General features: G+C 67.5%; 30 protein-coding genes. 14 read left to right on the top strand and 16 right to left on the bottom strand.

The genetic code is table 11. The features are described from left to right. Window positions 1-277: 277 nt before the first annotated feature. The 5 genes from LRP66_RS15800 to LRP66_RS15780 all read right to left on the bottom strand — a co-directional run bounded on the left by LRP66_RS15800 (window position 278) and on the right by LRP66_RS15780 (window position 7121). Window positions 278-1603 carry a surface lipoprotein assembly modifier gene (locus tag LRP66_RS15800; protein ID WP_230483565.1) on the bottom strand — a complete coding sequence of 442 codons (1326 nt, stop codon included), beginning with the start codon at window positions 1601-1603 and terminating at the stop codon, window positions 278-280. Continuing rightward, the gene (locus LRP66_RS15795; RefSeq protein WP_230483564.1) at window positions 1600-3399 is read right to left on the bottom strand and encodes a transferrin-binding protein-like solute binding protein; all 1800 of its coding nucleotides are present in this window, start codon (window positions 3397-3399) and stop codon (window positions 1600-1602) included. Before LRP66_RS15795 ends, LRP66_RS15800 begins: the two co-directional genes overlap by 4 nt. Window positions 3400-3582: 183 nt before the next feature. Next, a complete protein-coding gene (locus LRP66_RS15790; protein ID WP_230483563.1) occupies window positions 3583-4221 on the bottom strand; it encodes an OmpA family protein in 639 nt (212 codons plus the stop codon). Next, complete coding sequence (locus LRP66_RS15785; protein ID WP_230483562.1) at window positions 4218-6053, bottom strand: cation:proton antiporter; 1836 nt, start codon at window positions 6051-6053, stop codon at window positions 4218-4220. The genes LRP66_RS15790 and LRP66_RS15785 overlap by 4 nt, the downstream gene beginning before the upstream one ends. An 84-nt stretch (window positions 6054-6137) precedes the next feature. After that, window positions 6138-7121 carry an alpha/beta hydrolase gene (locus tag LRP66_RS15780; RefSeq protein WP_230483561.1) on the bottom strand — a complete coding sequence of 328 codons (984 nt, stop codon included), beginning with the start codon at window positions 7119-7121 and terminating at the stop codon, window positions 6138-6140. Window positions 7122-7619: 498 nt separating this feature from the next. On the opposite strand from LRP66_RS15780, the gene LRP66_RS15775 reads away from it, so the two are divergent. Together LRP66_RS15775 and LRP66_RS15770 are read left to right on the top strand one after the other, a co-directional pair. Beyond that, window positions 7620-8315, top strand: a complete 696-nt coding sequence (locus LRP66_RS15775) for a bacteriorhodopsin (RefSeq protein ID WP_230483560.1) — start codon at window positions 7620-7622, stop codon at window positions 8313-8315. Continuing rightward, window positions 8312-9154: a Brp/Blh family beta-carotene 15,15'-dioxygenase gene (locus tag LRP66_RS15770; protein ID WP_230483559.1), complete on the top strand. Its 843-nt coding sequence runs from the start codon at window positions 8312-8314 to the stop codon at window positions 9152-9154. Before LRP66_RS15775 ends, LRP66_RS15770 begins: the two co-directional genes overlap by 4 nt. A gap of 1 nt (window position 9155) precedes the next feature. Here LRP66_RS15770 and LRP66_RS15765 read toward each other — a convergent pair whose 3' ends face one another. Then, window positions 9156-10217 (bottom strand): retroviral-like aspartic protease family protein, encoded by a 1062-nt coding sequence (locus LRP66_RS15765; protein WP_230483558.1) that lies wholly within the window; start codon window positions 10215-10217, stop codon window positions 9156-9158. Window positions 10218-10370: 153 nt separating this feature from the next. Here LRP66_RS15765 and LRP66_RS15760 point away from each other — a divergent pair, with 153 nt between their 5' ends. The 4 genes from LRP66_RS15760 (at window position 10371) to LRP66_RS15745 (ending at window position 16777) form a co-directional block, all read left to right on the top strand. After that, window positions 10371-12248: a M61 family metallopeptidase gene (locus LRP66_RS15760; protein WP_230483557.1), complete on the top strand. Its 1878-nt coding sequence runs from the start codon at window positions 10371-10373 to the stop codon at window positions 12246-12248. A gap of 143 nt (window positions 12249-12391) precedes the next feature. Continuing rightward, entirely contained in the window at window positions 12392-12952 is a 561-nt protein-coding gene (locus LRP66_RS15755) for a PAS domain-containing protein (RefSeq protein ID WP_230483556.1), read from the top strand. Further along, a complete protein-coding gene (locus LRP66_RS15750; RefSeq protein WP_329959286.1) occupies window positions 12949-16398 on the top strand; it encodes a chemotaxis protein CheB in 3450 nt (1149 codons plus the stop codon). Before LRP66_RS15755 ends, LRP66_RS15750 begins: the two co-directional genes overlap by 4 nt. Beyond that, a complete protein-coding gene (locus LRP66_RS15745) occupies window positions 16391-16777 on the top strand; it encodes a response regulator (protein WP_230483555.1) in 387 nt (128 codons plus the stop codon). The genes LRP66_RS15750 and LRP66_RS15745 overlap by 8 nt, the downstream gene beginning before the upstream one ends. A gap of 21 nt (window positions 16778-16798) precedes the next feature. Here the strand turns inward: LRP66_RS15745 and LRP66_RS15740 are convergent, their stop codons facing one another. From LRP66_RS15740 to LRP66_RS15720, 5 genes are read right to left on the bottom strand one after another with little or no spacing between them, the layout of a single operon-like run. Next, window positions 16799-18079, bottom strand: a complete 1281-nt coding sequence (locus LRP66_RS15740; RefSeq protein ID WP_230483554.1) for a TolC family outer membrane protein — start codon at window positions 18077-18079, stop codon at window positions 16799-16801. Continuing rightward, window positions 18072-20501, bottom strand: a complete 2430-nt coding sequence (locus tag LRP66_RS15735) for an ABC transporter permease (protein WP_230483553.1) — start codon at window positions 20499-20501, stop codon at window positions 18072-18074. The genes LRP66_RS15740 and LRP66_RS15735 overlap by 8 nt, the downstream gene beginning before the upstream one ends. Window positions 20502-20529: 28 nt before the next feature. Then, complete coding sequence (locus tag LRP66_RS15730) at window positions 20530-21294, bottom strand: GIN domain-containing protein (RefSeq protein WP_230483552.1); 765 nt, start codon at window positions 21292-21294, stop codon at window positions 20530-20532. A gap of 11 nt (window positions 21295-21305) precedes the next feature. After that, window positions 21306-21983: an ABC transporter ATP-binding protein gene (locus LRP66_RS15725; RefSeq protein WP_230483551.1), complete on the bottom strand. Its 678-nt coding sequence runs from the start codon at window positions 21981-21983 to the stop codon at window positions 21306-21308. Between the two features lie 15 nt (window positions 21984-21998). After that, the gene (locus LRP66_RS15720; RefSeq protein WP_230483550.1) at window positions 21999-23273 is read right to left on the bottom strand and encodes an efflux RND transporter periplasmic adaptor subunit; all 1275 of its coding nucleotides are present in this window, start codon (window positions 23271-23273) and stop codon (window positions 21999-22001) included. Window positions 23274-23333: 60 nt separating this feature from the next. Here LRP66_RS15720 and LRP66_RS15715 point away from each other — a divergent pair, with 60 nt between their 5' ends. Together LRP66_RS15715 and LRP66_RS15710 are read left to right on the top strand one after the other, a co-directional pair. Next, window positions 23334-24647 carry a sigma-54-dependent transcriptional regulator gene (locus tag LRP66_RS15715; RefSeq protein WP_230483549.1) on the top strand — a complete coding sequence of 438 codons (1314 nt, stop codon included), beginning with the start codon at window positions 23334-23336 and terminating at the stop codon, window positions 24645-24647. Further along, a complete protein-coding gene (locus tag LRP66_RS15710) occupies window positions 24637-25776 on the top strand; it encodes a sensor histidine kinase (protein ID WP_230483548.1) in 1140 nt (379 codons plus the stop codon). The genes LRP66_RS15715 and LRP66_RS15710 overlap by 11 nt, the downstream gene beginning before the upstream one ends. On the opposite strand, the gene glpK is transcribed toward LRP66_RS15710, so the two are convergent. After that, window positions 25742-27262, bottom strand: coding sequence for a glycerol kinase GlpK (gene glpK / locus LRP66_RS15705; protein WP_230483547.1), 1521 nt, complete (start codon window positions 27260-27262; stop codon window positions 25742-25744). The two genes, LRP66_RS15710 and glpK, sit on opposite strands and share 35 nt — an antisense overlap. 73 nt (window positions 27263-27335) lie before the next feature. On the opposite strand from glpK, the gene LRP66_RS15700 reads away from it, so the two are divergent. Then, window positions 27336-28847 carry a glycerol-3-phosphate dehydrogenase gene (locus tag LRP66_RS15700; RefSeq protein WP_230483546.1) on the top strand — a complete coding sequence of 504 codons (1512 nt, stop codon included), beginning with the start codon at window positions 27336-27338 and terminating at the stop codon, window positions 28845-28847. Between the two features lie 62 nt (window positions 28848-28909). Next, entirely contained in the window at window positions 28910-29665 is a 756-nt protein-coding gene (locus LRP66_RS15695) for a FadR/GntR family transcriptional regulator (RefSeq protein ID WP_230483545.1), read from the top strand. Between the two features lie 18 nt (window positions 29666-29683). Here the strand turns inward: LRP66_RS15695 and LRP66_RS15690 are convergent, their stop codons facing one another. Next, complete coding sequence (locus LRP66_RS15690; RefSeq protein WP_230483544.1) at window positions 29684-30427, bottom strand: acid phosphatase; 744 nt, start codon at window positions 30425-30427, stop codon at window positions 29684-29686. A 684-nt stretch (window positions 30428-31111) separates the two neighbouring features. Here LRP66_RS15690 and LRP66_RS15685 point away from each other — a divergent pair. The 3 genes from LRP66_RS15685 (at window position 31112) to LRP66_RS15675 (ending at window position 37381) form a co-directional block, all read left to right on the top strand. Further along, a complete protein-coding gene (locus LRP66_RS15685) occupies window positions 31112-33892 on the top strand; it encodes a TonB-dependent receptor (RefSeq protein WP_230483543.1) in 2781 nt (926 codons plus the stop codon). A gap of 79 nt (window positions 33893-33971) precedes the next feature. After that, entirely contained in the window at window positions 33972-36257 is a 2286-nt protein-coding gene (locus tag LRP66_RS15680; RefSeq protein ID WP_230483542.1) for an alpha-N-acetylglucosaminidase, read from the top strand. After that, window positions 36254-37381, top strand: coding sequence for an acyltransferase family protein (locus LRP66_RS15675; RefSeq protein ID WP_230483541.1), 1128 nt, complete (start codon window positions 36254-36256; stop codon window positions 37379-37381). Before LRP66_RS15680 ends, LRP66_RS15675 begins: the two co-directional genes overlap by 4 nt. Before the next feature lie 18 nt (window positions 37382-37399). Here the strand turns inward: LRP66_RS15675 and LRP66_RS15670 are convergent, their stop codons facing one another. From LRP66_RS15670 to LRP66_RS15660, 3 genes are all read right to left on the bottom strand, one after another. Further along, window positions 37400-40207, bottom strand: coding sequence for a glycosyl hydrolase 115 family protein (locus LRP66_RS15670; RefSeq protein ID WP_230483540.1), 2808 nt, complete (start codon window positions 40205-40207; stop codon window positions 37400-37402). A 94-nt stretch (window positions 40208-40301) separates the two neighbouring features. After that, on the bottom strand, window positions 40302-43460 hold the full coding sequence (locus tag LRP66_RS15665; RefSeq protein WP_230483539.1) for an autotransporter outer membrane beta-barrel domain-containing protein: 3159 nt from the start codon (window positions 43458-43460) through the stop codon (window positions 40302-40304). A 189-nt stretch (window positions 43461-43649) separates the two neighbouring features. After that, a complete protein-coding gene (locus tag LRP66_RS15660) occupies window positions 43650-46082 on the bottom strand; it encodes a TonB-dependent receptor (RefSeq protein ID WP_230483538.1) in 2433 nt (810 codons plus the stop codon). A gap of 214 nt (window positions 46083-46296) precedes the next feature. Here LRP66_RS15660 and LRP66_RS15655 point away from each other — a divergent pair, with 214 nt between their 5' ends. After that, a complete protein-coding gene (locus tag LRP66_RS15655; RefSeq protein WP_230483537.1) occupies window positions 46297-47871 on the top strand; it encodes an alkaline phosphatase D family protein in 1575 nt (524 codons plus the stop codon). The last annotated feature ends 252 nt before the right edge of the window (window positions 47872-48123 follow it).

The following is a 48123-nucleotide window of genomic DNA, read 5'->3' as shown; positions in this document are numbered from 1 at the left end:
CCTTGAATGCCCCGAACAACCGCCAAGCCGCCGCCCGCATGTCCCTTCATCAATCAACTATGTCAAAGAGCCGACAAAAAGAGGGACATCCAAGAACTCCGCTATCTCTAGCGAATTCTGGCTGTCCGACCATTTGGCGACCAGAAGTGCGATGCCGTATCGGCTCGCTCTCCGGTGGAGGCGTATCTAGGTAGGTGCGCCGCGGGGGTCAAGCACGAAATTTGGGGGCTTTGAACTTTTTGTCGAATGGGTGGGCGTGTGTACCTTGCCCTGTCCTTCAGAAGGTTCGCGACAGGCCGACCTCGGCGAAGACGCGACGATAGCTGTAGATCGCGACCGTGGACGCATTGCGGTCATAGCCCAGGCGGACGGTCGGCGAGAGGCCATGGACCGACCAGCGTCGCAAGGTTACGCCGGTCCGGGCGGACAGGAACCATTCCCTGCGCTTGTCGGTGAACAGGAAGTTGCGCTCGTCCCCGACCAGCCGCCGACCGGCGAACGACGCGAACAGCGTGCTCCGCCCCCATTCCCGCCAGCCATAGACGAGCGGGCCATAGGACCAGGATGCGTAGCTGGGATCGATCGCCCCCTGCCGCGTGACGCCGCCGCCGACGCCAATGCCGGTTCGCGCGGACATGGCATGTTCGATGCTGACATTGCCGTCGTAGAGCGTTCCATCTTGCAGCGGGTTGCGCCGATAGCGGATCGCGCTGCGGCTGATGTTGGCGGTGACCTGTGTCACGCGGTCGATCTGGTGGAGCCACTCACCGGTGAGCGGATAGGTGTCCGCAAAGGCCTGGCCGCCATACCAGCGCCTGCCGATGCCATAGGTCAGGCCGAGCTGGTCACCCGGGCCGCGCCATTCGACGCCCGCCAGCCCGGTCGCGGATATGTCGTTCGCCGCGCCGCCGCGATACAGGTCGGCGGCACCGGTCGCCCGAACGATTGCGGACAGGCGATCGGTGACCGGCTGCTTGGCGAAACCCGACGCGCGCCATCTCAGCCCGACGCCGGACGTCTCGCGTGCCTCGCGGTCGAGCAGCAGCGGCGCGATCACGGTGTCGAGCGTGCGCGCCTGCGTCCCGCGATTGACGTTCGTATCGGGCGCCAGCGTGACCTCGAAGGCGCCCCCGATCCGCTTGGGGCTGCGCAGCGCGCGGGAGAATTGCGACACCTGTTCCGCGACGTCCGGCGGCAACCCGGCGGCCTGGGCGAGCCGCAACTCGCGACGGGCACCGATCTCGTCACCCAGCCGGGCGAGCACCATGGCCAGCTCCAGCCGCACCCGCGCCGCATCGGGCTTGCCATCCAGCAACCGGCGATAGGCCAGCGTCGCCTCGCGCCACCGCTTTCGGGCAGCCAGCAACTGGCCCTTGCGGAACAGCGCCTCGCTGCGGATGTCCGCATCGGGATCGTGCGACAGCGCGTCGTAGAGCTTCAGGGCGTCGGCATCGCGTCCGTCGTCCGCAGCACGCGCCGCCAGATCGAAGACGTCGATCGCCCCGACATGCGCAGTCGGAGGAACGGTCTGCGCCGTCGCCACGCCCGGCGACGCGAGCGACGCCGCCAGCGACCAGGCCATCACGAAGCATCGTCCGGTCACGGCGCCTTCGCGACGATCGCCCCGTTGATGAGCGTGTTCGCTCCCACGCCATCGGGCACGCGAAGCCGGAATATGCCCCCGGCCTCCGTCGCCGACGGGCCGTAGAAATTGACGAGCATCGATCCGATCGCCGACCCGGCATCGCGGCGGATATCCGCCGTAGCCGACGCGCTATTGGCCGACAGCTTACCGGCAAAGCCGAACGCGCCATAGTCGATCGCGTTGGCACCGCTCCGTCCGTTGAGCGCAAGGCTCCCCGTCAGCGACTGGCTGCCGAAGTCGACCGTCATCCTGGTGGTGCCGGTGACGTCGTAGATCGTCCCCCCGGCATCGGCACCGGCGCCATAGGCGACGCCCGAATAGCTTGCCGTGCCGGTCCGGTTCGCGAAGAGCCCCGTCGGCGTGTTGAAGCCATAGACGAAGAAGGCGCGGTCGACCTCGGATTGTAGGGGATCGGTTTCGATCGTCGTCGCATAGCGGCCGAAACTGGCGTAGGTCAGCGCCAGTTCGCGGTTGTCGTTGCCCGTCCGGTACAGGTCCAGCCGCGTCGCCTGACCCGCGATCGTCTTGGCATAGCTGGTGAAATTGGCGTCCCCGGCGACGATCGACGTCACGGTATAGTCGCCCCCCGCGAAATTGGACGTCGGCGGCGTGAAGGAGACATTGCCGCTGGTCTTGTCGGTGAACTGGCTGCGCGACACCGCGACGCCCAGCAACCCGGGATAGTCGTAGACGTAGGGCGTGCCGCCATTGCGCGGCGTCCGCACGCTCAGCGTCGTGGTGTCGGGGTAGAAGAGCTGCGACGTGACCATCCGGGCGAAGGACGTGTTGACCGGGGACAGGCTGGTATCGCGTTGCCCGGTCAATGCGCCGTTGAACGCACTGCCGTCGCTGGCGGACCCGGCGAAGGTCGCGCCGATCTCCTCGGCATTGGGGCCATAGAAGCGCCCGGCAAGCTGTCCGCCGATCTGATTGCCGCTGCCCGCGCTGCCGCTATACACGACGTCGCCCGAAAAGGTGCCGTTCGCCGAGGACAGCCGTCCCCCGCCGTTCAGCTCGATACCGCCGCCGACCGCGCTGGCACCGGAAATCAGCCCCGTGCGCGTGACCGAGGTCGCGGTCGAGAAGAGGCCGTTGACGAAATCGACATCGAACCGCCCCCGCCCCTGGAAGACCTCGGGCTCGGCGCCCGGAACCGAGACCAGGCCGAACACGTCGGTCCCGAACGTCCCCCCGCCCACCCTGGGAACGCCGCCCGCCGGGGTGTCGAAGCCATAGGTGAAGGTGGTGAAACCGGTATCCTGCCGATCGGTCGAGAGCAGGTTCCGCTGGGCATAGCCCATGCCGACATACCGGTTCGCGGCAGTCCCGTAATAGGGCGTGGTGACCAAGGTCAGATAATTGGCTTCGCTACCGGTCCGTCGGACGTAGCGCGTCTCGCCCGGAATATCGGTCGTCTGCTTGTCGGCGTCGGTGAAGGTTTCGGTGACGCCGCCGCCGGTGATCGCATAGCTGTTGGTCGACGCGTCGTAGCTGACGGTGAGCGGGGTCGACGCCGCGCGCCCCGAGATGGTCGATCGCGACGCGGTATTGAACGACACGTCGGTGCGCGTCGCGTCGTTGGTGAAATTCTGGCTCGCGCGCAGGTCGGTGATGACCGTGTTGGCGGGTGTCGGGGTGGGAGTGGGCGTGGGTGTCGGCGGCGGCGGGGTACTGCCGACGCCCCCGCCCGCGCCACCGCAACCACCCAACGCGATCGCCATGGCGATCGCAGACGCTACTGCGCATTTCTTCACGATGTCCCCCCACTATCGGCTCAGGTTTATGGCGTTCCTTGGAATGGGGGAAGATGATCGTCGCAAAAATCTTTCGGCCCGTGCCAGTCGACAGACACGCAATTCCTCCGCTGCAAGGGCAGATGACATCATCCAGCAGCTTCGCAGCTCCCCTCCCGTGGCCGGAGAGGAATGCAAAATGCGTCAGTTCGTCACGGTCGCCGCCGCCGCATCGGTCTTCGGCGCTGGCTGGGGCAGGTCGACCTTGATCTCCACGCGGCGGTTCTTGTCACGCCCCTCGGGATCGTCGGTGCCGTCGCGCTTGCGGTTCGGGGCGATGGGTTGCGCCTCGCCCATCGCGATGACGGTGAACCGGTCGGCGGGGGCGCCCTTCCCCACCAGATAGTCGCGCACCGCCTCGGCACGCCGGCGGGAGGCGGCGAGGTTCACCGCATCCGCACCCGCCGAGTCACTATGCCCCCATAACGTCACCGGGCCGCCCATCTGATAGACCGGATCGGCGATCAGCCCGTCAAGCTGCGCCAGCCCCGCCGCATCGGGCTGTGCCCCCTTGGCCGGGAAGGCGATGGTCAGCATCACCGGTTCGGGCGCCGGGGTCGGCGTCGGAGAAGGCTCGATCTCCGGGCGGATGATCGACTTGGTCTCGGGCTTGGTATCGTTTTCCAGCGCCGTGGAGTTGGTCGCGGGGGCTGCGTCCTCCGCCTCGTTGCGGGGCTCCGGTGCGCCTGGCTGGCACGCCGTCAGCCCCAGGCCGAGCGCCGCCAACACGGCCACTCTGGCGATTGTCCGCGCCGTGCGCTCGCTGATCCTCGTCATCGTCATGCGATGGCCTCTCCCTTCTGCAGCGTTGGTCTAGCCTCCCGATCGGCATGACGCGAGGGGCCGTAGGACACGACGACATCACCGGTCTGCGGCGTCGGGCGCGAAGCGTGCGAGAAGAAGCGGATTCGTCCGTCCTTGCGGAGGACGAACAGCATGTCCGCCTCGTCGGGGAGCGCCGAGCGGGCATGGTCGAAATTGAACTGCTCGCTGATCCGCGTCTTGCGGAAGGTCCAGCCCGCCGCCTCGCGCTGCTGGATTTCCTCGACACCGTGTCCGGCGGTGAACATGGCGCGCCCGCGAAGCGCCTCGGGCAGGCTGCGATGATCCTCGTCATCCCCGCTGCCGCCAAGCTGATAGACCGAATCCCGCCCGATATCGTGCGCGAACTCGCTACAGACCAGCGCGTTATAGGCTTCGTTGTCGGTGGTCGCGACCAGCACCTGAAACTGGCTGAGGTCGAGCCGCTCCTCGGTCGTCTCGGCCAGGATCTCGCCGTGATAGGGCTCGATCCCCGCCTGCCGCACGGCGGACAGCCGCTCCCAGCTCGCATCCGCGATCATCACCGGCAGGCCCAGCGACTGGATCTGCCGCGCGAGCGATATGCTCCAGGGCGTGCTGCCGACGATGAGCAATCCCTTTTGCGCCGCGCCGGTGACCTTCAGCAGGCGCGCCACGAACCGGATGCTGAAGCCATGGGCGATGATCGTCGCGACCACGACCGAAAAGGACAGGGTGACGAGGATATTGCCGTTGCCATAGCCGAGCTGGTCGAGGCGCAGCGCGAACAGTCCCGACACCGCCACCGCGACGACGCCGCGCGGCGCGATCCAGGCGACGAGCAGCCGCTCGTTCCACGGAATCTTGCTGAAGGCCAGCGCGATCAGCACCGTCGCGGGTCGCACCAGAAAGAGCAGCGCGAAGAGGAAGGCGGCGAACCGCCATTCGAACAGGCGAAGCACCTCGAAGTCGAGCGATGCCGACAGCAGGACGAATACGCCGGAGATCAGCAGGACGGTGACATTCTCCTTGAACGGATGGATGTCCCGCAACGAGTCCAGCCGCATATTGGCGATCGCGACGCCCATCACCGTCACCGCGAGCAGCCCCGTCTCCTGCTGGACGAGGTTCGACAGCACGAAGGTGCTGATGACCGCGACGAGCAGGACCGGTGCTTTGAGATATTCGGGCACATGTCCGCGCGGAAATGCCCAGGCGATCGCGCGCGCCATGCCATAGCCGATCAGCCCCGAGACGACCGCCGCGCCCAGCAGCGCGGTCACGACGGACAGCAACGTGCCCCCCTGGTCGACGCGCCGAAGATATTCGTAGGTGATGACCGCGCACAGCGCGCCGAAGGGATCGTTGACGATCGCCTCCCATTTCAGGATCGCGCGCGGACGCGCGGCGATATTGCTCTGTCGCAGCAGCGGGATGACGACGGTCGGCCCGGTCACGACCAGGATGCCCGCGAACAGGATCGCGACCGGCCAGACCAGCCCCGCGACATAATAGCAGGCGAAGGCGCCGAGCACCCAGCCGAGCGGGATGCCGATCACCATGAGCCGCGTCACGGCCCCCTCGGTCTTGCGCAACTCACGGACGTTGAGGCTGAGGCCGCCCTCGAACAGGATGAGCGCGACCGCGACCGAGATCATCGGCTCGAGCAGTTCGCCGAAGACATGTTCGGGGACGATCAGGCCGGTGATCGGTCCGGCGATGACGCCCGCCGCCAGCATCAGCGCGATAGCGGGCCATCCGGTTCGCCAGGCGATCCACTGGGCGCCGATCCCCAAGATACCGATCAGCGCGAAGACAAGGGCTTGGTGTTCCATAGGGCGACTTAACCCCCGGGGACGCCGATGTGTACCCCCGCCCCTGACCGTCGCCGCGCGATGCCTTCGGCCGGACCGATGCGATCAGGTGACCGCATCCCCGTCCCTGGACGCCGCGTTCCCGTCGATCGGACCGCCCAGCGTTCGCCGGAACCAGTCGACCACGCGGTCGATCACCGCGGGCTGGAACCAGCGGCCATCGCCGTGCCCCGCGTCGCAGACCAGAACGTAATCGACCTTCGCGCCCCGCTCCCGCAGCGCTTCATAGATCTGCTTGCTCTGCACGGGCGAGACGAGCTTGTCGCCGCTGCCGTGCATGAGGAGCAGAGGCGGCTTTCGGCCCGACAAATGCCCCATCGGGCTGGCGGCGAGCGCCTTGCCGGGGTCGCTGGCGATCGGCGCGCCGGGAAAGGTGTCGAAGGCCACGCCGTGGACCAGCAGCGCCTCGGTCACGGCGGGAGATGCGTGCACCGCCCGGATCGAGTCGCCAAATCCTTCGCCGATGTTGCGCAGGTCGGAGATGCCATAAAGCGACGCCGCCGACTGCACGTCGGAGGCGTGATCCAGCCAATCGCCGTGGTCGAATTCCGCCGTGTCGCCCGTCATCGCCAGCATCTGCGACAGCCATCCCCCCGCGCTGTCGCCGAGCACGCCGATACGGGTCGGGTCGATGCCGAAGTCCCCGGCATGTGCGCGCAGATAGCGGATCGCGGCCTTGCCGTCGGCGAGCGGCGCCGGGAAGACATCGGGCACCACGCGATACTCCGCCGCCGCCACGACGAACCCCGCCTGCGCCAGCGCCATCCGCATCTCGAGGAATTTCTGGTGATCGGCGGACGTGAACCCGCCGCCCGGAACATAGACGATCGCGGGCTTCCGGCCGGGCGTCCGCGGCACCAGCAGCGTCATCCGCAGCCCCCGCACGGAGCGCGTGCCGGTAATCTGCCGGTAAACGACACCGCCAATCTCATCGACTTGCGGACGCTGCCCCTCGATATCGACGACCTCGGCACCCTCGGCATGGCCGGGCAAGGACGATGGGTGCGCTGGCGGCGTGCTGGAGGCCATGAAGCATGTTCCCGTGATCGAACGAAAGTGCGGAGCATAACGGGGTGCGCGGCTTCGGGTTGCCTCACCGTCCCTGTCGCCCGCAAACCGCCCCCCTTCACCCGGCTCCGACGGGGCCGGACCGACATTCCTGTATCCCCTTTATCCCTCTCCCCTGGACAGGGGAGAGGGTTAGCGAAGCTTGCCAGCTCGCTGGCTAGCGCAGCTTGGGTGAGGGGTTGAGCGAGCCTGAAGGCTCGCGCGCTCGCTCAGCGAGCGCAGCACCCCTCACCCAGCTCCGACTAGGCCTTTGCTTTGGCAAAGACCAAGTCTGCGCAACCCTCTCCCCTCCATGAGGGGCGAGGGAATAGAAGCGCATGTCTGAACGTCGATTGGTCCCGGGCCTCTGCCTCGGCGAAGACCAACCCTAACATTTTCGTCATGCCGGATCGACGCGCCACGGCCGCTGTTCCCTTTGGCGGGTCGGCCTCCTGTCGTCCCGCGACAGGAGACACGCATATGCAGTGGATCGCGTTTCTGATCGGCTTCACGATCATGTCCTTGGGATCGCTGGCCATCTACGCAAAGGGCAGCAAGGCGCCGGGAGCCCTGCCCCATACGCTGATGCATGCGGCGGTGCCCTTCATCGCCGCGACGGCCTATCTGGCGATGCTATTCGGGATCGGCACGTTGTTCCCGCTCGAAGGCCCGGTCGTCTACCTCGCGCGCTATGCCGACTGGTCGGTGACGACACCCATCCTGCTCGCCGGACTGGTCCTGACGGCGTTTCACGATCGCGGCCGGGCGGGCGAGGTCGGCGGATATCTGACCGCGATCATCGTCCTCGACGTGCTGATGATCGTCACCGGACTGATCTCGTCGCTGGCGTTGGTGCCGGTCCTCAAATGGGTCTGGTATCTCTGGTCCTGCGCGGCCTTTGCGGGCGTGCTCTATCTGCTCTGGGTGCCGCTCCGCGCGGTGGCGGTCGAGCGTGGCGAGGCGATCGGCGCGGTCTATGTCAGGAATGTCGTATTCCTGACGGTCATCTGGTTCCTCTATCCGATCGTCTTCCTGGTCGGGCCGGAGGGATTGCGGATCATCGGCGATCCCGCCTCGGTCTGGGCGATCCTCATCATGGATGTGGTCGCGAAGGTCGTCTATGCCTTCTATGCCTCGGGCAATCTGGACCGCGCGCTGCGCGACCGGCGCGCGTGACGCGGCCCGCCCCGGCGATCGGCTGGGGCCTGCTGGCGGCGACGGCACTGGCCGCCGCCGCCGGACCGTTGGCGGTGCAGCTCGGCTTCGCCATCCTGGCGATCGGCGTCATCGGTATGGCGCATGGTGCCAGCGACCTGCACGTCGTCGAACCGGCACGGCGAGCGGCGTTCCTCGTCGCCTATACCGCCGTCTCGCTGGTCTGCCTGGTCTGGTGGGCGCTCTACCCCGCGATAGCCCTGCCGCTGTTCCTGGCTGCCTCCGCGATCCATTTCGCCGCCGAGGAGCCGAGGATGCATCCGGCCTGGCACCGATGGACCCTGGGCATCGGGTTGATCGCCACGCCCGCGCTGCTTCACCCTGTCGGCTATGCCAGCCTGCTGACCCTCGCGGGGGGCGGCGCCCCTCCCGCAACGATGGTGACGCTTCTCCGAATGGTCGGCGCGGCGTCGGGCGCCAAGTTGCTGGTTGATGCGGTCGATCGCCGTGACCGAGCACTGGCGGCCAGCGTGATGGCGCTGGTGTTCCTGCCGCCGCTCATCGGCTTTTCGGTGGGCTTCCTCGTCCTCCACGCCCTGCCGCAGACCGAGGGGCGGCGACGCCGGATGCGGTGTGCGAGCCACCGCGCCTATATCCGGACGATCGGCCCGATGTTGCTCGCGGCGCTCGTCCTCGCGACGGCGATAGCGCTGTTCTTCCTGCGAACCGAAGCGAGTGGGATTCGTGGCCTGTTCGCGGCACTCGCCGCGCTGGCCATGCCGCATCTGCTGGTCACGCCGGGGTTCGGCCGGGATCACGGCACGCGCCCCCTACCCCGAATGACCGCAAAGGCCCGATAAGTCAGCGCTTGTCCCGAATGGGTGGGCAGGCCCCGGCCGTCTCGCCATTCATACGGATCGATCGCCACCCCGCGTCCGTCGACTGGACGGTCTGGCATCGGCGAAGCTGGAAGCGCACCTTCTTGGCACCGAAATCGAGCGACACGCGGCGGAAGCTTCCCATCAGGTCGGTCCCCAGCATCATCGCGGGCTGGTCGCGCAGCCCGAACAGCGCGAAGGGCGGCAGATCGGCGAAGCCGACGGGGACGTTGCGCATCGTGATGCTGCCGATCCGCATCTCGGGAACGATGGCCATCGGCACGATCAGCGTCTCTCCGGTCACGCTGACGACCGGGATGGCGGTCGTGTCGGGCGGTGTGCGAAGGCGGCGGAAAAGCGCATCGCGAAGTGCGAGATTGCCGATCGTCAGTTGCGATCCGGTATCCACCACCGCGCGGATGCCGACGCCCCCGGCGCGCGCCTGGGTCAGGATAAGCTGACCTCCCCGCCGCCGGGCGGTGACGACGATGTCGTCGGCCTGTCCGACCACGGGGCGGCGGGTGTCCTCGACCGTGATCGCGTCCGTATCGAAATCGAGCATCAGCCGCTGTCCGCGCAGCGCATCGATCCCGATCAGCCCCCGCCCGCCCAACGAAGCCTCGGGCAGGACCGGCGCGGCGATGTCGGGCACCACCACGGAGCCGATGCCCAGTCGTCCGATCAACGCCGTCTCCCGACGGCTCGCCCCCGCCATGCCGTGCAGCATCACCGGCAGCCCCGGTGGAAGCGCCAGGGCGCGGGCCAGCCGCTCGCCGATCACGGACCGGTCTGCGCCGCTATCGACCACGAAGCGATAAGGGCCGTGACCGTCGATCATGACGCCGATCGCCATGCGGGTGTCGATCTGCTCGCCCGCGACGCTTTCGCCGGTGATCTCCAGCCCGTCGTCGATCTGCGCCTCGCCGGGGGTGATCCGGGCCGCTGGTGGAGGCGGCGCCGTTGGAGGCTGGGGTACGCGCTGCGGCGTCTGCGCGATGCTGAAGGACAGCGCGCCGGCGAGCCAGACGTGGAGGCAAGCGACCATGGCCGATGATAGCACCGCCGGGGGGCCGACGCCAACGTCGCGAACCGCCCCTCTCCCCCTCCCGCCGGATAAAAGGGTGGACCCTGTCGCCGCTCCCCGCTTAAGTCGCGGTCCATGGCACGGCACGGGGGTTGGGGAATGCGGATATCGGCGATGACGGCAGCATGGGCACTGGCCGCCACGGCGCTGACCCCGGCGGCGGCGCAGAACGCTGCGACGGCGCCGCCAGCCCCGACCCGCGCCGCGGTCGAATTTGACATCGCCTTCCCGCATCCCGAACATCACGAAGCACAGGTCAGCGTCACCTATCGCGACCTGGAGGCCGGACCGGTCCGCTTCCAGATGGCGCGCTCCTCCCCCGGTCGCTATGCGCTGCACGAGTTCGCCAAGAACGTCTATTCGGTGTCCGCCGTGGACGGTGCCGGACGACCGCTGACCCTGTCGCGCACCGATCCCTATGGCTGGACCGTACCGACGCATGACGGCACGGTGACCGTCCGCTACACGCTGTTCGGCGACCGGGGCGACGGCACCTATGCGCAGATCGATCCGACGCACGCGCATTTGAATATCCCCGCGACCTTCCTGTGGGCCGCCGGACAGGACGACCGCCCGATCCGGGTCCGGTTCCACCCCGCCACGGGCTGGAAGATCGCGACCCAGCTTGCGCCGACCGCCGATCCCGACGTCTTCACCGCGCGCGACCTGCAATATTTCATGGACAGCCCGGTCGAGATGTCCGCCTTCGACACGCGTAGCTGGAGCGTCACCGACGGGGCGAAGCGCTACACCATCCGGCTGACCGCGCATCACGACGGCAGCCCCGCCGATCTCGACCGCTTCGCGGCGATGGCCCAGAAGGTCGTGGCGCAGCAGATCGCGATCTTCGGCGAACCCGCTCCCTATGATTATGGCAGCTACACGTTCCTGGCCGACTATATGCCGCAGATCAGCGGCGACGGCATGGAGCATCGCAATTCGACGGTGATCACCATGCCGCGCTCGCTCGCCGCCGCCAACTTTGCGCAGATCCAGACGCTGAGCCACGAATTCTTCCACTCCTGGAACGTCGAGCGCATCCGCCCGGCGGAGCTGGAACCGTTCGACTTCACCCGCGCCAACGCCACGCCCTCGCTCTGGCTCGCCGAGGGATTCACGCAATATTATGGCCCGCTGGCGGTCGTGCGGGCCGGGCAGATGCCGCTCGACGACTATATCGCGCAACTGTCCGGCACGCTGAACGGACTGCTCACCACCCCCGCGCGCCGCTATGGCGGACCACAGGAGATGAGCCTGCGCGCGCCCTTCGTCGATGCCGCCCAGTCGATCGATCCGACCAACGCGAACATCTTCAAATCCTATTATCCCTATGGCGCGGTCCTCGCGCTCGCGCTCGATCTGGAGTTGCGTCAATCCTTCCCGAAGTTGACGCTCGACGATTATATGCGCCAGCTCTGGCGCAATCACGGCAAGCCCGAGCGGAGCTATCGCCCCGACGACCTTCGCATCGCACTGGCGCAAGTGACCGGTGACCAGGCCTTTGCCGACCGCTTCTTCACGCGTAGCGTGACGGGCAGCGCGTTGCCCGATTTCGCGCCGCTCCTCGCACAGGCCGGACTGACGCTGCGCCCCGCCCATCCCGGTGCGGCCTGGGCGGGCGCACTTCCCGCCGCGGGCGATGGCGGCCTGACGATCACCACACCGACCGCGCCCGGCACGCCGCTCTACGATGCAGGGCTCGACAAGGACGACGTGATCCTCAGCGTCGATGGCCGACCGGTCGCCGATGCCCAGGGCTGGACCGCGCTGCTCGCCGCGCACAAGCCGGGCGACCGGCTGCCCATCGCCTATCGCCAGCGCGGTGGCGAGCGGCGGTCGGAGCTGACCCTGATCGCCGACCCGGATATGCAAGTCATACCCAATGAGCGTCTGGGCCAGAAGCTGACGCCCGCGCAGACGCGATTTCGCCGATCCTGGCTTGGCCCGCGTCCGGTGACGCCGGGGCCCGGCCCGGTCGCCGACGCTTCCTGACGGCGCGCACTCTTTCATTACGGTTCGGGAACGGTGCCGCCGCTCGAAGGTTGACCCATGTGAAGTATTCGGGGACAGCCGACGATCTCGGCGCTTGCGGAGGGACCGACGCCATGCGAATGCGCGTCAAGGAGCCAGAGTTCGTGCACCAATTTGATATTCCGGCCCATTTGGCCAGCTACCTGGACAAGTCGCCGATCGCGCTGGCGCTGGCGGATTCGTCCGAGGACAATCCGCTGATCTTCATCAATCACGGATTCCGCGAACTGACCGGCTATACCAGCGAGGACATGATCGGCCGGAATTGCCGGATGCTCCAGCGCGACGCCAACAATGTCGAGGCGCGCGACCGGATCCGCGAATTCCTGGCCAATGATCGCCAGGTGAACGTCCGCACGATGCTGGTCAATTTCCGCAAGGACGGCGCGCCGTTCATCAACCTGCTCTACATGTCGAAGCTGCGTCAGCTCGGCGGGAAGATGCCCTTCATCTTCGCATCGCAGTTCGACGTCAGCCGCTCCCATCCGGACAAGCTGGCCGCCTATGATGCCGAACTGGGCAATACGCTGGGCCGCCTCACCCCGATCCTGGCCGAAAGCGGTATCGTGCTGGAGGGCTCGCTGACCGCGATCGCCAATACCGCCGCCACCATCGCCCAGGCCAAGCTGACCTTATCGGACCTCGACCGAGCAGCCTTTCCGTGAGCGGCGACGCCCCCGATGGCGGGACGACAGCAGCGGACAAGAAGGGCGCCATGACGGTTCCCGTGGTCGGCATCGGCGCCTCCGCCGGTGGGCTGGAGGCATTGCGCGAAATGCTCACGCCCGCGCGCGCGCCTACCGGCATGGCGTTCGTCGTGGTTCAGCATCTCGATCCCAATCACGAAAGTATGCTGGCCCAGCTCCTCGACCGGCACACCAATCTGGAAGTGCGCCAGTGCGAGGGGTCGGAGCGGATCGAGGCGGACCGCGTCTATATCATCCCGCCGGGGCGTGGCCTCGCCATCCGCAGCGGCGTGCTCGAGCTCACCGACTTCGTCCAGCCGCGCGGACTGCGTCGCCCGATCGACGACTTCTTCCTCTCGCTCGCCAGCGACCAGCAGGCGAATGCGGCCTGCGTGATCCTGTCGGGGACGGGCGCCGACGGCACCACCGGGCTTCGCGCGATCAAGGAAAATGGTGGCGTCGGCGTCGTCCAGAAGCCCGAGAGCGCGCGCTATGACGGTATGCCGCTGTCGGCGGTGGGCACCGGGCTCGTCGACTTCATCAAGCCTGCGGGCGAGATCGTCGACTGCCTTCGCGCCTTCTTCGCGCGCCGTTCGGGCGATCCGAAGGAGCATGAGGCGGAGGTCGTCGCCGATCATATCGACGATCTGTGCCGCGTCCTGCGCAACGCGGTGGGTCACGACTTTTCGGGCTATAAGCGCACCACACTGGTCCGCCGGGTCGAGCGGCGGATGCACGTCCTGGGCATCGGCACGGGTTCGGCCTATCTGGCGCGGGTCAAGAGCGACTCCGACGAGTGCGAGGCGCTGTTCCGCGACCTGCTGATCAACGTCACCCGCTTCTTCCGCGATGCCGAGTTGTTCGAGACGCTCAGGACGAAGGCCGTCCTGCCGCTGACCCGCGCACGCGATCCCGACGAGGATATCCGCATCTGGATCCCCGGCTGCTCGAGCGGCGAGGAAGCCTATAGCATTGCGATGATGTTCGCCGAGGCGGCCCGCGAGACGGGGCAGCCGCTGGCGGTCCAGATCTTCGCGACCGACATCGACGAACAGATGCTGCAGATCGCGCGCGACGGCACCTATCCGGCGTCGGCGCTGGCCGACATCCCGGCCCCGCTGCGCGAACGCTACACCATTCCCCATGCCGAGCGCTTCACCGTCGCGGGTTTGATCCGCGACATGATCCGATTCTCGAACCACAGCCTGGTGAAGGATCCACCCTTCTCCCGGATCGATCTGGTGTCGTGCCGCAACCTGTTGATCTATTTCGATGATCGGTTGCAGCAGTCGGTGCTGCCGCTGCTCCATTACGCGCTGCGACCCGGCGGCTATCTGTTCCTCGGCCCCTCCGAGAGCGTCGGGCGGTTCGATCATCTCTTGCCTGCGATCGATGGCCACGCCCGGCTGTTCGAGCGCTCCGCCACCTCGCCATCCTACCCCATCGAGCTGCCCGGCGGGATGAGCCGCAGCACCCGGCGGCGTGGTGACCGCAACGAGCGCGACGGCGGCGGCGTCACGAGCGATGAGGGCGCCGCGCTGCGTCGGATCGTCGACCGCTATGCGCCGCCCAGCATGGTGGTCAATCAGGATGGCGGCATCCTGGCCGCATTCGGCAAGCTGAGCCGCTACTTCACCTTCCCCGTGACCCGCGCGGGCGGGTCGAGTGCGACGACGCTGGCTCGCCCCGGTCTGCGCGAGGTGATGGGCCCGATGCTCCGCCAGGCGCGGGACGCGCGCAAGAGGATCGCCGCGCGCGACGTGGCGGTGACGACCGAGTTCGGTATCCAGAAGGTCGAGGTGATCTGCGACCCGCTGACCGACGGCTCGCTGCTGTTCCTGTTCCGCGATACCGAGCCGTTCAGCCCGGTCGAGGCGAGCGACCTGGCCGACCTGGAGCCGGGCGACGATCATATCGAGGCGCTGGAGGACGAACTGCGCCTGACGCGGCACCGGCTGCGCTCGACCGTCGAGGAGCTGGAGACCGCGAACGAGGAGCTGAAGAGCTCCAACGAAGAAATGATGTCGATGAACGAGGAGCTTCAATCGACCAACGAGGAATTGTCGACCGTCAATGACGAGCTGAAGACCAAGGTCGACCAGCTCACCGTCGCCAATTCGGACCTGCGGAATTTCTTCGAATCGACCGATCTGGCCGTCGTCGTGCTCGACCGGAATCTGCGGGTGCGCAGCTATACCGAAGCCGCGCGGACGATCTTTCCGCTCCAGCCGAGCGATCGTGGCCGGTCGCTGGCGGATGTCGCGACCCGGCTGTCCACCACCGATTATCTGGACGGAGCGGCCGATGTCGCGGCGGGCGGGCCGCCGTCGCAGCAGCGGGTGACGACGCGCGATGGCGGGCGGACGCTTTCGCTGCGCATCCTGCCCTATCGGACGCAGGGCGACGGCATCGACGGCGCGACCCTGGTCCTGACCGACATCACCGATGCGCTGAGCATGGAGCGCGAACTCGCGGCCGAGCGCGAGCGGCTGGACCTGGCGATCAAGGCGGGCGGCATCGGCGTCTGGGAGTATCGCGAGGATAGCGGCGAGATCTTCCTCGACGGAACGGGGCGGACGCTGTTCGGCATTGGCGACAAGGAACCCGCCGACCGGTTCGACCAGATGCTCGAGCGCATCGTCGCGGAAGATCGCGCCGCGGTCGCGAAGGCGCTTGCCGAGGCGATGGCGAGCCGCGGTGATTTCGAGATGACCTTCCGCCTCGACGTTGCGGGCAAGCAGCGCTGGATCAAGGGTTTCGGCCGTGTCGTCACCGCCGCCGCGCCGCACCGGATGGTCGGCGTGTCGATCGATGTGACCGCCGAATATGGCATCGCCGAAACCCGCGAGCTGATGCTGCGCGAGATGAACCATCGGGTGAAGAACCTGTTCGCGATCATCTCGGGCATCGTTTCCGCGGCGGCGCGGTCGCATACCGACGTGACCGAAATGGCCGACGATGTGCGCGAGCGGATCGCGACGCTGGGCCGGGCGCATTCGCTCGCCTCGCCCGCCGGGGAGCAGCAGGCGATCGAGCTCGGGGCGCTCGTCGAGGCGACGATCGCCCCCTATCAGGGCCAGTCGAAGATCGTCGTGGATGGACCGCGCCTGCTGGTCGACCGCCGGTGCCTGTCGCCGCTCGCGCTGATCCTGCACGAATGGGCGACCAACTCGGTCAAATATGGCGCGCTGGCGAACGACGAAGGCGAGCTGTCGGTCGGCTGGACGCTGGCGGATGGCACATTGACGCTGACATGGACCGAAAAGGGTGGCTCCACCGTTGTGGACGAAAAGGCCAAGGGCTTCGGAACATTGCTGGTTCAGACCTCGTCCCGGCAGTTGGGCGCGCAATTGGAGCGGAATAGCTCCGACGAGCGTTTCATGCTGACCCTGACATTGCCGGAGACGGTGCTCTCGAATGACTAAGACGGTTCTATTGGTCGAGGACGAGTTCTTCGTCGCGCTGGATCTACAGTCGATCATCGAGGATGGCGGCTATGAGGTCGACGGCCCCTATGTCAGCGTGGAAGAGGTGCTGGCGCATCTCGATGGCGACCAGCCGGATCTGGCCTGCGCCATTCTCGACGTGCGGCTGCGCGATGGCGAGGTGTTTCCCGCCGCCGAGCGGCTGCGGCAGGCTGGCGTGCCGCTGATCTTCCATTCGGGCCATGCCGACGAGCGGGCGCTGCAATCGCGCTATCCGGGCGCGGCGGTGTGCGGGAAGCCCTGTTCCCCGTCACTGCTCCGCCGCACCCTGTCGATGGCGGTATCGGGCCCGAACGAGGGCGACCGCGAGGCTAGCTGAACGCCCCCCACCGGTCGTCCCTCAGTCGAAGGCCCCCCGCCCCATCCGTCCGGTCGCGCGAAGCAACGCGGCCTGCGCCGTCAGCACATCGACCTTCGCCCGCGCCACCGCCAACTGGGCCGAGCGATAGCTCTGATCGGCGACCAGAATATCGATGGTCGAGCGTAGCCCGAAGCCATATTCGGCGCGCACGCCCTTCAACGCCAGATCGGCCGCCGCCAGCCCCTCCGCACTGGCCTTAAGACGCCCTTCGGCGGCGGTCAGCGAGGCCCAGGCGGTATCCGCCGCCCGCACCACCGCGCGGGACGCGGCATCGGCATCGAAGCGCTCGGCCCGCCGCAAAGCTTCCGCCTGCCGGACACGCGACGCCACCAGCCCCCCGGTCAACAGCGGCACGCGGAAGGCGAGCCCGGCATTGGCGGCGCTGTCGAACCCCTGGGCGCCGCCGCCCGCCCATTGCACGCCGCGACCATAGCCACCCGTCAGATCGATCGCCGGGGCGCGTTCCGCGCGCGCCTGGTCGATCCGCGCGGTGGCCGCCTCGACGCGGCGTTGCTGGGCGAGCAGCACGGGATTTCCCGCCTCGGCGGCGTCGCGCGCATCCGCCAGGCTGCGTGGCAGCGTGGACGGCGGCGCGATCCCGGCGTCCAGCGTGCCCGCGTCGCGTCCCACCACGGCCCGATATGCCGCCGCCGCCGTCGCGACCGCGCCCTCCGCGTCGATCAGGTTGGACACGACGCTGGCCCGCTGCGCCTCGAGCTGGGCGACGTCGGTCCTGGTCGCCTGCCCCAGGCCGTAGCGGGACCGCGCCTCCGCCACCTGGCTGTCGAGCCGCTCGATCCCCACCCGCGCCACTTCGGCCGCCTGCTGGGTATAGAGCAGGTCGGCATAGGCGCCGACCACGCGCTCCAGCACATCGGCCTCGATATCGCGAAGGGCCTCCCCTCCCGCCGCGACATCGCCGTTCGCCGCGCGCACGGCGGACGATACCCGGCCGCCGGTCCAGATCGGCAGCGTCGCCGATACGCCGCCCAGGGCGCTGGTCGCACCGGTCCGCGTACCGGTGCTGTCGTAACCCAGCCGGTCGTACCCGGCATTGCCCGTCGCCCCGGCGGTCAGCCGTCCCGGCGCGCGGGCCTGGTCAGGGGTCTCGCCAAGCGCATCCTGCCGGGCGCGGGCGGCGGCGAGTTCGGGATTGCCCTCCCACGCCGCCGCGATCGCCTCGCGCAGGGTCTCGGCCGAAACCGGTGCCGCCGCGATCAGCGCCACCCCGATCAATAGCCAGCGCGCCGCCCTAGTCATGACGCAGCGCCCAGGCGGGGGCCGCGCGGCTGGCGCGCATAGACTGGCTGAGTACGGTCAGCACCGCGATGCTCAACGCCAGCGCGGTCGCCGCCGCGAAGTAGAGCGGCGACAGGCTGATCCGATCCTCGAACCCGGCGAGCCAGGTCCGCATCGCGAGGAAGGCGAGCGGCCAGGCGACCAGATTGGCGATCAGCACGGGGCGCAGGAATTGCCCGACGAGCAGGCGGACGATGTCGGTGGCAGATGCCCCCAGCGTCTTGCGGATACCGATCTCCTTGACGCGCCGCTGCGTGTTGAACGAGGCGAGGCCCCAGAGCCCGACGCAACCGATCAGGACGGCCAGGCCAGCGCCGATGCCGAACAGGCGGGTGGCGCGATCATCGGCCTCGTAGAACTCCTCCAGCTTCGCATCGGCGGTCTTGGCGTCGAAGGGGACATTGGGCACCATCTGTTGCCACAGGTTGCGCGCCGCCGCCGTCATGGCGCGCGGATCACCCTGGAAGCGAAGCGAGATCACCGGGCCGTCCATCGAATTTTCGGGCTTGAAGTCGTAGACATAATAGGTCGCGCTATTGGGCACATGGGGCGAGAAGAAGCGCATGTCGTCGATCACGCCGATGATCGTCCGCGGCCGATCGCCACCCACGGTCTTGCCGACCGCCTCCTCGGGCGTGCGGAAGCGCAAGGTGGACAAGGCCCGGCGGTTGATGATGATCGCATTTGGCTGTCCCTTCGGCGTCGACCGGTAATCGTCGCCACGATGTGCGTCGTCGAAGAAGCGGCCCGCCAGCAACCGGGTGCCATAGACCTTGAAGAAGTCGGCCCCCACCTCGATCCGGCGCAGCGATGGGCCGTCGCCCGGAACCCCCGGTAGCGGAACATTGTCGGCATTGTTGTTGCCCGCACCCCCGACCGCGCTGTCCCCCACCGTGGCGGCGGAGACGTTGGGCAGGCGCCTGAAGGCCTCCAGCACGGCGCGGCGACGCGGTGCCTCGATCAGCGTGTCGGCGATCGACGAGATCGTCAGAAGTCCGTCACGGCGAAAGCCGAGATCGGTCGAGCGGAGATGCCGGGTCTGCGCGACCAGCACCAGCGTGCCGATCATGAAGGCGATGGCCAGACCGAACTGAAAGATCACCAGCGCCTCGCGGATCCGCGTACCCGCACGCCCGCCACCCGGCGCGCGCGCCGAGGCGAGGACGCTCGCCGCCGGAAAGCGCGACAACAGAACCGCCGGATAGGCCCCCGCGAGCAGGCCGACGACGACCGTCAGCAGCGCGAGCGCGGGGATGACGACCAGATAGGGAATGGACAGATCGAGCCCGCCCGCCGCGTTGACCAGCGGGAGCCCCAGCTCGGCCAGGATCAGCCCGCCGAGCGCCGCGATCGCAACGGTCAGGATCGCCTCTCCCAGGAATTGCGAGATCAGGGCCGGACGACTGGCGCCCAGCACCTTGCGCATCGCGACTTCACGCGCGCGCAGACCGGAGCGTGCCGTCGCCAGGTTCACGTAATTCACGATCGCGATGATCAGGGTCAGGACACCGACCAGACCCAGCGTCACCGTGGTCAGCTTGCGGCTGGCGCTCTCCCGCCCCTGCGGCTCGAGATGCATCTTGGTGATCGGCATCACGTCGATGTTCAGCGACCTGGACGCATTCGGCCCCATGTCCGACAGCGCGCGCCGGTCGACGAAGCTGGGCATCCTGGCCGCGAAGGCACGCGCCGCGCCCGGCGTGTCGAATTTCAGGAAGGTCTGGAGCGACGAGCTTCCCCAATGGCTCCACCATTGCTTCGCATTCGCCGGGGGGTCGCGGGGAAGCGGCACCAAAATCGCATTCTCGCCAAGCTCGGTGTTCTTGGGCAGATCCTTGAAGACGCCCCCGACCCGGTAATTGCCGATCTGGTCGACCGCGAGCTGGATCGGCTTGCCCACCGGGTCGGCCGACCCGAAATATTTGCGCGCCGTCGTCTCGTTGATCAGCACATTGGTCGGCACCTTCAGGGCATCGCCGCTGCCGCTGACCATCGGGAAGTTGAGGATCTGGAGGAAATTCGGGTCGACCTGCACGATATTCTCGGCCGTCGCGACACGGCCCTGAACGACACTGCCGCCCGTGCCGCGCAGCCGTGTTCCCTGGATACCGGGGAAATCCTCGCGCAACTGGTCGAGAAGGCCGCCCATCGTCCAGTTGCTCGGGCCGTTGAACGGACTTTCGGGCATGTTCCAGACCGACTGCGCGACATAGATCTTGTCATGGTCGGGCAGCCACTTCTCATAGCTGGTCTCGAACCGGACATAGAGGCCCAGCACCAGGAAGACGGCGATGCCCAGCGCCAGCCCCCCGATATTGAGCGCGGCGAACAGCTTGTGGCGGACAAGCGAGCGATAGAGCGACAGCAGCGCGAAGCGGTTCATGAGGTCAGCCTCCCCTTGGTCCCGGCGGTCAGGCGCAGGTGACGCGGGCGAGCCCGCTCTTCGACACGGTGCAGCGCGGATGGCCATCGACCGTCACGCTCGCCATGCCGCTCGCACCGATCTGCGCCTGCTCCGTGCTGCGCGCGCGGACCTTGGCCGTTCCGCTGGCGCCGATCGTCACGCTCGGTGCGGACAAGCCGCGCGCGTCGACATCGCTCGCGCCACTGCCATCGATGCCCAGTTGCCGCACGGCGCCTGCGACGCGAAGGACGCTGGCGCCCGAAGCGTCGAGGCTGGCGCGCTCCACCTGAAGGCCGCCCACGCTGAGCTGGCTGGCGCCGGACAGGCCGAAGCTGGCCGATCCGCCGCGAAGCGCGGGCAGGCGGACCACGCCCGCCCCACTGGCGGTGACCGCGAAGGCGCGGGTCGCGAGCGCGGGGAGCGTCATCTCGCCCGCGCCGCTGACATTCACAGCCTGCAAGGCCGGAAGCGTGATCGCGATCGCCACGCGACGGTCGTGGCCGTTGCAGCTATCGCTGCGGCGACGGATCCGGAGGGTCGAGCCGTTGGTGTCGATGCGCAGATTGGCGATGTTCGCCGCGCGGCCCCGTGCCGTCACGGCATAGGCCGATCCCAGCGCGACGGTGACGACGTCACAGCCGCTGAGTTCGATCCGGTCGAAGCCGCGAACCTCGAAACCGCGCGCGGTCTGGTCGGCCGTCTGTGCCGGGGCGGCCATTGCCGCTGCGGCGATGGCGAGCGACAGGAGCGCAATGCTGGAAATGGTCTTCATCATGGGTCCTTTCAGATCGCGCGCATGGCGCTGGCGACGATACGGCCGTCGAGCATGTCGATGCGGCGCTTGGCGAGGTCGGCATGGCTGGGCGAGTGGGTGACCATCACGATGGTCGCCCCCGCCTCGTTCAGGCCGGTGAGGATGTTCATCACCTGCTCGCCATTGGCGGTGTCGAGATTGCCGGTCGGTTCGTCGGCCAGGATCAGCTTGGGATCGCCGACGATGGCGCGCGCGATCGCCGCGCGCTGCTGCTGACCGCCCGAGAGCTGGTGCGGGAAGTGGCGGGCACGGTGGGCGATGCCGACCCTGTCCATCGCCGCCGCCACCCGCGCGCGCCGGTCACCGACATCGCGGCGATAGGCGAGGCCGAGCGCGACATTCTCCTCGATCGTCAACTCGTCGATCAGGTTGAAGCTCTGGAACACGAAGCCCAACGTCTCGGCGCGGAACCGGGCGAGGTCCTTCTCGTCCATCGCGGCCAGGTCGCGGTCGCCGAACAGATAGCGTCCGCCCGTCGGCCGGTCGACGGTGCCCAGCGTGTTGAGCAACGTCGACTTGCCACAGCCCGAAGGCCCCATGATCGCCAGGAATTCTCCCTGTGCGACGTGCAGGTCGATATCGTGGAGCGCGGTCGTCTCCACCTCGTCGGAGACGTAGCGGCGCTGAATGCCTTCCAGTCGGATCATGATCTCGGTCCCCTTTTAGCGGATGTTGAGTATGTCGCCCTTCACGGACGCGGTGTTGCTGATGACGATGCGCTCGCCGGGATTGAGGCCGGACAGGATCTCCACCTGCTCGGGATTGCGGCGGCCGGTGCGGACGGTCCGGCGGCGGGCATGGGCGCCGTCCGGATCGAGGACGAAGGCCGCATTGCCCCCCGCCTCCAGCCAGCCGCCGACGGGCGCCACCACCGCGCGGCTCGCCGCACCCAGGGTGATGCGGATGTCGATCGTCTGCCCGCGATTGAGGCCGGTCGGCGCCTTGTCGAAGGTCAGTTCGACCTGGAAACGCCCGTCCTTCACCGCCGGAAGCACCTTCGATACGGTCAGCCTGGCGCCGTCCGAGGTCGTCGCCTTCTGCCCCACCGCGACGCGGCCGAGATAATATTCGTCGACCTGCGCGACGAGCTTCCACGAACCCTCGCTATCGACCTGCCCCGCCGGGTCGCCGGGCTTGAGCGTCTGGCCCGGCTGGATGACGAAGTTGGTCAGTCGGCCGCCAGCGGGTGCGCGGATGGTCAGCCCCTCGAGCCCCGCCCGCACCGCCGCCATATTGCCCGCAAGCCGTGTCTGGGTGTCCGACAGCCGCGCCGACTGGGTGGCGGTGATCCGCGCCTCGGTCGCGGTGCCGGACCTGAGCTGGGCGAGGCGCTTTTCCTGATAGGCGGCCTCTTCCTCGAAGCTCTTCACGCCCGCATCCGACAGAAAGCCCTGATCGTGAAGCTGACGCCGGATACCCAGATCGCGGCGCGCCTTGATGAGGTCATATTCGGCCTGCGCCACCTGGCCCGCGCGGTCCAGCTTGCTGCGCTCGATCCCCAGCCCCTCGCTCGCGACGCCGCCGAGCTGGCTGGCGATCTGGGCCTCGCGGGTCAGCACGTCGAGCTTCAGTTGCGGATTGGCGAGCGTGGCGAGCGGCTGGCCCTCCGCGACCATCTGGCCGTCCTGCGCCAGCAGCTTCTCGACCTGCCCGCCCGACAGGACGCCGACCAGCGTGGTGACGCGCGGCGTGACGGTGGCGCGGACCGGCAGATAGTCGTCGAACGCGGCGCGGGTCACGTCGCCCGTCTCGATATTGGTGGCGGCGATGTCGGTCGACCCGGCGGCGGGCAGGAAACGCCAGATCAGCACCACGGCGGCGATCACCAGCGCGGCGATCATCACCGGCTTGCGTCGCCACCAAGGGGTCGCCTTGCGCTCGATCCGGCGGTCCATCGCCGCACCCGGCGCGGTCGAGCCGGAAGTATTTGCGCCCATGCTGTGTTCGGTCATCATGGGGACAATGTCACCCAATATGGCCGAAAAACCTAAAGCCCTATGAAACCGCCACTTTCTCAGAGCAGCGCCGAATCCGACCGTTCGGGACCGAACGCACCGTCCGGAAACGGACAGCTACCGGACGGGTCAAGCCCGCTTTCGATCCTGGTCATCGACGACAATCCGCGCATCGCCGAATCGCTGGCCATCGCGATCGAGATGGCCGGGCACCGGCTGGACGTGGCAAATGGGCCGGAGGAAGGCTTCTCGCGGCTCGCGGCGCAGCGTTACGACGCCATCCTGCTCGATCTCAACTACGCCGCCGGGCGGACCGATGGCGGAGAGGGACTGACCATGCTCGCCCGGCTGCTCGACGACGATCCCGCCGCCTGCGTCATCGTCATCACCGCGCATAGCGGCATCCGGCTGGCGGTCACCGCGATGCAGGCGGGCGCGCGCGACTTCGTGATGAAGCCGTGGCGCAATGCCGAACTGATCGCGAAGATCGAAACCGCCGCCCGGCGGCGTCCGAGCCAGCCGGACCAGCCGACCGCCCCGGCCGCGGCGGGCGATGTCGGCGAGCCCGTCCGGCTGCTCGGGGACAGCGCCGCGATCGAACAGGTGCGCGTCATGATCCGCCGGATCGGCCCGACCATGGCCGGCGTGGTCGTCACCGGCCCCTCGGGTGCGGGTCGGAGCCTGATCGCGGCGGCGATCCATGCCGCATCGGCGGGAGCGGGCCGGGCGATGGCGCGGATCGACCTGCGCGATCCGATCGCCTGGGACCGGCTGGACGAGGGCGGGCCGGGGGCGACCCGTCTGCTCCGCCACCCCGATCGGCTCGATCCGATCGCACAGGCACGGCTGCTCGACCGGTTGGCGGCGGAGGATCGCTACATCGCGATCGCCGACGATCCGCGCGCGATCACCCCGGCGCTCGCCCGGCGGATCGCCACGGTGGAGATCGCCGCCCCCTCGCTCGAACAGCGGCGCGCCGACATACCAGTCCTTGCCCGCCACTTCGCCCGGATCGCGGCGGAGCGGCATGGCCGCCCCCTGCCCCGTTTCACCCCCGCCGCCGAGGCGCTGTTCGCCACGGCCCATTGGCCAGACGAGGCACGTGGCCTCGCCGCCGCGATCGAGCGCGCGCTGCTGCTCGGCGACGACGGCGTGATCGAGGCGGCGCTGCTCGCCCCCGCCGCGCCGATCGCCGTCGTCGCATCGCTGCGGAGCAGCTTCGATCTGGACGAAGCCGAGCGAAGCATGATCGAAGCCGCATTGATCGAGCACCACCACAATGTCACCCATGCGGCTCATGCGCTGGGGCTCAGCCGGGGTGCGCTGTATCGTCGGATGGCGCGACATGGGCTTTAAGCGGCCCGACCTTCGCATCGTCGCCATCGCGTTTTCCGCGCTGACGCTCACGGTATGCGGCGGCCTGTTCGTGCTGGCGTGGCAGGACGGCATGTTGGGGTCGTTGCTCGGGCTGGCGCTGACCGCGATCTGGCTGATCCTGACGGCCTGCTGGACGGTGATGCGCCGCCGCCTCGTCGCCGAGCCGTCACCGGCCGCGCGCGCCGTCATGGACGGTCCGCCGCTCGCCGCGCTGGTCGATCAGATCCCCCTGCCGCTGCTGCGGATCGATCGCGGGCGCGCGCGGGCGATCAATCGGGCCAGCCGGATGCTGTTCGCGACCGACGACCGGCTGACGCCGACCCCGCCCGAGTTGCTCGACCCGCAGGAGCGGCGTTTGCACCATGAGGGGCGTAGCTGGCGGATCGAGCGCGTCTCGGGCCACGATCAGGCGCTGGCCATGCTGGTCGATATCGAGGCGGAGCGCCGCGCGGCGGAAGCCCATGCCGACAACGAGATGATCGACATATTGGGTCACGAGCTGCTCAACGGCCTGTCGCCGATCGTCTCGCTCGCCGACAGCGCGCAGGTGGCGGCGGAGCGCGGCGATGCCAGACTATCGGCCATATTGGCGACGCTGGCGCGCCGGGTCGAGGGGCTGGAGCGCTTCACCCGCGCCTATCGTCAGCTTGCGCGCCTGCCCGATCCGGTGCGGACGGCATTGTCCCCGGACGAGCTGGTCGGCGATCTGGACCGCCTGTTCGCCGAGAAATTCGGTGGCCGAGTGACGCTATCGACCCAGGTGGCGCAAGGCGTCGCCGCCTGGGGCGACCGCGATCAGCTGACCCAGGCCGTCTGGGCGCTGTTGCACAATGCGGCGGAGGCCGCGCTGGCGGGATCGGTCGACCCGAGGGTGACATTGACCGTCGGCCAAGGCGAAAATGGCCTCCGCATCGGCGTGGCGGATAGCGGCTGCGGGGTTCCCGGCCCCGAGCGCGCGCGCATCTTTCGCCCCTTCCACACCACCAAGCCCGAAGGGTCCGGCATCGGGCTGACGCTGGCGCGCCGGATCGCGCGGGCGCATGGCGGCGATCTCACCCTCCTGCCGGTCGCGGTCACGACGTTCGAGATGACGATTCCGCCGGGCTGACCGCCGGGGCCAGCGTTCGCGCGACCGCGTCGCGCCACCCCGCCACCAGCGGCGCGCGTCCCGCCTCGGTCATGCTCGGCTCGAAACAGCGTTCGCGCGACCAGAGCCGCTCGAGTTCGTCGAGCCCCGACCAAAGGCCGATCGCCAGTCCGGCAAGGAATGCGGCTCCGCGCGCGGTCGTCTCCAGATCGACGGGCCGCTCGACCGGCGTGTCGATCATGTTGGCCAGGAAACGGCACAGCCAGTCGTTGGCCGCCATCCCGCCATCGACCCGAAGGATCGCGGGCGCCTCCCCCGCATCCGCCGCCATCGCCTCGGCGAGGTCCATCGTCTGGTAGGCGACAGACTCCAGCGCCGCACGCGCCAGATGCGCCGCGCTCGCCCCCAGCGTCAGTCCGTAGATCGCGCCGCGCGCATCGGGCTGCCAATAGGGCGCGCCCAGACCGACAAAGGCGGGGACCATATAGACGCCGTGGCTGTCGGGCACCTGCGTCGCCAGGTCGTCCGTCTCGCTGGCATGGGTGATGACGCCCAGCCCGTCGCGCAGCCACTTCACCGCCGCGCCCGCGACGAAGATCGAGCCCTCCAGCGCATAGCTCGTCACGCCGTTCAGCCGGTAGGCGGGCGTGGTCAGCAGCCGGTGGCGCGACGGAACCGCCGTCTCGCCCGTGTTGAGCAGCATGAAACAGCCGGTGCCATAGGTCGACTTGGCCATGCCGTGGCGGAAACAGGCCTGGCCGAACAGTGCCGCCTGCTGGTCCCCCGCCATGCCCGCGATCGGGATCGCCGCGCCCAGCAGATCGGGATCGCTGGTGCCATAGACATGCGCATTGTCATGGACCGATGGCAACAGCGCCATCGGCACGTCGAGCAGTCGGCACAGATCCTGGTCCCAGCGTCCATGGTGAATGTCGAACAGCATCGTGCGGCTGGCATTGGTGATGTCGGTCGCGTGGACCGCCCCGCCGGTCAGCCGCCATAGCAGGAAGCTGTCGATCGTCCCGAACGCCAGTTCGCCACGCGCCGCGCGCGCCCGCGCGCCCTCGACATGATCGAGCAGCCAGGCAAGCTTGGTCGCGGAGAAATAGGGGTCGATCAACAGGCCGGTCCGCGCGCGGACCATATCCTCCGCGCCATCGGCCTTCAGGCGTTGGCAAAGCGCGGTTCCGCGCCGGTCCTGCCAGACGATCGCGTGGTGGATCGGCTCGCCCGTGGCCCGGTCCCACACGACCACCGTCTCGCGCTGGTTGGTGATGCCGATAGCGGCGATGCCGTCGGCTCCGACACCACTCTCCGCGATCGCCCGGCGCGCGGTCGCCAGCGTGTCGCGCCAGATATCCTCCGGATCATGTTCGACCCAGCCGCGCTCGGGATAATGCTGGGCGAATTCGGTCTGGGCGATCGCGACGCGGCGCGCCGCGCGATCGAAGACGATGCTTCGCGTCGAGGTCGTCCCCTGATCGATCACCAGAATATGCGACGCCATCGCCTCTCCTTCCATTTCCGCTCAAACCCGGCATGGTGTAGCCATGACGCGGTCGAGGATAGGGACAGGCGGCATGGCGGACCAGAGCGGAACGACGATCGACCTGCTGATCGTCGGCGGCGGCATCAACGGCGCGGGGATCGCGCGCGACGCCGCCGGGCGCGGCCTGTCCGTCCTTCTGGTCGAGCAGGACGATCTGGCCGGGCACACCTCCTCCGCCTCGACCAAGCTGATCCATGGCGGGCTGCGCTATCTGGAATATGGCGAGTTTCGCCTGGTGCGCGAGGCGCTGATCGAGCGTGAACGGCTGCTCGCGATGGCACCGCACATCATCTGGCCGCTGTCCTTCGTCCTGCCCCAGACCCGCTCGCCGCGCCCCGCCTGGATGGTGCGGCTGGGGCTGTTCCTCTACGATCATCTGGGCGGCCGCATCCGCCTGCCCGGAACGCGCACCATCCGGCTCGATCGTTCGCCGTTCGGCGCGGGGCTGTCGGCGCGAGGCGGCAAGGCCTTCGTCTATTCCGACTGCTGGGTCGAGGACAGCCGCCTCGTCGTCCTCAACGCGCTCGACGCGGCGGAGCGGGGAGCGCGGATCGAAACCCGGATGCGGCTGCTCGACGCGCGGCGCGACGGCGAGGGGTGGCGCGCGACGATCGAGGCCGAGGGCGGTCGGACGCGGGTCGTGCGGGCGCGTATCCTGGTCAACGCGGGCGGTCCGTGGGTTGCCGACGTGATCGCCCGCGCACAAGGCTCGCGGGCCGATCGCGGCGTCCGCTTGGTCAAGGGCAGCCATATCGTCGTCCCCCGCCTCTATGACGGCGACCACGCCTTCATGCTGCAGAATGATGATCGCCGGATCGTCTTTGCCATTCCCTATGAAGGCGCGTTCACGCTGGTCGGCACCACCGACGAACCCTGGACCACCGCGCCCGGCAAGGCGACGATCGGGGCGGCGGAGACGCGCTATCTGCTCGACACGATCAATCGCTATTTCACCCGCAACACCGCGGAGAGGGATATCGTCTGGAGCTATGCGGGTATTCGTCCGCTTTACGACGACCACGCCGCCGACGCCTCGGCGGTAACGCGCGACTATGTCCTCGATCTGGACACCGGTCCGGCAGGCGCGGGCCTTCCGCCGATGCTCAACATATTCGGGGGCAAGATCACCACCTATCGCAAGCTCGCCGAACATGCGCTGCATGAACTCGCGTCCTTCCTTCCGCCGACCGGTGGCGGCTGGACCGCGGGCGCGCCGTTGCCCGGTGGCAACATGGCGGAGGGGGATTTCGAACGCTTCCTCCGGACGCTTGTTGCCGAGCGCCCCAGCCTGCCGCCAGCGCTGCTGCGACGGCTGGCCCGCGCCTATGGCACGCGCGTCCGGGTCATGCTGGGAGAGGCGCGCCATGTCGCCGATCTCGGCCCCGATCTGGGCGGCGGACTGCACCGGATCGAGGTGGACTATCTTGTCCTTGTCGAATGGGCACGGACCGCCGAGGACATCCTCTATCGCAGGAGCAAGCTGGGCCTGCATGTACCGGCCGGGACCGCCGAACGGCTCGCCGACTATCTCGCCGCGCGCTAGGGTCGGGCCGTCCGACTGAAGTGCTTGACCAATATGCTCCGCCGCCTCCAATAATGGGCGTGATGGACAACACCCCCACGACGCAGGACCGGCTCTACCGGGAACTGGCCCGCACGCTGATCGCCGAACTGGTCGAAGGCCGCTATCCGGTCGGCACCCGTATGCCGGCCGAGCGCGAATTGGCGACGCGCTTCGACGTCAGCCGCCCGGTCATCCGGGAAGCGCTGATCGCCTTGGAAGTTCAGGGCTTTATCGAGGTCCGCATCGGTTCGGGCGCGCATGTCGTCGCGCTGCCCGGACAGGGAGAGACGCCCGACTTCGGCGTGTCCGCGATGGAGGTGGCCGAGGCACGGCTGTTGTTCGAACCCGAATCCGCCGCGCTGGCCGCGACTCAGATCACCGAAGCCGAACTGGAAGAGCTTGCCGCGCTGGTCGACGCCATCGAGGAAGAGAATCGCGAGGTCGGTGGCGCCTTCCGTGCCGACCGCGCCTTCCACACGCTGATCGCGCGCGTGACCCGCAACAGCGCGATCCTCGAGACGATCGACCGGCTGTGGGAGCAGCGCGAGCGTTCGGCCGAAAGCGCGCTGCTCGACGCCAAGGTCCGCGCGATCGACGTGCGCCCCATCGTCGAGCATCATGCCGCGATCCTCGAGGCGTTGCGCGCGCGGGACTCGCTTGCCGCACGGACCGCGATGCAGCGTCACCTGACCGCCGCGCTGGAAGGGCTGCTCATCGCGAGCGAGGCCCGCGCGGTCGCCGAAGTCCGGCAGGCGCTGGCCGCCAAGCGCGACCGCACCGCGCATCTCAAGATCTGACGCAGCGCCGGGCGGCGGTCAGCGCGGCTTGGCGGCCGTGAGATCGCGGCGGTAACGGGCCAGTTCCTCGGCCGCCGCCGCCATGTCGCGGCGGAATGCGGCATCGCCATGCTCTCGCGCAACCAGCGCGCTCGCCGCCAGATAGCCGCCCTCGACCGCGCTTTGCGAGTGCGACCCGCAGATCCAGCGGCTGTCGCCATAGTCCCTTCCACGCGACAGGATCGCACCGGCGCGATCGGGCATCAGCTCCGCCATCACCAGGGCGAAGCTCCAGCCATTGGCGGTATGGCCCGAGGGATAATCGCCATTGGCCATCAGCGACGCCGTGCGCGGCTCGCAGATCGGCAGGTCGGTGCCCATGAAAGGCCGCCGCGACTGCCAGTGCGACTTGGCCGCGCGGATGGCGGCCGACCGATCCGTACCGAAGCGGGCGAGCAGACCCTGGGTTACCGGCAGCTTGGTCCAGTCGGGTCGAAAGCCAAGCGCGTCGGCGAAGCGGGCGCCGAGATCGCTGGAGACATCGGCGGTCGCTTCCTGCCACCGCGCCATGCCGCGCATCGCCCGGCTGTCACGAAACGCCGCCGCATCGGCCAGCGCACGCGGTGATCCCGGCGTGGGTGGCCCCGGAAGGATCCGGACCAGATCGATGCCGCCATCCGCCGCAAGATACCCCGCCACGTCCTTCGCCTGCGCCGCGCCGGGAACGAGCAGCAGCGCACCGGCGGCCATCAGAAGCGTCGTTCGCAAAAGTCCGTCACCCATATCCCTTGCCCAGCTCCCCTTGGCGGCCATCGCCCGCCCGCATCCCATGGCGGAAGGTCGATGACAATTCCAGATTTTCCGGGCTCCGCCTGCCTGGCTCCCTGACCGCAACCGCCTTCGGGCGACGATGACCGAACTGGCCAATTGGCCGAACCAATCGAGGTAATACCAATCAAGACTCAGGTCGCTGGCTGGGTAAATATGTCGCTCAAGCGCCGCTCTTCGAATTCCACCAAATCCCGGAAATCACGTGTTAGGGCTATCATGAAATATTTGTCATGAGACTAAGTTATTCAAATTACGTGCCGAATCTATCACTTTAAATGTTAATACCAATTTTTCCCTCAAACCGTTTGTAGGCCCGTTGACAGGCATGACCATTCCATGTCACCGATAAGACCATAAGATTACAAGACCGCGATGCAGGAAGAAATTTTCGGTCCGCCAGAACGGCTATCCGCACATGACCTGAAGGTCGGGCGGCGGCAGGGTGGCGGACTTCGGAAGGGCTCCGCGTCCTGACGCAGCAGATGTGACGACCGATCCCGGTCCGTGAACGGCATGTCCGTTCCGGCCGATGGCGACCTCTGCCTGTCCGATGGCCGCGCACGCCCTTCCGGCAAAAATGTCTCGGGGAAGCCCGGCGCGATGTGCCCGCGCCGGGATCATAGGGAGGGAATGAGCATGACCATGTCACCGCGCAGCGGCGCGTCGCGTACCGGCCGCAAAAGACTGCTTCAGACGACCGCCTTCACCGCGGCCTGGATGGCCTCGGCGATGATCGCCGCGCCGGGCTGGGCGCAGACCGCCGGAGCGGGCGTCAGCCTGACCGCCGCAGCCGCCGCCGACACCGGTCAGGCCACCCCGCAGGCCGACACCGCCAGTGACACCGGCCAGAACGAAATCACCGTCACCGGCTATCGCCAGAGCATCGCCTCCGCGCTTGCGGCGAAGCGCAACGACATCCGCATCACCGACGGCATCTCGTCGGAGGATATCGGCAAATTCCCCGCGCAGAACGTGACCGAGGCGATCCAGCGGATCGCGGGCGTCCAGATGTCCAACATCAACGGGCGCGGCTCGACGATCAGCATCCGTGGCCTGGGCCCGCAATATGCGCGCACCACGATCAACGGCCAGACCTTCGCCAGCGCCGACTTCAAGGACGGCTTCCGCTACGACATCATCCAGACCGATCTGGCGAGCGCGATCCAGGTCATCAAGTCGCCGACCGCCGACATGGACACGGGCGGCCTGGCGGGCACCGTCAACATCGATACGGTCAAGCCGCTCGCCTATAAGGGCCCGAGCTTCATCGCGGGCGTGAAGGGCTATTATTCCGACTTCCGCGGCGGCGTCACCCCCAAGGTGAACGCGGCCTATATCAAGCGCTTCGCCAATGACACGATCGGCGTGATGCTGGACGTCGGCTACCAGAAGCTGCAGGATCGCGGCGACTATCTGTTCATCAAGAACTGGTATCAGCCGGGCGCCGTCGCGGGGGCCCCGAATGCCCAGGTGCCCGGCAATCTGCGCTATCGCCGGATCGACCGCGACACCGAACAGCTGATGGGCAGCGGCGCTGTCCAATGGAAGCCACAGGACAATTTCGAGGTTCTGTTGCAGGGCGAATATTCGCGCGACCACACCCGCTACGACACGCGCCAGATGGTGTTCGGACGCTGGGCCGCCTCGGCGGTCACGGTCAACAGCACCGCCAACGGCGTCGCGAACAATATCGGGATCAGCAACTTCAACGTCGACAACAACGACCAGCCCGAACTGCGCAACCTCCAGACACAGGCCTATACCGGCACGATCAACTGGAGCCCGGGCGACACCACCCATATCCGCGCGATCGGCCATTATACGCAGGGCGACGCCAAACTGTACGAATGGGCGACGATCGACGAGGTCAACTTCGCCCAGGGCGGCACGCTGGACATCACCGATCCGCACAACGTCAAGTGGAACACCGCCAGCCTGACCGACGGTTCGATCTACAACATGGCGAACCGGACCTGGTACGCCTTCGTCGACGGCGCGACGCATATCCAGTCGGCGCGCGACCGTGCGGTCCAGGCCGACCTGACCCAGGATATCGACTTCCACGGGATCAAGGCGCTGGTCTTCGGCGCCAAATATCACCACGAGAGCTTCGACACCAAGGCGTATCGCCATGACCGCGACGCCGACGTCAGCGATCCGGTCACCTATCCCGAATTCGCCTTCATCCCCGATCTGTCCAAGACCGGCGTGCTGGTGAACAACTTCCTCGGCGGATCGATGTCGATCCCGCACAGCTTCCTGTCGGTCAATGCGCCGCTGTGGCAGCAGATCCTGCGCGACAAGGGCTTCGCCGTGCCCGACACGCCCGACTGGCCCAACACCTACCGCGTCGACCGCTATATCCCGGCGGTCTATGCGATGGCCAATATCGACGGCTCGTTGTTCAGCCTGCCGCTGCGGGGCAATGTCGGCGTCCGCTACGAGCATACCCACCAGAACGTCACCAGCAGCCTGACCGACGGCACCGACAGCAACGCGACGCTGCTCGGCCAGCAGCATGTCGTGCAGGATTATGGCAACGTCCTGCCCAGCGCCAGCTTCGCGCTGGACCTGACGCCGCGGCTGGTCGCCCGTATCGCCGCCGCCAAGGTGTTGGTCCGCCCACTGCTCAACAGCCAGACGCAGATGGCCGATACCATCACCCGCGTCACCACCAGCCTGCGCCCCAGCGTGTCGGTGGCACAGGGCGAGAGCCGCCTGAAGCCGCTGACCGCCAACCAGCTCGACCTCAGCCTGGAATTCTACCACGGCAAGGGCAATTCGATCAGCGTCGCGGGCTTCTACAAGGCGGTGAAGAACGGCACCTTCACGCAATTCTACTGCCCGACCTCGTTCGACGGCGTGGCGCTGAACGGCGTGGTCAGCGATTGCCAGTCGGCCGACCTGAAAACCGATTACAGCTTCAGCCGCGTGCTCAACGACAACCGGGTCATCCATATCAAGGGCGTCGAATTCTCGGCTTCGCAGAATTTCGACATGATCCTGCCGGTCAAGGGCTTCGGCGCGGTCGGCAACGTCACCGTGGTCGATACCGATGCGAGCGCGATCGGCACCGGCTTCAACCTGCGCGACCTGTCCAAGCTGACCTGGAACCTCACGCCCTATTGGGAAGACGAGATGTTCAGCGTGCGGCTGTCGGTCAATCACCGCAGCTCCTATGTCCAGGACGCGGCGTCGAGCTTCTTCGTCAATGGCGGCCTGACCCATGTGGTCCGCCCGCGCACCCAGATGGACCTGGCGCTGGGCTTCACCCCGGTCAGCTATCTGAGCTTCACGGCGGGCATCATCAACCTCAACAACACGCATGAGGATGCCTATCAGACCAACGCCGACACCTTCCAGCTCGCCAGTCGGACGGGTCGCACCTTCTACCTGTCCGCCTCGACGCGCTTCTGATCTCCCCCCTGAAGGGCGGACTGCCGTGCGGGCCGGTCCGCCCTTCCCTTTTTGCCAATTGCCGGGGACAATGCCGCCCGTGAAGACTTTTCCCAAAGCGTTCGGCCTGATCGGCACCCTGTTCCTGACCACGTCGGTCGCCCATGCCCAGACCGATGGCGGCCGGGCCGCGCGCGCGGCGCTGCAACGCCTTGGCGTGCCGGAGCGACAGGTGTCGGTCAGCATCCAGCCCTCCGCCACCGCCCGCTACCGCGTCCGTGTCGATCACGACCGGCTGAGCGTCGCGGCCTCCTCGCCTGTCGCCGCCGTGCGCGGGATCGCCGAGACGCTTCGGTCGCAGGGGCGACTGTCGGTCAGTTGGGAGGGGCGACGCATCGGCGCGATGACCGGCCTGACATCGGGGGACAGCGGCTGGATCGCCTCGCCCTTCGGCTTCCGCGCCTATCTGAACACCTGCACCTATGGCTATACGACGCCGTGGTGGACCTGGCCCCGCTGGGAACGCGAGATCGACGACATGGCGGTGCGCGGCGTCGACATGCCGCTCGCCATGGAGGGACAGGATTATGTCTGGCGCAAGCTCTGGCGCGAACAGGGGTTGAGCGAGGCGCAACTGGCGCAGCATTTCTCGGGCCCCGCCTTCCTCCCCTGGCAGCGCATGGGCAATATCGAGGGCTATCGCGCCCCCCTGCCCCAGGGGTGGATCGACAAGAAGCACGACCTGCAAAAACGGATACTCGCCCGGATGCGCGATCTGGGGATGACGCCGATCCTGCCCGCCTTCGCCGGTTACGTGCCCAAGGCCTTCGCCGAGGCGCATCCGAAGGCGCGCATCTACCGAATGCGGTCGTGGGAGGGGTTCGAGGGGACCTATTGGCTAGACCCGTCGGACCCGCTGTTCGCGCCCCTCGCCAAGCGGTTCGTCGAACTCTACGCCGCCGAATATGGGGCGGGGAGCTATTATCTCGCCGACGCCTTCAACGAGATGGTGCCGCCGATCGCCGAGGATGGCAGCGATACCGCCCATGCCTCTTACGGCGACGCGACCGCCAACACCCCCGCGCTCGACGCCGCGACCAAGGCGGCGGCGTTGCCCCGCGACGTCCGCGACGCGCGGCTGGCCGCCTATGGCCAGCGGCTCTACGCCTCGATCGCCGCCGCCGCGCCCCAGGCGACGTGGGTCATGCAGGGCTGGCTGTTCGGCGCGGACAAGAAATTCTGGACGCCCGATGCGATCGCCGCGTTCCTGCGGGACGTGCCCGACGACAGGATGCTGATCCTCGACATCGGCAATGACCGATATCCGGGTATCTGGAAGACCACCAAGGGGTTCGCCGGCAAGAACTGGATCTATGGCTATGTCCATAATTACGGTGGCAGCAATCCGGTCTATGGCGCACCCGATTTCTATCGCCGCGACGTGGCGGCGCTGTTCACCGACCCGGCACGCGGGAATGTGCGCGGCTTCGGCATGTTTCCGGAGGGGCTGCACAGCAACAGCCTGGTCTATGACTATGCCTATGACGTCGCCTGGCCGGGCGGCGAGATGGGCCTCGGGCCGTGGCTCGGCCGCTATACCGCCGCGCGTTACGGGCGGAGCGATCCGGCAATGGTCGCGGCGTGGCGGGACGTGATCGCGGGCGCCTATGACGTGCGCTACTGGACGCCGCGCTGGTGGAACGAGCGGGCGGGCGCCTATCTGTTCTTCAAGCGCCCCGCCGCCGATGCGCCGACCTATCCCGCCGAGCCGGGTGACCGCGCGAAGCTGCGCGCAGGCATCGCGGCGATGCTCAAGCTCGCCCCCGCTTATGGTGCAAGCCCGCTGTTCCGCTACGATCTGGTCGACCTGACCCGTCATGCCGCCAGCCTGTCGCTCGACGACCACGTCAAGGCCGCCGTCGCCGCCTATCAGAAGGGTGACGTCGCGACCGGCGATCGGGAAACGGCCCGGATCAGGACGCTGGCGCTCGCCATCGATCACCTGATCGGCGGGCAGCAGGAAAGCCTGGCGAGTTGGATCGCCGATGCGCGCGCCTATGGCGACACCCCCGCCGAGAAAATCGCCTATGAGCAAAATGCCAAGGCGCAGGTGACGATCTGGGGCGGGCGCGGGCATCTGGGCGATTATGCGTCCAAGGCATGGGCGGGCATGTATGCCGACTATTATCTGCCGCGCTGGACCCGCTATCTGGCCGAAGCGCGCGCCGCCGCGTCAGGCCGACGACCGGTGGACGATGCGGGCTTTACCAGGGGCCTGCTCGAATGGGAAAAGGCGTGGGTCGCCGATCCGCGATCCCATCGGGCCAGCAAGCCCGCCGATCCGGTGGCGGAGGCGCGCGCGCTGATGACGGAGACTGCCCGGTGACGACGACCATGCCCAAGCCCGAGCGTTTCGCATCGCTCGACATGTTCCGCGGCGCGACCATCTTCCTGATGATCGTGGTCAACACGGCGGGCGCGGGCGGTGCCTTCACCCAGTTGCAGCATGCCCCCTGGATCGGCTTCACGCTTGCCGACCTGATCTATCCCAGCTTCCTGTTCGCGGTCGGCAATGCGATGAGCTTCGCCCTGACCCGGCCCATGCCCGAGGGCGTGTTCCTGCGCCGCGTCTTCAAGCGGGCGGCGCTGATCTTCCTGCTCGGCGTGCTGATGTACTGGTTCCCCTTCGTCACCCATCAGGCGGACGGTAGCTGGGTCGCCAAGCCCTTTGCCGACACGCGGCTGACCGGCGTGCTGCAACGCATCGCGCTCTGCTATCTGCTCGCGGCGCTATGCGCGCGCTATCTGCGGCCGAGCCATTTGCTGATCGTCGCGATCGGCCTGGTGGTCGCACACTGGGCGATACTCGTCGAATTCAGCCCGGCGGGCGAGGCGTTCGGTCGCTACCGGAATGCGGGCACGCTGCTCGACCTGTGGGTGATCGGCCCGGCGCATCTCTATACGCGCGACCACGGCTTCGACCCGGAGGGGCTGCTCGGCACCCTGCCCGCCACCGCCAACGTCATCGCGGGCTATCTGACCGGTCTGGCGATCCAGCGCTGGGGCAAGCATATGGCGACGGTCGGGCGACTGGCCGCGATCGGCGCGGCGCTGATCGTCGTGGCGCTGATCCTTTCCCCCGTCCTGCCGATCGGCAAGAAGCTGTGGACCGGCTCCTTCGTCGCCTTGACGGTCGGGATCGACCTGATCCTGCTCGGCGTGGTGCTGTGGCTGGTCGAGGTTCGGGGAGTCCGTCTCGGCCGCTCCTTCCTCCAGATGCTGGGGCGCAACCCGCTTGCCATCTACCTCTTTTCCGAGCTGCTGGTCGTCGCGCTCGAGCTGATCCATGTCCGGCCCGATACCGGCGCCTATAGCTGGGTCGGCGAGACGGTGTTCCAGGCGATCGCACCGGGTCCGGTGGGGTCGCTGCTCTGCGCGCTGGCCTATACGCTGATCTGCTGCGCATTCGGCTGGGCGCTGGATCGGCGCGGGATCATCCTGAAGGTCTGATCGCGCCGCACCAGGTTCCTACGGCAGTGGCGCGTAGAGCGGTCGCGCGCCGTCGAGGACCAGCTCGACCCGGTCGAGCATCACGCCGGGGTCGAGCGGTACGATCGCCACCCGGTGCGTTCCCGCCGCGAGGCTCTTGAGCGGCACTTCGGCGAGTGCGGTGTTGGTCAGCACGTTCTGCCGCCACTGATCGCTTCGCCCGGCCGTGGCCAGGTCGATCGTCTGCCACGCACCGTCGTCGATCCGTACCGCCGCGCGCAGGCCGTGCGCCGGGTCACGCGGATGGGTCGGCAAGCCCACGACGCGCAGCACCGCCCCGGCCTCCGTCATCGTCGCGAACCGCCATGTCGCGGGCGTAGCGTCGTTCGCCGAAACGCGGTGCGGCAGGTCCAGCCGCGCCCGAAGCGCGCCGTGCAGGCTGCCCAGGTCGGCCACCGCCTCCCAATCCCTGCCCCGCTCCGCCGCCGATGCGGCCATGGTCACGCGCCGTTCGTCTTCCAGCACAACGCCCGCTTCGACCTTCGGCGCGGCGAGCGTGGTGGCATGGACCGTGACGCCCTCACCCCCACAGAGCATCGTGATCGGCCCGACCGGCCCCTTGCCGTCATAGCGCAGCGTCAATCGCTGCTCGTAACCGCCCTTGCGGTCGAGCACGCCGTCCGTCTGCGACAGGCTCAGTCCGCCGGGCAAGTCCTTCACGCGCCATGGCATCGCGGCTGGGTTGCGCGCGAAAAGCGTCACCGGTCGCGACGCCGCCACGCCGCGCGTGAAGGTCAGGACATTCTCGTCCCCGATCCACGCGCCCCACAGACCGGTCCCGCAGCCCCCTTGCGTCGATGGCTGCCAGGAAGGCCATATCGGCTCGGCGAAGACCGGCAGGCGGCGGGGCGCCTGGTCCATCATCGCGCGCCACCTGCCCCCGGCCAGCGCGTTATAGCGGGCGGTACTCCGATCGAGCGCGGTCTGCGCCGCCCGCGCGCGCGCGACATAGGCGTTGGCGCTGGCCCGCTGATCGCGCGCGTACACCTCCGCCAGATCGAGCGACAGGATTCGATCGTTCAACAGCGCCGCGCCATCGACGGGATATTGCACCAGCTCGTAAAAGGCGTCCTGCCGATCCTTCGGCAGCCGCGCGGCGATCGCCGCCGCCCGCGTCATCAGCGTGCGATAGGCGGCAAGACGCGCCTGCCCCTCCTCGCCGTCCGACTGGACATAGGCGCTGGGACGATTGGGCGTGACCCATTCGGTCTGGCCGAACCCCATGAATTCGGGCTTTCGCGGCCAGGCGAGGTCGTAGAAGCGCATCATCACGTCGGCGATCGCGTCCGCCTGTTCCTCGCCGAACTGCTCGGCCATGAAGGCCCGCAGATGCTCGCGCGGTGACTGGTCGAGCAGCCGCGCGTCGAAGGCGAGGTCGAGGAAATACTGCGACAGATATTCGATCGGCTTGATGTCGCCGACATTGACCACCCAGATCCGCCGCGCGTCGGTTGCCCATGCACGCCCCATCTCCTCGCGGATCAGCGCGGGATGGGTGGTGCCCAGCCACAGATAGTCGTGCGGTCGCCCCCAATAGGACAAATGGTAATAGACCCCCGCCCCGCCGGGCCGCTTCTGCTCTTCGGACGTGCTCAGCCGCCTGAGATAGCCATAATTGTCGTCGGTCCACATCAGCGTCACGTCGCCCGGCAGGGTCAGCCCGGCGTCATAGGCTTCCTGCAATTCGTGATAGGCGACGTAGAGCTGCGGCACCTGCTCGGCGGGCTTACCCAGCGTCCTCGCCAGCAGGTCGCGCTGCCGCCCGATCACGTCCTCCAGAATACTCCGTCGCGCCGCCGTGGTCGTCGCGCCCTGCATCGGGCCGTCATGCAGGCCGCGCAGGCCGACGGTGTAGAAGGCCTCCTGCCCCCTGGTTTCACCGACCCGCTCGCGCCAGTAATCGAGGATCGCCTCGGGCCGCCGGGTAAAGTCGAACCCGCCCCGCGTCCCCTCGTCCCACTCGCGCAGATTGTTGCGGAGCATGGGCTCGGCATGTGAGCTGCCGATCACCACGGCGTAACGACGGGCGAGCGGCGCGTTGCCCGGATCGCCGAAAAAGGGCGTCGAGACCGAATGCATCGCTGGCCACAGCGTATTGGCCTTGAGCCGCCACATCAGCTCGAACACCCGCGCATAGGTCTTGGGACCGATATTGCCCTTGGCAGGATCGAAGGTCTTGGCAGCCCAGGGCTCCAGCCCCCAATCCTCATCGTTGAGGAATATCCCGCGATACTTGACCGACGGCTCGCGCGAGACGAGCGCCGCGTCGTCGATCACGATCCGATCGCGGCGGCGCGGTGTGACATCGGCCCACCATGCCCAGGGCGATATGCCGAGCGTTCGGGAGAGATCCGTCACGCCGTAAGCCGCCCCCCGCGCATCCGATCCCGCGATCAGCAGATAGTGCCGCCCGTCGATCCGGACGCCAGCGCGTACATAGCGTTCCCATCCGCCCTTCAGCGGTGACAGGTCGACCCCGCCCCGCCGCGCCAGATCCTGGATCAGCGGGGCGTCGGCTTTGCCGATGACGATACAGGTCGCCGCACAGGCCGCCTCGGTGGCGACCACGCCAGCCGGACGACCGCCCAGGCTGAGCAGGTCGCGCGCCAGGAGTTCGGCGGCGCGTGCGTTGGTCCCTTCCCCGTCGTCGACCGCCAGGATACCGGCCCGAGTCAGGTCCAGGCTTGAGGCGGCGGCGGGTGCGGACATGCACAGGGCGGAACAGCATCCCGCCAGCAGCATCTTGCGCAACCGCACCACCGCCGCACCACGAACCCGTCCCGCCATCGCCTGCTCCCCATTCACGGATCGCAGAGTAACGGTCAGCCCCGATCTGTAAAGATCATTTGCCAGACCAATTTATGGCCTCTTCAGCCCATGATCAGAGGGCGAGCGTCAGCCCCATCTTGCCCGCGACGCCGGTATGATCCTGCTGGCGCTCCTCGCCCAGATCGACGGTGACCGCGAAGGAGTTGCTGCCGCCCTTCAACCGGACATTGCCCAGCCAACCGGCCTTGCGGGCCTCCGGGGTCAGCGTGAAGGCATCGCCGCCTGCGAAGCTGACCGTCGTCGCGTCCATGCGACTGTTCAGCAGGGCACGGTCCCCACCCTCGACCTCCAGACGGAGGAAGCTGCCGTCCTCCAGATCGGGCTTGCGCAGGTTATAGCCGAGGGCCAGCGTCGCGTTGACGCCCGTCTCCTGCTCCGTCCGCCCCGCCAGGTTCAGGTCGAAGCCCGTTCCCCCGCCCGTCTCGGCATAGCCATTCTCGTTCAGCCGGACATAATCGATCGACGCCTGTGGCCGGAGATAGAGGCGGCCGATATCGACCTGGTAGGAAAGCCCGGCCGCCGCGTCATAGGTCCGCCCGTGCGCCGTGCTGTTGGCGGTGCGGGCGAAGGCGATGCCGTCGCTGATCCCATTGAAGGTCCGCGTGCCGTCGAAGCGGATCGCGCCGATCGTGCCCGTCGCATAGGCGTGGAGCCCGCCCCACTGGCCGCGCCAGTACAGACCGCCCTTATATTCCTGGCTGGTGATCGCGTTCGCATTGCCGACCGTGTCGTTGACCCCGATCAGATAGGCGAGCGACACACCGATGCGCCCGAAGCCGCCCAGCCCGCGCTCGAATCCGCCGGTCAGGCCCCAGCCGCTGACCTTGTACCCGGCGCTGTCGCCGGTCCCCTTGGTGTCCGCCCAGGCGACCTGCTGCAGCCATCCGGCATAGCCGTTATTGTGCAGCACCGGCATTTCGGGATCGGCCAGGATCCGGTTCAATGCCCGTGACGACAGGCTGACCGAGTCGAAATTGCCGCCCGCGAAATCGGGCAGCATCTGGCGCAGTCCGGCGCTGACCTGGCTGGCGTCGCTCCACGAGAGGAAGGTGTCGCCGACCCCCGCATCCCCCAGCGCCGCCGCATAGGCCGGGTCGTAGATCGTCGCGAGCGGTCCCGTCAGACCGAGCTGCGCGGCGGTCTTGCGTGCGACGGTGACGTTCACCGCGGTGCCGGTCGCGTCGGTGCCGATCGTGCCGTTGAACAGATAGGGCAGGCTGAGATCCGCCAGCCCCAGATTGGCCGCGCCGTTCAGCGTACCCGCGCGGAGCACGGTATAGCTGCCCACTTCGTTGTTGAGCGACGTGGCGAGGACCGCGATCGTCGCGCCCGTACCGATCGTCGCATTGCCGGTCACGTTGAGCAGCGTCGACGCCCCCGTCGCGCCGTCGACCGTCACGCCCAGCGTGCCACCCGTCAGGTTGAGCGAGCCGATGGTCGTCACACCCGTGGCCGTCAGCGCCAGCGTGCCGCCGGTGACCGTGACCGCCGTATTGCCCGCATTGGCGAGCTGGCCCACAAAGGCGGTCGAGCCCCCCATCGTCAGGGTCGACGCGCCGCCGCCGAAATTGGCGGTGCCGGCATAGGTGGCCGTCCCGGTCAACGCCATCGCGTTGCTGCCACCGCCGAAGGTGACGTCGCCGACCACCTTGCCCGCATTGATCGTCAGGCTGTCGGGGCCAGCGCCCATCAGGATCGCGCCGGTGATCGCAGGGGCCAGGTCGCTCGTCGTCGGGAAATTCTGGACGATCGTCGTCGCGCCGCCATTGGCCGAAAGGTCGATCGCGATCGGGGTGCCGCCGCCATTCGCGGCGATCGTGCCGCTGTTGGTGATGCTGGACAGCGTTCCCGACAGGTCGCGGACGCCATAGCCCGTCGCACCCGTCGCGGTCAGTGCCGCGATCGTCCCACTGTTGGTCATCGACCCGACCGACGCCCCGGCATCGATCAGCACGCCGGTGGCACTCTGCCCGGCGCTACCCGCGCCGCTGGCATTGATCGCGCCGCTATTGTCGAGGGCGGGCGCCGTCGTCCCGCTGCCGATCCAGACGGCGGTCGCGCTGGCCCCGTTGGCGATGGCGGTGACCGCGCCGCGCACCACCATCCCGCCGGTCAGCGCGGTCGTGCCGCCCAGCCCGCCGATATGCACGCCATTGGCGGTATTGCCCGCATAGACGCCCGAGCCCGTCGCGCTGCCGTTGATCGCCACGCTATAGCCACCGGAGTCGCCGGAGATCGCGCCGATCGTCGTCGCGCCGCTGGCGGAACCGATCTGAAGCGCGGGGGCGCTGCCATAATTGGAAAGCGTGCCCGCCGTGGTCGTCACGGTCGTGCCGTTGGTGGTGGTGCTGGTCGCGGCGGCGATCGTCACGCCGCCCCCGACACTGCCCGCGATCGACAGCGTCGGACCACCCAACGCGAGATTCTGCGCGGTCAGGCTGGTCAGCGTGGCCGGCGCGGTGATCGCGCTATAGCCGGTGGTGACCATCGTCGCGGTGACGTTCACCGCCCCCGAAACCGCGCCGTTCAGCGCCACCGCGCTGCTGCCCGTGCCATAGGCGGAGATCGATCCGCCCAATGCCACGTCGCCATTCACCGCGCCGGTGACGATGCCGAAACTGTTGTCGCCATAAACCGCGGTCGTGCCGCTGTGCGTCAGCGCGCCGTTGAGCGGTCCGCCAAGCCCAATTCCCGCGCTGTTGTTGCCATAGACGCTGATCGTACCGCCCTGGGTGATCGCGCCGTTGAAGGCGCCCAGCGTCTGAATGCCGTAGCGACCCGATCCTTGCGCATAGGGGCCGTCGAGCACGGTATCGCCGTTGGTGTCGGTCCGCGTGTAGCTTTCGCTCAGCGTGATCGAACCGGTGTTCGTGATCCCGCCGGTCACACCGGCATTGGCCTGAATGCCGATGCTGTTGTTGATGTCCTTCGACGTGATCGATCCGGCATTCGACACGCTGGCATCGCTGTCGATCGTCACCGCCGCCCCGGCCGCGTTCGGCGTGATCGTGCCGCCGCTGGCGATCGTCACATTGCCCGCGCTCGATGTGGCGAGTGGGGTCGACGTCGAACTGCCGACCGTGGTGTCGGCCAGCGCCGGGGTCGCAAGCAGACCGAACGCGACGGTCGACAGGTAACGGATCGTCCTATGTGCCACGAAGACCCCGGCATTGCGGCGGATGATCCGCCTGGGAAAGTCAAAGGCCCGCACAAGCGCCAGGCCTTCGACCGCCCCTATGAATTGCCGAGGTTTATGGTCAAATTAAAAGGTTGATATGCACATGTTCTGCAAATGACATCTTTCGTTGAGGCCCTGAATGCCCTGAAGATTTACCGGGGTCACAGACAATAGTTTGTAACGATTTGTATCAACAATGTCGCAACATTGGGCGTAGCGCATTTAGAAATGCCCGCGCACCGTCACGCCGAAGGTGCGCGGCGCGCCCGGATACCCCTGAGCGATCCCGGTCGACTTGGTCACGCCGAGCAGGTTCACATAATAGGCCTTGTCGAGCAGGTTCTCGACCCAGAGCTGCACCTCCAGCCGCTTGTCGTCCATCAGCAGCCCGACCCGCGCCGACGTCAGCGCATAGGCGGGGATCCTCGCCGCCGGGTCCAGCGTGATCGTCGTGTTCTGGCTGGTCCGCCAGTTCACATCGACCAGCCCATAGACGGCGGTACGATCCGACACGGCATGGGTATAATCCGCCGTCAGGTCGGCGGTCCATTTGGGCGCCCAGGCGACCTGCCGTCCGGTCAGGTCGCACGTCGTCGCGCTCGACTGCGCCGGACACACCGAATTGGCGAACGACGCATAGACCGCACGATTATAGGCCAGGAAGCCCTTGAGGTGCAGCGGCCCCAGAAACGCCTCGCCCTCGGTCTCCACGCCTTCCGATACCAGCGCGCCGACATTGGCGAGGAACTTCGTCGCGGTATTACCCACGCCGATCGACTGGTTCGCCTGGTAATTCTTCACATAGGTATGGAAGGCGGTCAGGTTGAAGATCAACCGGCGGTCGAACCATTCGGTCTTGATCCCCGCCTCGATATTGTCCGCCTGTTCGCCGTTGATGTGCTGCCCGGCGCCCAGCGCGATCGCGGTGGCGATGCCCTTGTCGGGATTGGTCGCGTTATAGGGGAGCAGGTTGAACCCCTTCGACTTGTAGCCGCGCGCGCCGGTGACATAGAGCATCACGGTCGGCACCGGCTTGAAGTTGACGCCGACCTCACCCGACAATGAATTATCGGTGACCGCATCGGTCGCCGAGCCGAGCTGCGCATTCGCGCCGCTGGGCGACAGGGCGAGAAGCTGCGCGGTGCTGAGACCGCCGCGATTGGCGATGACGCCGTCATACCGCATCCGCTTCTCTTCCCAGGTCTGGCGAAGGCCCAGGTCGAAGGCCAGGCGACGCGCCTCGTCCGGGTGCCAGGTCGCATGGCCGAACACCGCGCTGGTCTTGGTGTTGAAGACCGCGTGGCTGTCGAACCCGGCCCCCGTCATCGCCGAAGCCCAGCCGCCCTTGCCCCACATCAGGCCGTTGGCCGGGTTGGTGCCGAACAGGGTGGAGGACGGGTTGGCCGCCCAGAGGTGATATTGCGACCCGAACCGGATCCGCGAATCCACGTCGAGCCGCTGCCGCGAGAAGAAGGCGCCGACCAGCCCTTCCAGCGGATGGCCGGTGGTCGAGGCCCAACGCACCTCCTGCGACCATTGCTGCACCCGGTTGCACGAGCCATAGTCCCGGATCGCATCGAGCTGGGTATAGTCATTGTCGTTGTTGGTGAAGCACGACCAGCGGCTCCACGCGCCGATTGCGGTGATCGTACCCAGCGCGTGCAGGTCCATATCCTGCTGCAGGCTGAGCGCATCGGTCTTGGTCTGGGCATTGAGCGGGGAGTCGATGTTCATCTCCCGCTTTTCCTTGGAACTGACGAGCAGCGTATAGCCCGCCGCCGCCATCCGCGCCTGAAGCGCCGCAGGGTTATAGACGCCCAGCGTGATCGGCCCCATCGAGGCGAAATCCTGCGTCGCATGCGTGCCGATCAGGCGGATCGTCCAGTCCTCGGTCGGGTTGGCCAGCAATTGCGCGCGAACGCCCTCGCCGGCCCGCGCGTTCTGCCAGCGGCCGTTATAGAGATTGTGGTAATAGCCGTCCGTACTGCTGGAAAAGGCCGAGACCCGCAGCGCCAGCTTGCCGTCGATCAGCGGGCCGGTGACGGTCCCCTTGATCTGGCGGAAACCCTGATTGCCGATCGTGAATTCGCTCGCCGCGCCGAAATCATAGCGGGGCTTGAGCGTGTTGATCAGGACCGCGCCAGCCGTGGTGTTCTTGCCGAACAGCGTACCCTGCGGCCCGCGCAGCAGTTCGACATCGGCGATATCGTTGAAATCGTTGGACACCATGCCAAGCCGGGCATTGTAGACACCGTCGACGAACACGCCGACCGAAGCGTCGATGCCGTCGGTGTTGAAGCCGTTATTGCCGATCCCCCGGATACCGAGGTTCAACTGCTTCGGGTTGGTCAGATAGACCGAGAATGACGGGAACTTGGTCTGGAAATTGGTGAAGTTGACGAGGTTTTGCCGCGCCAGTTCCTGCGGCGTGATGACGGTGACGGGGATCGGGACCGACTGGACATGCTCGTCGCGGCGTCGGGCGACGACGACCAGGTCACCCGAATCACTATCGACGGCCTGCTGATCGGCGGGATCGGTGACCGGCGCTTCCTGCGCCTGAAGCGGAACCGCCCATAGCGCGACACCCGCCAGGAGCATGGACGCAATGGTTCGGCCCGTGCGGCGGCCGCCGCGCGAAGTGTTCGCTGTCATTCTTCATCCCCCCGGCAGGTTATCTGCCCGCAATGTTCGCGCCGATAAGCAGAAGGAAAGTCACTTTCGTGACATTTTTCCTGTCACATCGATGACAATGTCATCGCGCCGACGACATTTTGACGGACCAACGCGAAAATCGGCAGGATCATCTGGCCGGACATGGAATTTCAGCTTATGCGAGCCGCATTCTCCATACAGGATCCATGACCCCATGGCCCTTCGCCTTACGCGTCGCCAGATCGTCGCCGCGCCGCTGATCGCCGCCCCCTTCGTCATCGCGTCGGGCGGCATGGCGCTGATGCGCGGCCCCGGCGACCCGATCTTCTCGCTTGGCGTTGCCTCGGGCGAACCAAGCCCCGACGGAATGGTGCTATGGACCCGCCTGGCACCGCAGCCGCTCGAGCCGCTTGGCGGCTTGGGCCAGCAACGGGTGCCGGTTCGCTGGGAAGTCGCGACGGACGCGGCGTTTCGCAATATCGTGCGCGCAGGCGAGGTGCGCAGCGCCCCGGAGGACGGCCACAGCATCCATGTCGAGGTCGATGGGCTGCGTCCCGGGCGTGACTATCATTACCGCTTCCTGTCGCTGGGTCAGGCCAGCCCGGTCGGACGCACCCGCACCGCCCCGCAACCGGGCGCCGGGGTGGAGCGGCTTCGCATCTGCTATGGCTCCTGCCAGAAATATGAGGTTGGGCATTATGCCGCCTGGACGCATGCCGTCGCGGACGATCCCGACCTGATCCTGTTTCTGGGCGATTATATCTACGAAGGCGCTCCCAATCCCAAGGCGTTGCGCCCGCACCGGAATCCCGAACCCGTCGACCTGCCCGGCTACCGCGTCCGCTATGCCAGCTACAAGCTCGATCCCTTGCTGCAGGCGGCACATGCCGCCGCGCCGTGGATGACGATCTGGGACGATCACGAGGTCGCCAATGACTATGCCGGTCCATGGGACGAACGCTATGGCGATCCGGCGCAATTCCTTCGTCGTCGAACCGCCGCCTATCAGGCCTATTGGGAGCATATGCCGCTTCGCCGCGCATCGCATCCCGCCGGGCCATGGGCACGGCTCTATCGGCGGCTGGACTGGGGGCGGCTGGCGCGGATCGCGCTCCTCGACGATCGGCAATATCGCGATGACCGCCCCTGCCAGCCCGCTCCGGACGTGAACGGCAAGCGGGCTTATGACTCTCTCGTCGCCGATTGTCCGGCGCGGCACGATCCCAAACGCAGCATGCTCGGCGCCCGGCAGGAACGCTGGCTGAACGACGAACTGGCGAGCGGCCATGCGGGCTGGAACATCCTGGCCCAGCAGACACTGATGACGCCTTTTCCGACGGTCGATCCCAAACAGCCCGACAAGGGCGCCGTGTTCCAATCGGTCGATCGGTGGCAGGGATTTCCAGCGGCACGCGACCGCATCTTCCGTCGATGGGTGGAAGCCCGCACGCCCAATCCGATCGTGCTGAGCGGCGACATCCACGCCTTCGCAGCGACCGACCTCCGCGATCCAGAGCGGGCCGACGGTCCGCCGATCGCATCGGAATTCGTCGGCGGCTCGATCACCTCGCTCAATCCCGACCCCTTGTTCAAACCCACCGCCGAGCAAACGCAGGGCTTTCACTACGCCGAGAATTTCGTGTGCGGCTATGGTCGGCTCGACCTAACGCCGGATCGATGCGAGGTGACGTTCCGAGGATTGGCCGACGCGCGCGATCCCAACTCCACCGTCACCGACCTGAAGCGCTTCATCGTCACGGCGGGACGTCCCGGATTGCAGATTGCATAAACGGCCAATGGCCGAACTTATCGCCACCGCCAAGCGTGTTCCCCCGCGCAGGCGGGGGCCCAGTGTTCGGAGCGCGCGCCGTCGTGCCTAGCTCTGGCCTCCCGCCCTCGCGGGGGACCATGAACGATGTCATCCCCTCAGTCGAAGGCTCGGTGTCGTGCGGTTGGCGCGGAGCCTGGACGCGAAAAAGCCCGCCTTGGATGGGGCGGGCTGTGTGTGGTGTGGTTGCGGGGGCAGGATTTGAACCTGCGG

The organism is Sphingomonas sp. Leaf21, assembly GCF_916858675.1.
GTDB lineage: Bacteria > Pseudomonadota > Alphaproteobacteria > Sphingomonadales > Sphingomonadaceae > Sphingomonas.
The sequence above is the reverse complement of the archived record's forward strand: the minus strand, read 5'-3'. Positions and strand labels throughout refer to the sequence as shown.

What these genes read in the sequence shown, in the direction of transcription:
- LRP66_RS15740 (WP_230483554.1), bottom strand. Translation starts at nt 18,079, where the DNA reads ATGACTAGGGCGGCGCGCTGGCTATTGATCGGGGTGGCGCTGATCGCG.
- LRP66_RS15760 (WP_230483557.1), top strand. Translation starts at nt 10,371, where the DNA reads ATGACGGCAGCATGGGCACTGGCCGCCACGGCGCTGACCCCGGCGGCG.
- LRP66_RS15775 (WP_230483560.1), top strand. Translation starts at nt 7,620, where the DNA reads ATGCAGTGGATCGCGTTTCTGATCGGCTTCACGATCATGTCCTTGGGA.
- LRP66_RS15730 (WP_230483552.1), bottom strand. Translation starts at nt 21,294, where the DNA reads ATGAAGACCATTTCCAGCATTGCGCTCCTGTCGCTCGCCATCGCCGCA.
- LRP66_RS15735 (WP_230483553.1), bottom strand. Translation starts at nt 20,501, where the DNA reads ATGAACCGCTTCGCGCTGCTGTCGCTCTATCGCTCGCTTGTCCGCCAC.
- LRP66_RS15700 (WP_230483546.1), top strand. Translation starts at nt 27,336, where the DNA reads ATGGCGGACCAGAGCGGAACGACGATCGACCTGCTGATCGTCGGCGGC.
- LRP66_RS15720 (WP_230483550.1), bottom strand. Translation starts at nt 23,273, where the DNA reads ATGGGCGCAAATACTTCCGGCTCGACCGCGCCGGGTGCGGCGATGGAC.
- LRP66_RS15785 (WP_230483562.1), bottom strand. Translation starts at nt 6,053, where the DNA reads ATGGAACACCAAGCCCTTGTCTTCGCGCTGATCGGTATCTTGGGGATC.
- LRP66_RS15790 (WP_230483563.1), bottom strand. Translation starts at nt 4,221, where the DNA reads ATGACGATGACGAGGATCAGCGAGCGCACGGCGCGGACAATCGCCAGA.
- LRP66_RS15745 (WP_230483555.1), top strand. Translation starts at nt 16,391, where the DNA reads ATGACTAAGACGGTTCTATTGGTCGAGGACGAGTTCTTCGTCGCGCTG.
- LRP66_RS15780 (WP_230483561.1), bottom strand. Translation starts at nt 7,121, where the DNA reads ATGGCCTCCAGCACGCCGCCAGCGCACCCATCGTCCTTGCCCGGCCAT.
- LRP66_RS15685 (WP_230483543.1), top strand. Translation starts at nt 31,112, where the DNA reads ATGACCATGTCACCGCGCAGCGGCGCGTCGCGTACCGGCCGCAAAAGA.
- LRP66_RS15655 (WP_230483537.1), top strand. Translation starts at nt 46,297, where the DNA reads ATGGCCCTTCGCCTTACGCGTCGCCAGATCGTCGCCGCGCCGCTGATC.
- LRP66_RS15710 (WP_230483548.1), top strand. Translation starts at nt 24,637, where the DNA reads ATGGGCTTTAAGCGGCCCGACCTTCGCATCGTCGCCATCGCGTTTTCC.
- LRP66_RS15725 (WP_230483551.1), bottom strand. Translation starts at nt 21,983, where the DNA reads ATGATCCGACTGGAAGGCATTCAGCGCCGCTACGTCTCCGACGAGGTG.
- LRP66_RS15670 (WP_230483540.1), bottom strand. Translation starts at nt 40,207, where the DNA reads ATGGCGGGACGGGTTCGTGGTGCGGCGGTGGTGCGGTTGCGCAAGATG.
- glpK (WP_230483547.1), bottom strand. Translation starts at nt 27,262, where the DNA reads ATGGCGTCGCATATTCTGGTGATCGATCAGGGGACGACCTCGACGCGA.
- LRP66_RS15660 (WP_230483538.1), bottom strand. Translation starts at nt 46,082, where the DNA reads ATGACAGCGAACACTTCGCGCGGCGGCCGCCGCACGGGCCGAACCATT.
- LRP66_RS15715 (WP_230483549.1), top strand. Translation starts at nt 23,334, where the DNA reads ATGAAACCGCCACTTTCTCAGAGCAGCGCCGAATCCGACCGTTCGGGA.
- LRP66_RS15690 (WP_230483544.1), bottom strand. Translation starts at nt 30,427, where the DNA reads ATGGGTGACGGACTTTTGCGAACGACGCTTCTGATGGCCGCCGGTGCG.
- LRP66_RS15695 (WP_230483545.1), top strand. Translation starts at nt 28,910, where the DNA reads ATGGACAACACCCCCACGACGCAGGACCGGCTCTACCGGGAACTGGCC.
- LRP66_RS15765 (WP_230483558.1), bottom strand. Translation starts at nt 10,217, where the DNA reads ATGGTCGCTTGCCTCCACGTCTGGCTCGCCGGCGCGCTGTCCTTCAGC.